The organism is Bifidobacterium sp. ESL0764, assembly GCF_029395515.1.
In the GTDB taxonomy this organism is placed as follows: Bacteria; Actinomycetota; Actinomycetes; order Actinomycetales; family Bifidobacteriaceae; genus Bifidobacterium.
Genome location: NZ_CP113919.1, coordinates 1441786 through 1499456, shown reverse-complemented (window position 1 = coordinate 1499456; position 57671 = coordinate 1441786). Strand labels below are relative to the sequence as shown.

Annotated in this window: 45 protein-coding genes and 1 riboswitch (2 of these 46 only partly in view); of the genes, 37 read left to right on the top strand and 8 right to left on the bottom strand. The window is 58.8% G+C overall.

The window, feature by feature from the left end; genetic code table 11:
- On the top strand, nucleotides 1-1560 hold the 3' portion of the coding sequence (locus OZX71_RS05680) for an FtsX-like permease family protein (RefSeq protein WP_277159645.1). Its footprint begins 1086 nt before the window's first position; the window shows 1560 of its 2646 coding nt (coding positions 1087-2646); its start codon lies beyond the left edge, outside the window; it ends in the stop codon at nucleotides 1558-1560.
- Between the two features lie 111 nt (nucleotides 1561-1671).
- Here the strand turns inward: OZX71_RS05680 and OZX71_RS05675 are convergent, their stop codons facing one another.
- Both OZX71_RS05675 and OZX71_RS05670 read right to left on the bottom strand, forming a co-directional pair.
- On the bottom strand, nucleotides 1672-2556 hold the full coding sequence (locus tag OZX71_RS05675; protein ID WP_277159644.1) for a response regulator transcription factor: 885 nt from the start codon (nucleotides 2554-2556) through the stop codon (nucleotides 1672-1674).
- 330 nt (nucleotides 2557-2886) lie between these two features.
- Nucleotides 2887-5598, bottom strand: coding sequence for a histidine kinase (locus OZX71_RS05670; protein WP_277159643.1), 2712 nt, complete (start codon nucleotides 5596-5598; stop codon nucleotides 2887-2889).
- A 287-nt stretch (nucleotides 5599-5885) separates the two neighbouring features.
- Here OZX71_RS05670 and OZX71_RS05665 point away from each other — a divergent pair, with 287 nt between their 5' ends.
- From OZX71_RS05665 to OZX71_RS05650, 4 genes are all read left to right on the top strand, one after another.
- The gene (locus OZX71_RS05665) at nucleotides 5886-7241 is read left to right on the top strand and encodes an alpha/beta fold hydrolase (RefSeq protein WP_277159642.1); all 1356 of its coding nucleotides are present in this window, start codon (nucleotides 5886-5888) and stop codon (nucleotides 7239-7241) included.
- Between the two features lie 127 nt (nucleotides 7242-7368).
- A complete protein-coding gene (locus OZX71_RS05660; RefSeq protein ID WP_277159641.1) occupies nucleotides 7369-9189 on the top strand; it encodes a CocE/NonD family hydrolase in 1821 nt (606 codons plus the stop codon).
- Between the two features lie 120 nt (nucleotides 9190-9309).
- Nucleotides 9310-11685: a beta-L-arabinofuranosidase domain-containing protein gene (locus tag OZX71_RS05655; RefSeq protein ID WP_277159640.1), complete on the top strand. Its 2376-nt coding sequence runs from the start codon at nucleotides 9310-9312 to the stop codon at nucleotides 11683-11685.
- A 116-nt stretch (nucleotides 11686-11801) separates the two neighbouring features.
- On the top strand, nucleotides 11802-15131 hold the full coding sequence (locus OZX71_RS05650; protein WP_277159639.1) for a DUF5695 domain-containing protein: 3330 nt from the start codon (nucleotides 11802-11804) through the stop codon (nucleotides 15129-15131).
- 110 nt (nucleotides 15132-15241) lie between these two features.
- On the opposite strand, the gene OZX71_RS05645 is transcribed toward OZX71_RS05650, so the two are convergent.
- Complete coding sequence (locus OZX71_RS05645; protein WP_277159638.1) at nucleotides 15242-16231, bottom strand: AraC family transcriptional regulator; 990 nt, start codon at nucleotides 16229-16231, stop codon at nucleotides 15242-15244.
- Between the two features lie 231 nt (nucleotides 16232-16462).
- Here OZX71_RS05645 and OZX71_RS05640 point away from each other — a divergent pair, with 231 nt between their 5' ends.
- The 11 genes from OZX71_RS05640 to OZX71_RS05590 all read left to right on the top strand — a co-directional run bounded on the left by OZX71_RS05640 (nucleotide 16463) and on the right by OZX71_RS05590 (nucleotide 32684).
- Nucleotides 16463-18631, top strand: coding sequence for a beta-L-arabinofuranosidase domain-containing protein (locus OZX71_RS05640; RefSeq protein ID WP_277159637.1), 2169 nt, complete (start codon nucleotides 16463-16465; stop codon nucleotides 18629-18631).
- An 11-nt stretch (nucleotides 18632-18642) separates the two neighbouring features.
- Nucleotides 18643-18939 (top strand): hypothetical protein, encoded by a 297-nt coding sequence (locus OZX71_RS05635; protein ID WP_277146534.1) that lies wholly within the window; start codon nucleotides 18643-18645, stop codon nucleotides 18937-18939.
- A 91-nt stretch (nucleotides 18940-19030) separates the two neighbouring features.
- The gene (locus OZX71_RS05630; RefSeq protein WP_277146535.1) at nucleotides 19031-20590 is read left to right on the top strand and encodes an oligopeptide:H+ symporter; all 1560 of its coding nucleotides are present in this window, start codon (nucleotides 19031-19033) and stop codon (nucleotides 20588-20590) included.
- 185 nt (nucleotides 20591-20775) lie between these two features.
- Nucleotides 20776-22380, top strand: a complete 1605-nt coding sequence (locus tag OZX71_RS05625) for an aminopeptidase P family protein (protein ID WP_277146536.1) — start codon at nucleotides 20776-20778, stop codon at nucleotides 22378-22380.
- Nucleotides 22381-22480: 100 nt separating this feature from the next.
- A complete protein-coding gene (locus OZX71_RS05620; protein WP_277159636.1) occupies nucleotides 22481-24754 on the top strand; it encodes an alpha-galactosidase in 2274 nt (757 codons plus the stop codon).
- Between the two features lie 64 nt (nucleotides 24755-24818).
- The gene (locus OZX71_RS05615) at nucleotides 24819-26711 is read left to right on the top strand and encodes a glycoside hydrolase family 2 TIM barrel-domain containing protein (RefSeq protein ID WP_277159635.1); all 1893 of its coding nucleotides are present in this window, start codon (nucleotides 24819-24821) and stop codon (nucleotides 26709-26711) included.
- Nucleotides 26704-27651, top strand: a complete 948-nt coding sequence (locus OZX71_RS05610) for a beta-galactosidase small subunit (protein WP_277159634.1) — start codon at nucleotides 26704-26706, stop codon at nucleotides 27649-27651. The genes OZX71_RS05615 and OZX71_RS05610 overlap by 8 nt, the downstream gene beginning before the upstream one ends.
- A 246-nt stretch (nucleotides 27652-27897) precedes the next feature.
- Nucleotides 27898-29349: an oligopeptide:H+ symporter gene (locus OZX71_RS05605; RefSeq protein WP_277146540.1), complete on the top strand. Its 1452-nt coding sequence runs from the start codon at nucleotides 27898-27900 to the stop codon at nucleotides 29347-29349.
- A 313-nt stretch (nucleotides 29350-29662) separates the two neighbouring features.
- The gene (gene proC, locus OZX71_RS05600; protein WP_277146541.1) at nucleotides 29663-30469 is read left to right on the top strand and encodes a pyrroline-5-carboxylate reductase; all 807 of its coding nucleotides are present in this window, start codon (nucleotides 29663-29665) and stop codon (nucleotides 30467-30469) included.
- A 200-nt stretch (nucleotides 30470-30669) separates the two neighbouring features.
- Nucleotides 30670-31305 (top strand): Type 1 glutamine amidotransferase-like domain-containing protein, encoded by a 636-nt coding sequence (locus tag OZX71_RS05595; RefSeq protein WP_277146542.1) that lies wholly within the window; start codon nucleotides 30670-30672, stop codon nucleotides 31303-31305.
- Nucleotides 31306-31544: 239 nt separating this feature from the next.
- Nucleotides 31545-32684, top strand: coding sequence for a glycerophosphodiester phosphodiesterase family protein (locus OZX71_RS05590; RefSeq protein ID WP_277146543.1), 1140 nt, complete (start codon nucleotides 31545-31547; stop codon nucleotides 32682-32684).
- Nucleotides 32685-32769: 85 nt separating this feature from the next.
- Here OZX71_RS05590 and OZX71_RS05585 read toward each other — a convergent pair whose 3' ends face one another.
- Nucleotides 32770-34395: an amino acid permease gene (locus OZX71_RS05585; RefSeq protein WP_277159633.1), complete on the bottom strand. Its 1626-nt coding sequence runs from the start codon at nucleotides 34393-34395 to the stop codon at nucleotides 32770-32772.
- 122 nt (nucleotides 34396-34517) lie between these two features.
- Nucleotides 34518-34695: riboswitch (Lysine riboswitch) on the bottom strand.
- Nucleotides 34696-34893: 198 nt separating this feature from the next.
- Nucleotides 34894-36099 (bottom strand): serpin family protein, encoded by a 1206-nt coding sequence (locus OZX71_RS05580; RefSeq protein WP_277159632.1) that lies wholly within the window; start codon nucleotides 36097-36099, stop codon nucleotides 34894-34896.
- Between the two features lie 268 nt (nucleotides 36100-36367).
- On the opposite strand from OZX71_RS05580, the gene ychF reads away from it, so the two are divergent.
- From ychF to OZX71_RS05555, 5 genes are all read left to right on the top strand, one after another.
- Nucleotides 36368-37456, top strand: coding sequence for a redox-regulated ATPase YchF (ychF, locus tag OZX71_RS05575; RefSeq protein ID WP_277159631.1), 1089 nt, complete (start codon nucleotides 36368-36370; stop codon nucleotides 37454-37456).
- A gap of 204 nt (nucleotides 37457-37660) precedes the next feature.
- The gene (locus OZX71_RS05570; RefSeq protein ID WP_277159630.1) at nucleotides 37661-38554 is read left to right on the top strand and encodes an AbaSI family restriction endonuclease; all 894 of its coding nucleotides are present in this window, start codon (nucleotides 37661-37663) and stop codon (nucleotides 38552-38554) included.
- 107 nt (nucleotides 38555-38661) lie between these two features.
- Nucleotides 38662-39405: a DUF308 domain-containing protein gene (locus tag OZX71_RS05565; protein WP_277159629.1), complete on the top strand. Its 744-nt coding sequence runs from the start codon at nucleotides 38662-38664 to the stop codon at nucleotides 39403-39405.
- 24 nt (nucleotides 39406-39429) lie between these two features.
- Nucleotides 39430-40116, top strand: coding sequence for a hypothetical protein (locus OZX71_RS05560; RefSeq protein WP_277159628.1), 687 nt, complete (start codon nucleotides 39430-39432; stop codon nucleotides 40114-40116).
- A gap of 75 nt (nucleotides 40117-40191) precedes the next feature.
- A complete protein-coding gene (locus OZX71_RS05555) occupies nucleotides 40192-40986 on the top strand; it encodes a hypothetical protein (protein WP_277159627.1) in 795 nt (264 codons plus the stop codon).
- 25 nt (nucleotides 40987-41011) lie between these two features.
- On the opposite strand, the gene OZX71_RS05550 is transcribed toward OZX71_RS05555, so the two are convergent.
- Entirely contained in the window at nucleotides 41012-41725 is a 714-nt protein-coding gene (locus OZX71_RS05550; RefSeq protein ID WP_277159626.1) for a Fic family protein, read from the bottom strand.
- A gap of 160 nt (nucleotides 41726-41885) precedes the next feature.
- Here OZX71_RS05550 and OZX71_RS05545 point away from each other — a divergent pair, with 160 nt between their 5' ends.
- The 12 genes from OZX71_RS05545 (at nucleotide 41886) to OZX71_RS05490 (ending at nucleotide 52117) form a co-directional block, all read left to right on the top strand.
- Nucleotides 41886-42152, top strand: coding sequence for a DUF4160 domain-containing protein (locus tag OZX71_RS05545; RefSeq protein WP_277146551.1), 267 nt, complete (start codon nucleotides 41886-41888; stop codon nucleotides 42150-42152).
- A gap of 10 nt (nucleotides 42153-42162) precedes the next feature.
- On the top strand, nucleotides 42163-42474 hold the full coding sequence (locus tag OZX71_RS05540; RefSeq protein ID WP_277146552.1) for a DUF2442 domain-containing protein: 312 nt from the start codon (nucleotides 42163-42165) through the stop codon (nucleotides 42472-42474).
- Nucleotides 42475-42834: 360 nt separating this feature from the next.
- A complete protein-coding gene (locus tag OZX71_RS05535; RefSeq protein WP_277159625.1) occupies nucleotides 42835-43521 on the top strand; it encodes an SDR family oxidoreductase in 687 nt (228 codons plus the stop codon).
- Between the two features lie 480 nt (nucleotides 43522-44001).
- Nucleotides 44002-44211, top strand: coding sequence for a zinc ribbon domain-containing protein (locus OZX71_RS05530; RefSeq protein ID WP_277146554.1), 210 nt, complete (start codon nucleotides 44002-44004; stop codon nucleotides 44209-44211).
- 137 nt (nucleotides 44212-44348) lie between these two features.
- Nucleotides 44349-44705, top strand: coding sequence for a DUF488 domain-containing protein (locus OZX71_RS05525; RefSeq protein ID WP_277159624.1), 357 nt, complete (start codon nucleotides 44349-44351; stop codon nucleotides 44703-44705).
- 163 nt (nucleotides 44706-44868) lie between these two features.
- A complete protein-coding gene (locus OZX71_RS05520; protein ID WP_277159623.1) occupies nucleotides 44869-45294 on the top strand; it encodes a nuclear transport factor 2 family protein in 426 nt (141 codons plus the stop codon).
- Nucleotides 45295-45763: 469 nt separating this feature from the next.
- Nucleotides 45764-46219 (top strand): Hsp20/alpha crystallin family protein, encoded by a 456-nt coding sequence (locus OZX71_RS05515; RefSeq protein WP_277146557.1) that lies wholly within the window; start codon nucleotides 45764-45766, stop codon nucleotides 46217-46219.
- 215 nt (nucleotides 46220-46434) lie between these two features.
- The gene (locus OZX71_RS05510; protein WP_277159622.1) at nucleotides 46435-47247 is read left to right on the top strand and encodes a histidine phosphatase family protein; all 813 of its coding nucleotides are present in this window, start codon (nucleotides 46435-46437) and stop codon (nucleotides 47245-47247) included.
- 334 nt (nucleotides 47248-47581) lie between these two features.
- Nucleotides 47582-48874 carry a solute carrier family 23 protein gene (locus tag OZX71_RS05505; RefSeq protein WP_277159621.1) on the top strand — a complete coding sequence of 431 codons (1293 nt, stop codon included), beginning with the start codon at nucleotides 47582-47584 and terminating at the stop codon, nucleotides 48872-48874.
- 411 nt (nucleotides 48875-49285) lie between these two features.
- Nucleotides 49286-49807, top strand: coding sequence for a gluconokinase (locus tag OZX71_RS05500; RefSeq protein ID WP_277159620.1), 522 nt, complete (start codon nucleotides 49286-49288; stop codon nucleotides 49805-49807).
- A 109-nt stretch (nucleotides 49808-49916) separates the two neighbouring features.
- The gene (locus tag OZX71_RS05495; protein WP_277159619.1) at nucleotides 49917-50690 is read left to right on the top strand and encodes an SDR family oxidoreductase; all 774 of its coding nucleotides are present in this window, start codon (nucleotides 49917-49919) and stop codon (nucleotides 50688-50690) included.
- Nucleotides 50691-50782: 92 nt separating this feature from the next.
- Nucleotides 50783-52117, top strand: a complete 1335-nt coding sequence (locus OZX71_RS05490) for a gluconate:H+ symporter (RefSeq protein WP_277159618.1) — start codon at nucleotides 50783-50785, stop codon at nucleotides 52115-52117.
- Nucleotides 52118-52282: 165 nt separating this feature from the next.
- Here OZX71_RS05490 and OZX71_RS05485 read toward each other — a convergent pair whose 3' ends face one another.
- Nucleotides 52283-53125 (bottom strand): FCD domain-containing protein, encoded by an 843-nt coding sequence (locus tag OZX71_RS05485; protein ID WP_277159617.1) that lies wholly within the window; start codon nucleotides 53123-53125, stop codon nucleotides 52283-52285.
- 157 nt (nucleotides 53126-53282) lie between these two features.
- Between OZX71_RS05485 and gnd the strand changes: the two genes are divergently transcribed.
- The gene (gnd, locus tag OZX71_RS05480) at nucleotides 53283-54158 is read left to right on the top strand and encodes a phosphogluconate dehydrogenase (NAD(+)-dependent, decarboxylating) (RefSeq protein WP_277160667.1); all 876 of its coding nucleotides are present in this window, start codon (nucleotides 53283-53285) and stop codon (nucleotides 54156-54158) included.
- Between the two features lie 135 nt (nucleotides 54159-54293).
- On the opposite strand, the gene brnQ is transcribed toward gnd, so the two are convergent.
- Nucleotides 54294-55658, bottom strand: a complete 1365-nt coding sequence (brnQ, locus tag OZX71_RS05475) for a branched-chain amino acid transport system II carrier protein (protein WP_277160666.1) — start codon at nucleotides 55656-55658, stop codon at nucleotides 54294-54296.
- 462 nt (nucleotides 55659-56120) lie between these two features.
- Between brnQ and OZX71_RS05470 the strand changes: the two genes are divergently transcribed.
- The 3 genes in view from OZX71_RS05470 to OZX71_RS05460 are tightly spaced (at most 42 nt apart) and all read left to right on the top strand, a layout consistent with a single transcriptional unit that may run on beyond the window.
- Nucleotides 56121-56990, top strand: a complete 870-nt coding sequence (locus tag OZX71_RS05470) for an AzlC family ABC transporter permease (RefSeq protein WP_277159616.1) — start codon at nucleotides 56121-56123, stop codon at nucleotides 56988-56990.
- On the top strand, nucleotides 56990-57325 hold the full coding sequence (locus OZX71_RS05465; protein WP_277160665.1) for an AzlD domain-containing protein: 336 nt from the start codon (nucleotides 56990-56992) through the stop codon (nucleotides 57323-57325). Before OZX71_RS05470 ends, OZX71_RS05465 begins: the two co-directional genes overlap by 1 nt.
- A 42-nt stretch (nucleotides 57326-57367) precedes the next feature.
- On the top strand, nucleotides 57368-57671 hold the 5' portion of the coding sequence (locus OZX71_RS05460) for a UPF0182 family protein (RefSeq protein WP_277159615.1). It continues 2954 nt past the right edge of the window; 304 of the gene's 3258 nt are visible here — the first part of the coding sequence; it begins with the start codon at nucleotides 57368-57370; its stop codon lies off the right edge, out of view.

Sequence of the window (57671 nt, the reverse complement as noted above, 5' to 3'; positions counted from 1 at the left end):
AAGCTCGTTATCTCCTGGCCGGTCATCGTCGTGCCGCTGGTCTTCGGCATCGTCATGACCGTGCTCGCCTCCATCGGCTCCGCGCGTTCCGCGACCTCCGTGACGCCGCTCGAGGCATTGCGTCCGCTGGAAATCACGGATACGCGCAAAGCCGGACGGGTGCGTGGCATCCTCGGCAGCCTGATGATCATCCTGGGCGTCGTCTGCTGTGCGCTCGGCGCCAGCAAGATTCCTGAGGTGTTGACCCACACGGCCCGCAACGGCAACGACACCACTTACGAATTCGCATTGCTCTCCGCCGTGGGCGGCTGCGCGTTGCTCTTCATCGGCCTGGCCCTCACCGCCACCTTCTGGTTGCCGGTGCTGATGCGCGGCATCGGAGCGTTGGTGGCCCACGTCGGTCCGGCCGCCAAGATCGCCGACGGCAACATCCAGAAGAACCCGCGTCGTGTCGCCGCCACCGGAGTGGCCCTCCTGATCGGCGTCACCCTCGTCTCCACCATCGCCACCGGTGCGGCCTGCGGCAAACAGACCATGGATTCCACACTTGACGCGCGCTACAGCGTCGATATGGTGGCCGAAGGCAACGGCCTGAGCCAACATGCGGCCGACAAAGTGGCTAAGCTCAAGGGCATTTCGGGCACGTTCTACGCGCCTACTGCCACGGCGAGTATCGAAAGTACGGGATCGGAGCGCAAGCTCAGTGCCCTACTGGTCGGCGTCAACGACAAGCAGGCCTTGCAAAAGGTGATGCACGCCGACCTTTCCGGAGTCGCCATCACCCCGGGCACGGCGCTCGCTCCGCTCTACAACGCCCAAACCGGCAAGAAAGTGCACTTTACCAATAACACGGTCCATTTCATCGATGTCGGCCAGAACGGCTCGAACAACGATGTCGAACTTCCTGCGATGAAGGTCAAGCAGGTCGATTACCGCAAGCTCACCAGCATGTATTCCATGGTCGTTTTCGTCGACCAGTCGGTGCTTGCCGGCAATGGGGTCAAGAGTGATGGGCATATGCTGCTCACCAAGTTCGACATGAACGCGGCGAGCGTCAGCGACACCTTCGCGGCGGTGCAGGACGCGTTGGGCTCCACCGATGGCGTCAACATCACCGGTCCGATCGCCGAACGCGTCATGTGGGATACGCAGATCGACACCATCATGAGGGTGCTGGTCGCTCTGCTCGCCGTCGCCGTGCTCATCGCGCTGATCGGCGTGGCCAACACGCTGAGCCTTTCGGTGATCGAACGCACCCGCGAATCGGCCACCCTGCGCGCCATCGGCATGACGCGCGGCCAGCTGCGGCGTTCCCTGGCCTGCGAGTCGTTGCTGATCGCGCTGGTCTCGGGTGTGGTCGGCGTCGTCCTGGGCACCGCCTTCGGCTGGCTGGGCTCCTACATGGTCTTTACCCTCTACGGCAAGACGGCCTACCTCTTCGACTGGAAGTTCAACGGCATCGTCCTGCTGATCGCCGCCCTCGCCGCGTTGGCTTCGAGTATCCTGCCGGCCAGACGTGCGGTGAAGACCCCGCCGGTCGAGGCGCTCGCCGAGGCGTAGCATGGGGCAAGCCGCCATCTGAAGTGGTGAATCGAATAAAGGTCCTGTTGATCTCTCAGATAAGGGAGATGAACAGGACCTTTGTGTTGCCTTATAGCCGGAAAATCGCGCCTATACCAACCCATTGTCGTAGGCGAAGACGACGGCCTGCACCCGGTCGCGCGAGTAGGTTTTCTGCAGGATGTGGGCGACGTGGGTCTTGACGGTCGGCAGGCTGATACACAGCTTGTCGGCGATTTCCTGGTTCGAGAGGCCGTGCGCGATTTCGACCAGGACCTCGCGCTCGCGGTCGGTCAACGTCTCGACCGCCGGGTCATGATATGACGCGGCGTCGTGAGATCCGTCGCCGTTGCCGGCGTCTGTGGATTGCCGGTTTCCAGTGTTGCCCGGGCCGTTTGCGGATGGAGTTTCGTCATTGGCACGTGTGCCGCTATCCGCATCGGCGGTTGTGGAATCCGATATGCGGCGCCTCATGGAATCGACTGCCGTTCCGCCTTCCGATTGGGCTTCACGCGCGGCAATTCGGGTGGCACCGAGCTTGCCTTCCACCATCTTCTCGATGAGTCGCTTGGTGGCGGTGGGGGCGATGATGGCGTTGCCCTGATAGACCGTGCGAATCGAGGAGAGCAGGGTCTCCGGTTCGGTGTCCTTCAGCAGGAACCCGGAGGCTCCGGCGTCGATGGCGCTCATCACGTATTCGTCGAGGTCAAAAGTCGTCAAGATGATGACGTGGGTTTTCGCTACGTCGTTGCCCGATTCGCGCTCGGCGTTGATGATGAGTCTGGTTGCCTCGATGCCGTCGGTGCCGGGCATACGCACATCCATCAAGACCACATCCGGTTTGAGATCGAGCGCGAGAGACACCGCCTCGGCGCCGTTGGAAGCCTGCCCGATCACCTGCATGTCGTCCTGTGAATCGATGACCATCGCGAAACCCGCTCTCACCAGCTCCTGATCGTCGGCGATAAGGACTCGGATAGGCTGCGTTTCACTCATGCCTTCCACTCTAGCAAACCGCTGCGGCAACGCGCATGTTTTGCATATCCATAGCGGGAAAGTGTGTTCCGGCTTCGCTTGAGTGCACTTTTTGACCTGACGTGTGCAAGAAGTGCGTTTGAGCAAAGGTAAAGTGCACTTTTTGACCTGACGTGTGCAAGAAGTGCGTTTGAGCAAAGGTAAAGTGCACTTTTCGACCTGACGTGTGCAAGAAGTGCGTTTGAGCAAAGGTAAAGTGCACTTTTCGACCTGACGTGTGCAAGAAGTGCGTTTCAGCCATGCTAAAGTGCACTTTTCTCACATGAGGATGTTGAATGCGTGACGTGCGCTTCAACGGTCGGCGTCGGTGCTGTGTCCCTCGCTAGTCATGCGTTCGGGCGCGGTGACGGCCACCGGATGCAGCAGCGGTTGGGAGGCGGCGGGGTTGTCGTCGCTGCCGCCGGTCTCACGCAGCACGCGCAGCAGCGATCGCATGTGGGCCAGTGACTCACGCCCTTGTTCGCCGATGGAGCGGAACGCCTCGATGATGGCCTGCGGCGAGGTGGAAACGCCTGCCGCCGCATCCCGGTCGAGCATGGCGATGCCCGCGTCGGCCTTGTCGATGACCCCGGTCAACGTTTCGCTGACCTCGCCGCGGATCTGGGCCCCGATGCGCTCGCGTTCGTGGTTGGCCGCCGCGATCTGTTTCCGTTTCGATTCCGCTTCCAACGCCTGGTGCCGGGCCTCGAGCACCATCATGTTCGTTCCGCTCGCGCGCGTCCACAACGCCGCGGTGATGGCCATGGCACATATGGCCAGCGCGATGATGACGAACATGGCGATTTCAAAGGGATAGCTTCCGCGGTTGCCGTAGACCGCGTACCGTTGCCGGTTCGTCACCCAATCCACCAGTGTCGGATAGCCGACGAACGATCCGCTGAACCGGATGCCGAATACCGCCGATCCTACAACCGCGGCCAGACCGGCCCAACGGCGGGAATGCCCTTTGCCATAAAGACATACCGAATACAGGGATATCGGGGCGTAGAGCACGACGACCGGTATATCCGCGCAGAAGATCAACGAGACCATTGCTGCGGCGACCATGAGTGCGGCGGCGCATTGGGGGAGCCGGCGTCGCAAGGCCAGGGCGGTGAACCCGGCAAGATCGATGGCGAAATCGACTATTTGCAGCTGAGGCGTCGACGCCCGTTCAGTGGTGCCGAAGACCATGGTATAGCCGACGTTTGCGCCTCCGTATCGGAACGTGATGAGGCCTGACGGGGCGGCGAGCAACAGCAAAACGGCCGCGAGGATGATGTCGGCGAGCAGATAGTGGTGTGCGAAGAAGCGTGAGATGCGTTCCACCCAATTGAGGTCTGCGTGTTCGGTTGCACCATTGCCGGTGCCGCTGCCGTTACGCGGTTCGTCGGCAGAGTAGAGGCGGCGTGAGAGCGAAGAGAACCGTTGAAATATGCTTGCGTGCCGGGATTCGGGATCCGGTTCGTCTTCTATGAGTTCGGGATAACGGGCGTCGGACGATGGTCTAGGAAGCGATGCCGTGCTGTTCGTTGACTGGGTGTATCTGCCGGTCTGGTCGGTGACGTCTGGAGAAGAGACGGGCGTATCGGTATTTTCGTACGGAAAGGCATCGGCATTTTCGGTTGCCCTGCGTTCGATGGCGTCGAGGTTCTGATGGCGATTGCCGTTGTCGTCTTCGCTGTCGTGATGATTCGCGTTTTTATCGCTATTTCGGTGGGAGCCACCGCTCCCGCCTAACGCAATGCGCACCTCGACGGCGAACCCGCCGCCTATTCTGGGCCCGGCCTGCATTCGTCCGCCTGCAGCCTCGACGCGTTCGCGCATGCCGGTCAGCCCGATGCCCGGCCGATGCCCGTCCATCGCCGCGGCCGCCCCGTTGCCGTTGTCCTCTATGGCAAGTCGCAGCGTTGTGTCGTCCCATATTTCCCTCACCGTGACCTCCACGCCTTTGCCGGCGTATTTGCGGGCGTTGGTCAACGCTTCCTGCACGGCATGGTAGATGGCGGATTGCGCCTTGCCGCCGAGAAGCTGCGGCTTGGCTTCGCCTTCTACGATCCGCTTCACCGAGCCGCCCGTGGCGTGTGCGGTGGCATCGGCCTGGGCGGCCAGCGCGGCGATGTCAGCATAGCCGAGGTGCGGGGCACCGCCGAAGGTGCTGAGCAGATCCGACATGTCGCGTTGGGCCTTGTGCGATTCGTGCCTGATCGTCTCCATGATCGCCCTTGCCTTGGCCGGGTCATGGGCCCCGGCGTAGCGGCCGCCGTCGGATTGGACGATGATGGTGGAGAGGGTGTGGGCCACCACGTCGTGCATGTCGCGGGCGATGCGGGCGCGTTCGGCGGTACGGGCGATGTCGAGATCCTCCTGTCCGCGGGCGGCCAAGGCGATGTTGCGTTCGCGCAGCAGCCGCGCGTTGTCGAGTCTGGTGCGCGACCAGTAGCCCATGAAGCAGGCGGCGGCGAGCATGGTGACGATGCCGACGAGCATGAAGAAGACGGTTCCGGCCAAATTCCTGCTGCAGGTGGCGTTGAAGCCGGACGTGTAGACGCTTTGGCAGGAATAGTAGGTGTAGCTTGCGGTGTCGCCCGCTTGGTGAGGGTTGTGCACGGGTCCTATTTCCATGCCCCAGGTGATGATCGGCGCCGCCGCACCGCCTACGATGAAGGCCAGAACGATGAAGGCCTTGCTGTGCGACGGGTCGCCGTAGACGATCACCGAATACAGCATCACCACGGCGAGGGTGTCGCCGAAGACGTAGCCCGGCCCGCAGAGCAGCTGCAGGACGGCAAGACCCGCGAATGCCAGGGCCGCGACCTGCGGATAACGGCGACGGAAGATGACCGGCACGATCAGCGCGCACGACCATGCGAACTGCCAGCCCTCGCTATAGCTGACCCACAGCCCGCCTTCGTCGGTGGTGGTGCTGATAAGCGCGAAAAACAGCGCGACGAGCGCCAGAAGCGCGTCTCCCGCCATCTGGTTGCGCGCAAGCCACGCCCCGAACCGCCGTAATGTCGTCATGCCTCAAGCGTATCGCTTCGGCGGCATCGCGGCTATCGTGCGCAGGGATGAGAAGGCGTGGGCTGCGAGGCGTCGCCATCGCCGTCGATGTAAAGGCAAAGGGCAACCAGCCTGTCCCTCGTTCGTGTTCCGTGTTCCGGCAGTATATCTTTCATATGCCGGTTTGCTCTCTTGCGGGACTTGTCGTTGCCATGTCACGTAGTGGAAACGATTTGACCTATATGTTCCATGCACTATTACACTGTTAATCAACACATTCGTCGGTTGTCGAAGTTGGGGAGACGAACATGACACTGTTGGCCAAATACTATGTACCTGGGCTCGCCGTTGAGGACCATTCCATAAAAGTACCGCTCGATTGGCGCGACAGTGATCCGGGCAAGGGGTTCGCCGGAGAATCATTGAGCCTGTTCTACCGGGTGGTCACCGCCCCCGAGCATGTCCACGACGATCTGCCGCTGCTGGTCTTCCTTCAGGGTGGGCCCGGAGGTGCCGGACCGCGCCCGCTCAATCCGTCGAGCGACGGTTGGATCGCCGAGGCGATCAAGCATTTCCGCATCGTCCTGCCCGACCAGCGGGGCACCGGCCGTTCCTCCTGCGTCGATTCCAATGTGATGGGCAATATCGAAGGCGCCCATCGTCAGGCCGAATATCTCAAGGCCTTCCTGGCCGGTTCCATCGTGCGTGATTTTGAGCATCTGCGCCGTACGGAATTCGGCGGCAGAAAATGGGTGACGCTCGGGCAGAGCTATGGCGGGTTCCTGACGCTGGCCTACCTTTCCCTGTATCCCGAAGGTCTGAGCGCGAGCTTTACGATGGGCGGCATCCCGCATATCCCGGCCAACGCCCGCGAAGTCTACGAACACACTTTCCCGAGAATGGTGCAAAAGACCCATCTTTATTATCGGCGTTACCCCCAGGACGTCGACCGTGTGGCCGCGGTCGCCGACAAACTCTCCGCGCGCAAAGGGAAGGCGGCCATCACCTTGCCCAACGGTGATCCGCTGAGTGTCGAACGCCTGCAGACTCTGGGCAGAGATTTCGGCATGCAGCCCGGCCCCGAGCGACTGCACTGGCTGATGGATACCGCCTTTACCGCCGGTGATGACTCGGCCAAAAGCCGTTCCCCGCTTTCCGACCGGTTCCTCGAATCCGTGATGGAGACCACGTCGTCGAACGCCTTGTATTGGCCGCTGCAGGAGTTCATCTACGCCGACGGCGAGCTTGAAGAGCCCATCGGCTGGGCGGCCCAGCAGGTGCGCGACGAGCATCCTGAATTCGACGCCCGCCATCGTCCGCTGCTGTTCACCGGAGAGGCGGTGTTCCCCTGGATGTTCGAGCAGGAAAAGGCCTTGCGCCCGTTCAAGGCGGCGGTCGAAGAACTGATGGGCGACACCCGTTTCGGCAAGATCTACGACACCACCCAGCTCAAGCGCAACGAGGTTCCGCTGCAGGCCGCGGTTTATTTCGACGATCTGTATGTCGATTCCGGCATGCAGCTCGACATGCTTTCGCGCGTGGGCAATTCCCACGCCTGGGTCACCAACGAATACCAGCACGACGGTCTTTTCGTCGGTCCTGACGTCTTCGACCATCTGTATCGTCAGGCGCTGGACCGCGGAGATTTGAAAGGTCTGCGTTAGATTTTGGCGCGCAAAGTGCCTGTTTCGTCCGGTATGTTGTGCACTGTGAAGAAAGAACAAGTTCATGTCGTCGGCTCGTGGTCAGTGTATCGGGCAGTTCAACGATGGATTTCAAAGGAGATTAATCATGTCAGAGGAACGCTATTCCTATCAGAAGGCGATACGGCAGTTCGTGTACATCGAGCTGCCGGTCGACACCGACCATGACGGTCGTAACGATTTGGTGAGGGCCGACATCATTCGTCCCGCCGAACTCGACGGCAAGGAGAAGATACCGGCGATCATGGACCCGAGCCCGTACTATGCCCTCTATGAGCGGCACGGGGAGAAGAACGAGTACGAGCATCCCGAGGATGTGTGGAACAGCACCCTGAGCTGCTATCCCTTTTTCTACGACAATTATTTCGTGCCGCGCGGCTATGCGGTGATTTTGCTCGCCACGGCCGGCACCTCGCTTTCGGCGGGCTTCTGCGACATCGGCGGCCCCAACGACGTTGCCAGCGCAAACGCCGTTGTTGATTGGCTCAATGGACGTGCCAAGGGCTATATGACCCGTGAGCGGCGTACTCCGGACAACGAGCTGAAGGCGTATTGGTCGAACGGGCTGGTCGGCGCGATCGGCAAGTCCTACGACGGCAGCGTCGCCAACGCTATGGCCGCCACCGGCATCGAAGGCCTGCGCACCATCGTCCCCATCTCCGCCATCAGCAGCCAATATCGCTGGTATCATCCCAATGCGGCGCTGCTCGACGGCGACGATGCGGACGGTGGCTGGTTCGAGCCTGACAACTTCGCACAGAGCCTGGAATCGACGGCCGACGGCAAGCTCCAACGCTTCAACCTCATGGGCGGGCTCGACACCTTGCGCGAAGGGTCCGACAAGGCGAGCCTCGACTACAACGCGTTCTGGGCGCAGCGCAATTACGCCAGCCATGCCAAGGATTATAAGGCGAGCGTGTTCATCGTCCATGGAGTCAATGACCTCAACGTGATGATGAACCAGGTCGAGGACTACTGGCGTGAACTCGGCGAAAACGGGGTGCCCAGGAAGATCTGGGTGCACCAATACGGCCACGACGATCCGTTCGATTTCCGCAACGACGTGTGGATGAGCACGCTTGACCGCTGGTTCGAGTACTGGCTCAAGGGTATCGACAACGGCATCATGGACGAGCCCATCGCCAGCGTCGAGGACATCGACGGCAATTGGCACGAGGGTTCCAATTGGCCCGAACCGGAGGCGAGCATGCACGTCTACCGTGTCTCGGGCGGCGAGGATCCGCGACTCGGCGAGCTGGTCGAGGCAGTCGGCGCGGATTCGGAGGCGCGCACGGGCGAGACAAGTTTGGTGGCGAGTCTCAAAGGCGGCCGAATCAATGAGCTGGTCGACGCCTATTCGTGCGACAAGGCCGATGCTCAACGGTTGCTCTACGTCTCTGCTCCATTGCAGCAGGACATGCATGTCTCCGGCCATGTCGAGGTCGAGGTGAGCGTCAAGGCGAGCGTGCCGCGCAGCAACCTCTGCGCGTCGTTGATCGAATACGGCGAAGGCACCTATATCGAGCCGGGGCCGGACACCCATGCGATGGTCGAGATCGACCAGCAGCGCACCGTCCATTGGCAGACGACTCCGCAGGACAAGGCGGTCTACAAGGTGTGGATTCCCAGGAAATCCCGGGAAATCTCCCGTGTGGTGACCCGCGGCTGGATATCCACCGACCACAGGGAGGGCTTCGACCACCACGTTCCGGCACCCCAGGACGAGTGGATCACGGTGCGTATCCCGATGCTGGCCACTGATTCGCTGATTCGCGCCGGCCATCGCATGGCGCTGATGATCTGCAACAACACCGAGCGCCTGGCGCAGGTGCCCGATTGCGATTACGAGGTGCGGCTTGATGCCATCCGTCTGCGTTTCAACGCGGTTGCCTCTCCGTGTGCCCGCTAAAGGGAAAAATCCACCTAATCGCACACTCAAATACAACAGAGGCATAAGTATCATCCTTATACTCGAGGGGAAACTCGGCGGTGGCTTCGAGGCCACCGCAACAACCCCTAATGAGGAGGAATGATGAGTGAGCAGGAGAGGTCGGATGTGAAGACGCATGGCGGACCGTCGCCTTCCGATGATGAACAAGCGGTCGCGCGCGATGCGCAGCTGATCTACATTGGCAATACAGGCACTGTTGATTTTGATTTGAATCTGCCGGTCCGTGGTGCTTCGGGGACGTCGATCTCGTGGCAGACCAGCGATTCGCGATGGATAGAGCCAGACGGCAAGGTGCACATGCCGGACTACGGCCGGGGAGACCGCAACGTCCGACTGACGGCCACGGTGACGCTCGGTTCGGCCTCGGCCACGCGCGAGTTCACCGTGAAGGTGCTCGAGAAGGCCAACGACATCAAGGTCAAGAAGGTCTATCCTGTCAAGATCAAGGCACAACGCGGGGTGAAGTATTATCTGCCGATGTTCGTGGCAGTGCTCACCGAGGATGGCAATACTGTCTCACAGCGCGTCAACTGGGATGATGGTGTAGACCATGTTTCCGACGAGCTCGGCGACAAGCAGTACACAGGTGTGATCGACGGTAGCGAGATCAAGGTGACCGGCACGGTCTCGGTCGGCGAGTCCGACCCGGTTCAGGTCGTGGACGCCACCCCGAAGCTCAACGCCGTGGATCTGAGCCACGTGCGTCTGACCGGTGACGGCTTCCTGGCCAGGAACCAGCGCAACCGCGTCGCGTTCCTCAAGACCGTGGACTGCGACCAGCTGCTCTACGAGTTCCGCAAGGCCAGCGGCTTGGATACCAAGGGCGCCGACGCGATGATCGGTTGGGACGCTCCGGACTCCAACCTGCGCGGGCATACCACCGGCCATTACCTTTCGGGGTATTCGCTGGCGTACGCCGCCACGGGCGAGCCCGAGATGAAGCGCAAGGCCGACTATCTGGTCGACGGCCTGGCCGAAGTGCAGGACGCGTTCTCCAAGCTCCCCGGATTCAAACCCGGCTTCCTTTCCGCGTACTCCGAGAAGCAGTTCGACCTCTTGGAGACCTACGCGCCGTATCCGGACATCTGGGCACCGTATTACACGTTGCATAAGATTCTGGCCGGCCTGCTCGACGCGTACCACTACACCGGCAACAAGACCGCACTCGATGTGGCCTCAAAGGTGGGCGACTGGGTCTACGATCGCCTCTCTCGCCTGCCGCACGAGCAGCTGCAGAACATGTGGAGCATGTACATCGCCGGCGAATTCGGCGGCATGAACGAATCCATGGCCAAGCTCTACGGAGTCACGGGCAAGAAGGAGCACCTCGAGGCCGCGCGCATGTTCGACAACGACCGCCTGATGGTGCCGATGCGCGAACACATCGACGCGCTGGGCGGCATGCACGGCAACCAGCACATCCCGCAGGTCATCGGCTCGGTCGAGCTCTACAAGCAGACCGGCATGAGCTATTACCTCGACCAGGCCGAATTCTTCTTCGACTCGGTGCTGGCCCACCACGCCTACGCCTTCGGCGGCGTCGGTCAGGGCGAGATGTTCCATCAGCCCGACCACATCGGCTCCCTCTTGACAGAGAACACCGCCGAGTCCTGCGCTTCATACAACCTGCTGAAGCTGGCGACGGCGCTCGAACAGTATGAGCCCAAGGCCAGCTACGGCGACTACTACGAGGACACGGTGGTCAACCACATCGCCGCCACCACCGACAAGGTGCCTCGCGGTGGCAGCATCTACTTCTTCCCCACGCAGCCAGGCGGCCACAAGGAGTTCGACGAGGAAAACAGCTGCTGCCACGGAACCGGCCTGGAATCGCACTTCTACTATGCGCAGGGCGCCTACTACGTCGGTGCGCGCGAGGGTTCGAAGAGTGCACTGTCGGTGAGGATGTACCTCAACGGCACGCTCGACGACGCCGAGGACGGCCTGGCGCTCAAGGTCGTGCTTGACGACAAGCACCCGGAGCATGTGGCCATCGACGTAAAGCGTGCCGGCTACGACCAGATTTGGCTGCGTGTGCCCGGCTGGACCCGCGGCAAGGTGCGCGTGACGGTCGACGGCAAGCGCCTGGACGAGGCCACCGTGGCAGGCATGCTGCGTAACGACGGCGCCGAGCTGGTGCTCGACGCTGAGGCGTTGGGCCGCTCCGGTTTCGACGGCGCCTCGATCAACCTTGACTTCGACCCGCACTTCCGCGTCGTGCCTACTCCGGACAAGCCCGAGATCGCGGCGGTCGCGTGGGGCCCGTACGTGCTGGCCGCGCTGAGCGACAAGACGGACTTCCTGTCGCTGCCGGTCGACTCGAAGGACGTTGACGCCGCGTTCACCCGCGAGGGCGACGGACTGACGTTCGCGCATAAGGCGACCGGAACACGCTTCGTGCCGTTGGAGCAACTGGATCAGGAATGCTACCAGATGTATATGAAGGTGTGCTGAAGGTTGCTGTAGGCCACTTCGCGGCTGGAACCGCGGGGTGGCCTGCGTTTTGGTAAGGTTCGGCGCCATCGACGACATGCCGGTGGCGCCGTTTGTTTTGGTGAATGGGGACTGCATTGCGGTTTGAAAAACAAGGTAATGGCATAACGCTTCACGGCGATGAGGGCAGCGTCTGGAGGCTCGGCAAGCCCGCCGTCATGGTGACGATGGGCGGCAGGAGCGGGGGAGCCGGCGATTTCGCGACGCTCGACTGCTCCGGCCGGTTCGAGGCCGATCCCAAGGGCACGTACGTGAAGTACGACCTGGACGTGAGGAACACGGGGGACGAGGCCGCCTGCATCGACGATTTGTCCGTCGACTTCCGGCTGGAAGATGCGGCGGCGTCCGCCACGGCAACGGGCTGCTTCGAGTCCTCGGACTGCTATCTGTTGTCCGGGCCGCAGGGCGAGGACGGGGTACGTCTGGTGATCGCGCCGTACTACACCGCGCAAGTCGAGCTGTGCGAGGCGCTCGGCGACGGCTTCGCGTACCGCTGCTATCTGTATTCGAAGGCGCGCAGGGGTTCCGCCGATTACGCGGGGTACCGCTTCGCGACCCCGACCCGTGCTTTGGACCTCAAGCCGGGCGAGACCCGTACCTTCACCTTCCTGATGGCGCAGGCCGTAAGCCAGGAAGATGTGGCCGAGTTCCTTATCCGTTTCCAGAAGACTCCGCTGGGCTTTGCCGCTGGGGCCAATGGGATGCGGATGCTGCGTCACTACATGGTCGACGACCCCAAGCGGGTGGACGTCAGTCGCGAGTTGGCCAACGGCTACCAGGCCGCGGTCATCACCGACGGGCGCCTCTCCAGCCTGACCGAGCCGCACGGCAGCATCGAGGCGATCGACCCCAAGGTTCCGTTCGGCGACATCGCCTACAGCCTCGCCGACGGCACCGAATACGCGACCTCGGGCAAGCGCGGGCGGTTCGACGACAACGGCGACCTGAAGTTCACCGACGGCCCGATCGGGGTCGGCATGGCCTTCCGCCTTCAGGGACGCACCCTGAGCTACACCCTGCGCCTGATCAACCCCGGCAGCAAGCCCGCCACCCTGACCGACCTCAACGTAAAGCTGCCGTTCAACTGCGAGATGGACTGGCAGATCGACGCCGCCCAGCGCATGATCCGCCACACGCAGGTGGCCGGCGACAACTCGTTCACCATGGCCACGCCGAGTGACGGCAAGCCGCCCTACCTGATGTGCGTGCCGCGCGACGGCGCTAGCTGGGAGTTCTTCGACCTCGAGTCCAAGCCGGACTCGGAGGGCGACGGCGCCGGCGGCTACCGCGTCCACCTGTGCGCTCAGACGGCCGCCGCCGAGGCCTCGACCCACGAGGGCGGGCGCTGGAACCTGCCGACCGGCACCATCGATCTCAAGGCCAGGCAAACCCGCGACTTCACCTTCGACTTCGTCTGGGAGCCCGACTACGAGGCGGCCCGCGCCGAGCTCGTGGCCCGCGGCAAGGTCGACATCGAGGCCGTCCCCGGTTACACCGTGCCGCGCGACCAGGAGATGCTGCTGAAGCTCGACTCTATCTACCAGCATGTCGAGCTGACGGCCCAGTACCCCGACCAGACCGCGATTCGCAAGGTCAGCGAGCAAGAGCTCGGCGTGTGCGCCGATGGCTCCGGTCGCAAGACCTACCGCACCATCTACGCGGTGGGCATGGCGCACCTGGGCGAGAACCTGCTGACGGTGCACTACGGCGACGGCCGGGTCGGCTGGCTGCAGGCTTTCTCCACGCTTCCGGTCGGCGAGCTGATCGAGGAGCGCGCCAACTACATCACCTCGCTGCAGAACCATGACGACTCCAAATGGTACCGGGGCCTGTTCCAGGAGCGCAACACGCGCACCGGCGTGGTACTCAACCCCGACCAGTACGACCAGATCTCCGGCTGGCGCATCTACGAGGTCACCTGTGACGACCCGGGCCTTTCCAAGCCCGCCTTCCTCTCGGCGAAGAACGCCGTGAGTCCCGACCGCGAGCAGGTCGAGGCGCTCGATGAGTACTTGGAACATTTCGTGTGGGGCGGCCTGCAGCGTCGGGACACCGACGACTATCCGTACGGCGTCTATGGGGTGCCCGACTGGAAGACGCTGCGCGACCAGCGCAACCTCACCAACGGCGAGCACGCGCATATCTGGCGTCTGTGGGACTATCCGCATGTGGCGCAGACATGGTTCGGCATGTACCAGGTGGCCAAGCGCCACCCCGACTGGACCGCCCTGAACGCCGACGAGTACCTGAAGCGCGCATGGGGCACGTTCATCGCCATGTACCGTTACCCGGACGAGCTGGACTACCGCTATGACGGCGAGCTCGACAACCGTTCGCCCTACAAGACCGGATATTACAACGAGGTCATCATCTCCGAGGTCATCGCCGCGCTGCGCGCCGAGGGCCAGATGGCCAGGGCCAGTCAGCTTGAGGAGTTCTGGAACCACAAGGCCGATTTCCTGATCCGCCAGGGCAAGAACCTCTTCGGCTCGGAGTACGCCTTCGACACCACCGGCTTCGAGTCCACGCAGGCCGTGGTCGACTGGGGCCGCACCCACGCGATGTCCACGTGGAACAGCGACCGCCGCAGCGTGCTGTCGTACCGCCGCCGCGACGTCGAGCGTTTCGACGACTACCAGCGCGCCTGCAACATCGCCTGCCGCGGCTGGCTGGAGAACGGCTACTTCATCACCGGCTCCGACATCCGCAACGACGTGGCGCAATACACCTTGAGCTACATGTCGCAGATGGGCGGCTGGTCGCTGCTCGAGGACGCGCTCTACGCCGACGGCTCGCCGTTCGCCCTGCTGCGCCTGGCCTCCGCCTCCCTGATGAGCTCGTGGGCCCTGGAGAACGCGGGCGACGAGCAGAGCGACTACGGCTACTGGTTTGGCGGCAAGGCCAACCAGGGCGCCTCGAGCGGCGGCTACGAGCCGACGCCCTACACCACCACGTGGCTGGGGCAGCCCTCGTACCGCGGCGTGTGGCAGTATGGCTGCGAGATCGATCTCGGCTACTGCGGCTATCTGCGCGGCGCCGCGATGATCGTGGCCGACGATCCGGTGTTCGGCTGGATCGTCTATGGCGGCAGGCGTGACGGCCAGGACGCGGCCGATGGCGCGATGCACCTGACCCCGGCCGACGGCGTGGGCCGCCGCTTCCACATCGTGGCCTCCGAGAGCAAGCGCCTGAACGTCACACTCGACGGCGCCCGCTACACGCAGGCCACCGTTTCGAAGGATGCCGAGGGCCGCACTCACGTCGCGCTCGAGGTCACCGACTGCGCCGACGGCGCGAGGGCGCACGTCTCGACCTTCGACGGTACCGGCATCACCATCGGCGGCCACAACGGTGCCGATCTGAACCTGCCCGTCCATGACGGCATGTTGAAGTTGGTCGTCGGCTGAGTGTTCGGAGTTGACGGCAGGTGGCTGTGCGGAACGTATCAGAGTGCGTTCCATGCAGCCACCTGCCGTATGGGTGTATGAGAGCGCGGAGTTCGTGCCCTCATACACGCTCAGTGGTTGTTGAAATGCCGCTTGGTAAAACTGGCCCGGTAGCGTGTGGGGGTCATGCCGACGTGTTGTTTGAAGACCCGCATGAAGTATTTGGCGTCGTTGTAGCCGATGTTCTCGGCGATCTCCTGGATGTCCAGCGAGGTGGAGAGCAGGAGGTTTTTGGCGTGGTCAAGCCTGATGTCGGTGATATGCGCCGTGATCGTCACGCCGAAATGCTGCTTATAGATGGTCGATAGATAACTGGCCGAATAGTTGAAGCGCTGGGCGATCTGGTTGACGCTGATGCTCTCGAATGCGTTCATGCGAATCCATTCCTGTATTTCCTGCAGGCCTTGTTTGCTGCCAGTTTCGTCCATCGGCTGGTCGGCTTGGCAGGCTGATGAGATCTCATACAGGATGCATGTGGCGAAGCAGGTGCAATACCTGCTGGCGGAGGGATAGGACATCTGGTAGATATCGAGCAGCTGATCGAACATGATGGTTAGCCGGTCGGTGTTGGACGGGGTGTCGTAAAACGGAATCGAAAGTGGCTCGCATGTCGCTGCCATGTTGTGTTGCTGTTGGACTGGCTCAGGGCTTTGGGGGTTGGGTCTTTCGGCTTTCGGCCTCTGTTCGAAGGCCTCGCCGCCGTCAGGCAGAGGCGTCGGCTGCCCTGTGAACTCCCCGCATCGCCATTCGGGCAGACGGAAATGCATCCAGAAGAATTCCAGCGGGTCAATGAGATGGCTGTCGCCTTGGTGTGTGGTCTCGGGCGGAATGAGAATGAACTCTCCGCGGCCGATGCTGAAGGAACGGTCGCCGACCCGTAGCGGCAGTGTGCCGCGACGCACGAAAATCAGCTCGAAACTGTGCAATGTCCGTTGTTCGTGGATCCAGCCCGGGGTCCCGATAAACTGCCCGCACGATTCGAAACGCATGGATGGCTCTTCGGTGGGAATGAGGATTCGGGTTGTGCTCGACACTTCGTTATGCATGGGTGACTTATTCATCGTTCCGATTATAGGTGGAAATAATTTCGGAGATAGTCAATTTCTCAGATTTAATGGATAATTCTTTGATAATAATATAACTTAGCAATGCTTATCATGCAATGTATTCGAATCCGCCAATCATCATGAACGAAAAACAATGATTGTCCACTCGTGCTGGTCATGTGGTTTCCTATATTGTCACCAAGGGGAGGAAACTGCCCCGGCAACGAAGCGTAAAAGGAGCATCGCATGGTTGATTGCGATAGGAACGTGCACAGCCACCCATTGGGGATCGGCAACGTAAAAGTCACCGACCGGTTCTGGTCGTCGGAACAGGAACTCGTGCGTACCAGCATGATTCCTTTCCAGTGGGAGACTCTCAATGATCGGGTGCCCGAGGCGACACCCAGCTATGCCATGCACAATTTCAAGGCGGCGGCGCGCCAGAACGAGCGCAGGGCACAGAGCGAATCCCAGGGCAAGGCATTCGAGCCCCCGAAGTTCACCAACCGTGGCTTCGATGTGTTGCCAAAAGATCCGAGAAAGCCCGACCCCGACAAGTTCTATGGCTTCGTCTTCCAGGATTCCGATCTGTGGAAATGGATTGAGGGGGCGGCCTACTCGCTGGTCCAGCATCCCGACGCCAAGCTCGAGGAGACGGTCGACAGCGCGATCGACATCGTCTGCAAAGCGCAGCTTGACAACGGCTACCTCGATACCTATTACATTCTCAACGGCATGGACCGGCATTTCACCGACCTCAAGGACTACCACGAGCTGTACTGCATGGGTCACTTGATCGAGGCGGCCGTCGCCTATTACCAGAGCACTGGCAAGGACAAGCTGCTCAAGGCAGCCGAGCGTTACGCCGATTACGTTTACGAGACGTTCGGTCCCGGCGAGCATCAGAGGCATGGCTACCCCGGTCATGAAATCGCCGAGATGGCGCTGGTGCGGCTCTACGAGGCCACAGGGGTGAGAAAATACCTCGATCTGGCCACCTATTTCGTCCGTGAGCGCGGCACCAAGCCGCTCTATTTCGAGCAGGAGGACCGTGAGCGCGCGGCCTACGAGGGCAAGCCCGTCGAGCCTGACGACAGCAAGCCGATGCCATACGCCTACTACCAGGCCCATGAGCCGGTCGTCGAGCAGGACGAGGCCGTGGGACACGCCGTGCGCGCCGGATATTTCTATTCCGGTGTGGCCGATGTCGCCAGACTGACCGGCGACAAGGACCTCAATGCCGCCGTTCGTAGGCTGTGGCGCAACATCGTCGACAAGAAGCTCTATATCACCGGCGGCGTCGGCGGCACCGTCGACGGCGAGGCGTTCTCGTACAACTACGACCTGCCCAACGATCTGGCCTACTCCGAGACCTGCGCGTCCGTCGCACTGGCGCTTTTCGCCCGGCGGATGCTCGAGCTTGAGCCGAAAGGGGAGTACGCCGACGTCATGGAAATGGCGCTGTACAACACGGTGCTCGCCGGCATGGCGCTGGACGGCAAGAGCTTCTTCTACGTCAATCCGCTGGAGGTGCGTCCCGACAACGCCCATCATCACGACAGCCGTTTCAGCCATGTCAAGGACGTGCGTCGCAAATGGTTCGGCTGCGCCTGCTGCCCGCCGAACATCGCGCGTACCGTGGAATCGATCCAGCAGAATGCCTATGGGTTGAGCGACGACGGTTCGACGCTGTTCGTCCACCTCTATGTGGGCTGCGAGGGCACGGCGGAGCTGGCCGGTGTGCCCGTCGGCTTCGAGGTCGAGGCCGGGCTGCCGTGGAGTGGCAAGGGCAGCCTGCGGCTCTCGCTGCCCGATGGCGCCTCATCGCTCGATGCCGCCATCGCGCTGCGCATGCCTAAGTGGGCAGGCGAAGGCGCCTCGTCGCATGTCACGGCTCCGGACGGGATGAGCCGGGAGGAACGTGACGGCTACCTGTACCTCAGCGGATCATGGCATGACGGTGATACCATTCGCTTCGACTTCCCGATGCCGGTGCGTCTCGTCGCGGCGAATCCTTTGGTCAGCGAGGATGCCGGGCAGGTGGCCATCGTCCGTGGCCCGATCACCTATTGCGCCGAAGAACGCGACAATGGCGGGCATCTGCATCGGCTGGTGGTCGATGGCCGTGGTGTCGTCGATGACCCCTCCCGTGTGAAGGTCATGCCCTGCGAGTTCAAGGCCGGCGCGAAGGGCGTCGGCGACAAGCGTGAGGGCGAGGTCGAAGAAGTGAGCCGCGACGTGGTCGAGCTTCAGGTGCCCGGTTGGCGTGAGGACTCGGAGCATGCCGAGGACGCACCGCTGTACGCGCCATGGCGTTCCGAGGCGCGCAAGCCCGTTGCGATCACGCTCATTCCCTATTTCATGTGGGCCAATCGTGGGGAGAACGAGATGCGCGTGTTCCTTCGCGTGCGCTGATTGCTTTCTCGATGGCTTATCCGGATTTGCCGGCGGAAAACGGAAATATCTCGTTTTCCGCCGGCAAAGTCGTTCTGTCTGTTGCTCGAGGCTGGCGACAATCGAAGCAAGTGGCAGGGCTGTGGCACAAGATGGAAACGACTATCGAAAACTGTCGGATGCTGGGTGCTGAGCAGTTTTCAGTCAAATTGGGGAGTCCCGTTGAAACCTCGTGGAACGTCATCGACACGTGGCAAACAATTGTCCACATTTTAGAGATTCTTTTCACTTTTCGGCACCTGTTCGCCGTCTATCCTCGTTCAATGTAGCGGCGGTGCTACCGTTTTTGGGACTCACGGCTTCGTCCGGTCCCCTCAATGAGGTAGGGATGCCGTTCTCAAAGAGAAAGGGAGAACCATCATGGTGACGGACAAGCAAACACTTAAACAGCCCGACCCTGCCAAGACGCAGGATGAGGCAGTGGAGAAGACGCAGGAGGAGAAAGAACTCGATGAACTTCGTTCGGATAGGTCGTTCCTCGGCTATCCCAAAGGCATAGCCTCGCTGGCAGCCGGCAATTTCTTCAATTCGATCTGCTGGGGCGCCTATGGCGCGGTCATGATCTACTATCTCTACAAGCCGTGGACCCAGGGACTCGGATTCACCCAAGGCGAGGCCGCGCAGCTCATCGCCATCGTCGGCGCCATCAATTCGATGTTCGGCATCGTCGGCAGCTGGCTGGCCGATCGCGTATTCGGAGCCCGTAAGGCATTGGTCATCGGCAACATCACCAAGGGTCTTTCCTGCGGCATCCTCGCCATTCCGGCGTTCTCGTTGTCGCAAGGCAGGGTGTTCGCGCTGGTCGGCATGATTCTGATGAACCTGCCCATCATGGGTGCCTCCAACGCCTCGCTGACCGGCCTGCTCTTCAAGCGCGACGACAGCCGTCGTGACGGTGCGTTCGCCGTCCACACCATCGCCAACAACATCGCAGGCTTCATCACGCCCATCATCGCCGCGCAGCTTGGCCTGATCAACTATCATTACGGTTTCGCCATCGGTGCCGTCGCGGCCTTCCTTTATGCCGCCGCCATCGCCATCCCAGGGCGTCGTTTCTTCGGCTCGCTTGGTGAGAAGCCTTCGCGTCCGCTTTCTACGACCGAGAAGAAGAAGTACAGCATCATCGCTGTGGCGGCCGTGGTCGTCATCGCCGTCATTGTCGCGATCGTGTTCGCCATGCACAAGGCCACCATCGGCTCCTTGGCCAATACCATCAGCTCGTGCACGTTCATCATCGCCATCGTCTTCTTCGCCGTCATCTGGAAATCGAAGCGCATCCAGGGCAAGGACCGCATGCATGTCGCCGCAATCTCGCCAATCATCATCATGCAGATCGTCATCGGCGTCGATTACGCGGTGCAGGGCACCACGTTGCTGATGTTCCTCGACCAGCGCATCAACCGCAACTTCTTCGGTATCGAGATCGCTCCTGGATCCTTCCAGACGGTCGTCGCCGTCATCGCTCTGATTGCCGGCGTGTTCTACAGCTGGCTGTGGGCCACCAAGCTCGGCGCGAAGTGGAAGTCCGTCGATCGTCTGTGGTTCGGCTACATCTTCCAGGGCATCTCGAACCTGCTGCTCATCGTGCCCACCGTGATGCTCAATCCCTCGATCAAGAAGTATTCGGTTTTCTGGATTCTGCTCTACTATGTCGTTTCCAATCTCGGAGGCTTCCCCTACGCGGTCGCTGCGAACTCCGCCATCGCGGCTGCGGCTCCGAAGTCCTATGAGACCCAGCTGCAGACCGGTTTCACGCTCGCTGCCTCGATCGGTACCGCCATTTCCTTGGTGCTTTTCGGCAAACTCACCTCGTTGGTTCAGCAACTGCCGTTGTTCCTGATTCTGGGCATCTGCGAGATTGTCGTCGCCGTGGTGATCATCGTCTTCCGCAAGAAGATGAGCAATGCTCTGCTGAGCTGACATTCAGCTTCGCATTGGGTGGGACATCGGCTGGTTTGTTTGGTCGGTGCCCCGCCCGATGCTACCTGCCCGGGAATCTTCCGTCATAAGAGACATCCGGGCAAGCCGGTTCAGGACCGGCAATATCATGAACAGATAGCGCTGCGTGCAAAGAAGTGCGGAGCGCATAAAGGAAAAGAAACAATATGAGCAATTACGATTCTGAACAGTTGGCGGCGCTGAAGGCTGCCGCGGCCGACAACAGCACCGAGGTGGCCAAACGCAAGCTGGCGGGTGGGCTGCGCTGCGAAGGCAAGGGCTTCGAAGACATCATTTTCAAGGACTGGGATCCCGACGTGTCCAAGGTGCGCTATGAGCGCAGCCCGTTGGCCGATGACGCCGCCAAGCACCGCGACCGCTTGGCAGGGGAGCTGCCCGGCGAGCGGCTGGTGATTCCCGCCGGTGTGCCTCGCCACCGCACCTGGGACATCGATTTCCTCTATCATCCGGGCACCGCTTTCACCCATCTGACCGGTCTCGGCAAGGATTACGAGTCCGGTGCCGTCCTGCTCATCGACCCGGTGGTGAATGCCGACGGCAGCATCGGCCACGACGACACCATCTATCTGGAGCCGTTCATCGACCGCACCAATCCGCGTTTCTTCTCGGATTCCAAGCACGGCGAGTTCTGGATCGGCCCGAGGCCGTTGCCGGAGGATTTCGAGATCATGAGCGGGATCAAGGTTCGCACCATCGACAAGCTGCCAGAGGCGCTGAAGGCCGGAGCAAGCCCGGACGGCATCCGCATTCGCCTGTTGCGCGGCCTTGACGAGGCCTTGGACGCCAAGGTCGACGCCGTGCGTCGGGAATGCGGCCTTGGCGACGCCAAGAGCAACGCCGGCGTGGATGCCGTGCTCGAGGAGCGCGAGGACGAGGGGCGCATCATCAAGACGAAGCTCGAGATCGAGGAGATTCGCAAGGCCGTGCGCACCGCCGAGCGTGGCTTCGACCGCGTCGCCGACATGCTGCCGGTGGCCCGCAAGGTCGAGCGCGGCGAGCGCCTGCTGGAGTCGACGTTCACCCAGTCGGCCCGTTACGAGGGCAATGAGGTCTCCTTCCCGACGAACGCCGGTTCCGGCCAGCACGCCACTATCCTCGACTATCACGCCAACAACGCCCGCCTCAAGGACGGCGACCTGTTCCTCATCGACGCAGGTGTGGAGATGGACTCCATGTACTGCTCCGACATCACGCGCACCTTCCCGGTCAACGGCAAGTTCACCAAGCCCCAGCGCGAGGTCTATCAGGCGGTGCTCGACTCATCGAACGCCGCCATCGCCGCGGCGAACAAGCCGGGTGCGGTCTACCACGACATGATCGAGGCCGTGATGGTCTCGGTGGCGCACTCGTTGGAGCGCATGGGCATCCTGCCGGTGAGCGCCGAGGAGGCTTTGCGCCCTGACGGCCACCAGCAGTATCGCTGGCTCTATCACGGCACGGGTCACTTCATGGGCATCGACGTCCATGACTCCTACCATTCGCGCGACGAGATGTATCCGTACAGTCCGCTGAAGCCGGGCATGGTCTTCACCTTGGAACCGGGGCTCTACTTCGACGAGGCCGACCTCTTGGTGCCCGAGCAGTACCGTGGCATCGGCGTGCGCATCGAGGACGATCTCGAGGTGACCGAGGACGGCGAGACCAAGCTCATGACGAAGTTCGCGCGCACCCCCGACGAGATCGAGGACTGGCTCGCGCACCATTCGCCCGACGACTATCTCAAGAGCTTCCTGCTGCCCAGCCTGCGCTGAGACGGCAGCCGGCTCCATCGGAATCAATGGTTCGTCACGACGTCGTAGCCGTGACGAACCTCGCGCGTATAACACGGACTTGTGAAGGAGCAAGGCAGTCATGCCTATTGTGTTTCATCAACGGACCAAGGTGTTCCATATATACAACCGGTATTTTTCGTATATCATCGACATCCTGCGCAACGGCCAGATCGGCCAGCTCTATTTCGGGGCCCCGCTTCGGGACCGTGAGAACTTCAGCCATATGCAGGTCAACGACCGTCGGGACATGGCATCCTGCGTCTATGCGGGTGACCAGAGCTTCTCGATGGAGGATATCAAGCAGGAGTATCCGGTCTCGGGCAACGGCGACACGCGCGATATGGCCGCCACCGTCGTCAATCCCGACGGCAGCCGCGTCATGGACTTCTCTTATGTCTCGCACACCATCACGCCGGGCAAGCCAAGACTCGAGGGGCTCCCGGCGACCTATGTGGACAATGACGGCGAGGCGACCACGCTGACGATCAGCCTGGCCGACCGACTCACCGGCTGCGGACTCGAGCTTTCCTACACGCTTTATGAGCGGCGGGCCGTCCTGACGCGTAACGCCAGGTTCGTCAATCGTGGCACGAAGGCGTTGGACATCGAGGCGGCCATGAGCGCCAGCATCGATCTGCCCGAATCGCGGTGGAACATGCTTTATCTGACGGGGGCGTGGGGAAGGGAGCGTCATATCCGCGAGCGTCCTTTGGCCCTTGGCATCCAGTCGATCTACAGCCTGCGTGGTCACAGCTCCCACCAGTTCAACCCGCTGATGGTACTTAAGAGGCCCGAGACCACCGAGGACGATGGCGAGTGCTTCGCGATGAGCCTGGTCTACAGCGGCAATTTCCTCGCCCGGGCCGATGTCGATAACTACCATGTCGCCCGTGTCATGATGGGCATCCATCCCCAGGGGTTCTCCTGGAGGCTTGGGGCGGGCCAAACGTTCCAGACCCCCGAAGTGGTCATCGTCTACAGCGGCGAAGGCATGAACGCGATGAGCCAGACCTTCCATGAGCTGTATCGCACCCGGTTGGTCAGGGGCTATTGGCGTGAGCGTACCCGCCCGGTGCTGATCAACAGCTGGGAAAGCACGTACATGAAGTTCGATGAGGATTCGCTCGTCGAAATCGCCGAAAAGGCCCACGATCTCGGCGTGGACCTCTTCGTCCTCGACGACGGGTGGTTCGGCCACCGCGACAACGACGAGTCGTCGCTGGGCGATTGGTTCGCCGACCGCAGGAAGCTGCCGCATGGCGTTCAGGGGCTCGCCAGACGCATCGCCGCCATCGGCATGGGGTTCGGCCTGTGGTTCGAGCCGGAGATGATCAGCGAGGATTCGGAGCTCTACCGCGCGCACCCTGACTGGGCGATGCACGTGCCCGGACGCCCACCGTTGTATGGGCGCAACCAGTTCGAACTCGACTTCACCAGGCCGGAAGTCGTCGACTACGTGGCTGGGAAGATGGAGACGATTCTCGGCACGGGGCTGGTCGGCTACGTCAAATGGGATATGAACCGTTCGATGAGCGATGTGTATTCGCCGTCCCTGCCGGCGGACCGCCAGGGCGAGGTCTACCATCGCCAGATACTTGGCGTCTACGCGCTCTATGAGCGTCTGACCGGTGAATTCCCCAAGGTGCTGTTCGAGTCCTGCGCCTCGGGCGGCGGTCGTTTCGATCCGGGCATGCTGTACTATGCCCCGCAGGGCTGGACCTCCGACGATTCAGACGCCGTCGAGCGGCTTGGGGTCCAATACGGCACGTCCTTGGCCTATCCGATCTCGAGCATGGGCAGCCATGTATCGGCGTCGCCCAACCAGCAGGTTTTCCGCGACACGCCGTTGAAGACCCGCGCTGACGTCGCCTATTTCGGCACATTCGGCTACGAGCTGGACGTCAACAAGATCGATGCGGGGCAGCAGGAGGAGATTCGGCGTCAGATAGCTTTCTTCAAATCACATGCCGAGCTGATTGGCCATGGCCTGTTCTACCGGCTCATCAGTCCCTTCGGCCCCAATCCGGTAGGGCTTCCCGAAGGGTCCGAAACCGCCTGGATGGTCGTCTCGCCGGACAGGAGGCATGCCTTGGTCGGCTATTATCGCGCACGCCAGCCCGTCAACGAGGGGTATCGGGCGCTGGCGCTGCGTGGGCTGGATCCGGAATGTGAATATAGCGTTCACGACACGGCCTACCGTATGCCGCGCGTCGACGGGGAGCGGTTCTATGGAGACGAGCTGATGCGGCGTGGTTTCGACATCTCCGATTCCGGATTCGGGCCATGGACGACGTGGATACGTCAAGGGGACTATCAATCTCGTCTTTTCGAGGTCGACGCCTGCCGGTCGTAGGACGGTTCGACCGCGCTCGAACGGACAGGGGTGCGGCCTCAAGAAACGAGGAAAAGAGGAAGTCATGAAACCATCGTTGGAGTGGCTTGACCAGCCGCGGACCTTCAGGGTCAACGAACTGCCGGCGCATTCCGACCACCGTTGCTACGCGGACGCAGGGGAGGCCGAGAGCGGCCGTTCCAGCCTGGTGCGGTCGCTGGACGGCCAATGGCGTTTCCACTACGCCGAGAACCCCGGGGCGATCGGGGAGGGGTTTTATGACTTGTGCTCGGATGAGGAAGGGTTCGGCCTCATCGAGGTGCCGGGGCATATCGAGCTTTCCGGCCACGCGCAACTGCAATACACCAACACGGCCTACCCGTGGGAGGGCTCGGTGTTTCGCCGCCCGGCGTACACGACGCCTCCCGACGACCCGCAGGCCGGCAGCTTCTCCGAGGCGCCCGACAACCATGTCGGTCTCTACCGCCGGCATTTCGAGCTTGACCAGACGTGGGCGTCCCGTCCGCTGCACATCCGCTTCGAGGGCGTCGAGCGCGCGTTCTACCTGTGGTGCAACGGCGAGTTCGTGGGCTACGCCGAGGATTCGTTCACGCCCAGCACTTTTGACCTGAGCCCCTATGTGCATCAGGGCGACAATCTCATCGCGGTGGCGGTGTTCCGGCATTGCACGGCCAGCTGGATCGAGGACCAGGACTTCTTCCGCTTCTTCGGCATCTTCCGGCCGGTGAGTCTGCTTTCCCTGCCGGCCACGCACGTCCAGGATCTTGACGTCAAGCCGACCTTGGAGCAAGATGACCGGCTCGGCGTGCTCAACGTCTCCGCGACGCTCTCACCGGTGAGCCCAGGATCGCGGGTGGAGATCGAACTGGCCGATAGGAACGGCGAGGTGCTGGGCGGCAGCCAGACGCTCCAGGCATGTGAGCATGTCGTCTGGCCGGCGATCACGGTCGACGATCCTCATCTCTGGTCGCATGCCGACCCCTACCTCTACACCCTCACCGTCACGGTTCGTGACGCGCGGGGCGCCGTCGTCGAGGTGGTGCCCCAGGAGGTCGGCTTCCGCCGTATCGAGATCGGCGCGGACAAGGTGGTGCGGCTCAACGGCGAACGGCTGAGAATCAACGGCGTCAACCGCCATGAGTGGAGCGCCGTGAGAGGGCGCGCCATCAGGCAGGCGGACATGGATGCCGATATGGCGACGATCCGCGCCAACCACATCAACGCGGTGCGCACCTGCCACTATCCCGATCAGCTGCCGTGGTACCGGATGTGCGACGAGGCCGGCATCTACGTGATGGCCGAGGCCAACATGGAGTCGCATGGCACCTGGTCCAAATTGGGCGGCATCGACGGGTCGTACAACGTGCCGGGCAGCTTCCCGCAGTGGCGTGAGATGGTGATCGATCGCGCCAGGACGCAGTACGAGACGCTCAAGAACCATCCCTCGATCCTTTTCTGGTCTCTGGGCAACGAGTCCTATGTGGGCGAGAACATCGCGGCCATGAATGAGTATTACAAAAAGGCCGACCCGACCAGGCCGGTCCACTACGAGGGGGTCGTACACAACCGGGAATACGAGGGCCGCGTCTCGGATTTCGAGAGTCGGATGTACGCTTCGCCCGACGACGTCGCCGCTTATCTTGACGATCATCCGAAGAAACCTTTCATCTTGTGCGAGTACATGCACAGCATGGGCAACTCCGTCGGGGGATTGGCCGACTATATGGCGCTCTTCGACCGCTACCCGCTCTATGTCGGCGGATTCATATGGGATTTCAAGGACCAGGCGCTGCAGGTGCGCGATCCGTCGACGGGCCGCAAGGTGATGCGTTACGGAGGCGACTTCGACGACAGGCCCACCGAGCGGCAGTTCTCCGGCGACGGCCTGCTCTTCGCCGACGGCAGTCCGAAGCCCGCGATGCAGGAGGTGAATCGGGAGTATGGCAACAATGAGTGAAAAAATCGCCGTCATCATCGACGAGGAGATGATCGGCCTGCACGCTGGTGGTGTCGCTTGCCTGTTCGATTACGGCGAGGGGCTGGTGTCGCTGAGGGTCGGGGGCCGTGAGTGGCTCTACCGCGCGCCGCGGCCGACCTTCTGGAGGGCGACGACCGACAACGACCGCGGCAACGGGTTCTCTGTCCGTTCGGCGCAATGGGTTGGAGCCGAACTGTTCAGTGCGGTCAAGGGTCTGCCCAAGCTGCAGGTGGACGGCAAACCGGTCGTCATCCCCTATACTCCCGCCGACGGCAGCACCGGCGGAAAGCTGGAGGCCTCCGACGTCTCGCTGAGCTATGTCTTCGTCACGCCCACGAATCCGTCGACCAGCGTGGATATATGTTACCGCTTCGATGCCACGGGCCGGCTTTCGGTCCGCGTCCGCTACCACGGCCAGCCCGGCCTGCCGCAGCTGCCGGCGTTCGGTCTGAGGATGGTCATGCCGACGCCGGCCACCGGGTTCGCTTACTTCGGCCTGCCCGGCGAGACCTACCCCGACCGTCTCGGCTCGGGGCGTCGTCAGCTGGTCGAGGTCGAGGGCATGCCGGTCACCCCGTATCTGGTCCCGCAGGAATGCGGTATGCGCACCGATGTCGATTGGGTCAGGATCACCCGCGAGACGACCCTGAACAACGCCGACGCCTCACGCGCCCTGTACAGCCTTACCGTCGCTAGCGTCGACAGGCCGCTGTCGTTCACCTGTCTGCCCTATACGCCCCTTGAGCTGGAGAATGCCGACCACCAGGAGGAGCTGCCGCCCGTCAGGCGCACGGTGCTGACGGTCTACGGCGCCGTGCGTGGCGTCGGCGGCATCGACAGCTGGGGTGCGGACGTCGGTGAACGCTATGCGATCAGCGGCGAGCAGGACCTGGAATTCGGCTTTGCCGTCACGCTCTGATGTGTCGGTAAGAAAGAGAATCGGTCTCATTCATACCGCCGCGTCGTGCTCTGCGGCATCGGGTTGATGCAAAAAATATCCACCTAATGACAATTTCGGAACCTTGCCGGTTTCCGGTGCGGAACCATAATGGAAAAGTTATGTGTCCGGCATTGCCGTCCGCTACAACGGTCGTCACGCGACAACCGTTGCCAAAGGCGATCGGGCGGTGGTTCTGGATGCGAATCATTGCGAGAAAGAAGCAATATGAAGAAGGAACGAACCTTCCTGGGTCATCCGCTTGGCATGGGTGTCCTGTCGGTGGTGCAATTCGGCAAGGGGTTCGCCAACTATGGCGTTTCCTCGATTCTGATCTACTATCTGTATAAGCAGGCGGCACAGGGTGGCCTGGGCTTCAGCGAGGACGTCGCCTCGCAGCTCACCACGGTCTACACCACGCTCTCCCTGCTCGCCGGACTTCTGGGCGGCTATCTCGCCGACCGGTTCTTCGGCCTGCAGCGGGCGATGTTCTGGGGCAACCTCTCGCTGTTCGTCGGTTGGGCCCTGCTCGCCGTCCCGCACGGCGGCATCCCGTTCTACTTCGCCTCCCAGGTGGTGCTGCTGATCGGCTTCGCCTGCATGGGCAGCGCCCAGAACGCGTTGGTCGGCAGAATGTACAGCAAGGACGATCCGAAGCGTGACACCGGTTTCGGCATGCTCTACGTGGTCAGTAATGTCGGCGCGATCTCCCCGATGATCACCGGCGCCATCGCCATGGCGTTCAACTACAACGCCGGATTCGCGCTCGCCGCCCTGGTGCAGGGCGTCTGCTTCCTGACCTATGCGCTGTTGCATAAGAAGGTGTTCGGCGACATCGGCGCCGAGCCCACCGATCCCTTCCCTCCCGAACAGAAGAAGAAGGACATGACGGTTCTCGTCGTGGCCCTCGTCGTGGTGCTGGTCGCCCTGATCGTCCTGTTCGCCACCGGAATCCTGACGGCCAAGACCTTCAGCAACGGTGTGAGCACCATCAGTGTCTTCATCCCGTTCGTCTACATCATCTACATCGTGCGCAGCAAGAAGACCAACGGTCGCGAGCGTGTCCGCATGGGCGCTTTCGTCATCTTCTTCATCGGTGTGGCGCTGACCGGCATGATCTTCTACCTGTCCACCAGCGTGCTCGCCGTCTATGCCGAGAAGAACGTGAACACCACCCTGTTCGGTATCCACTTCTCGCCGGCGAGCTTCCAGACGGCCAGCGCGATCTTCGCCGTCGTCTTCGGCTCGTTCTTCAGTTGGCTTTGGCAGGCCCTCGACCGTCACCAGCCGTCCACGGCCGTGAAGTTCGGTGTGGGCGTCTTCTGCTACGGCTTCGGTCCGTTGTTCATGGCCATTCCGCTTTCCATGCTTTCCAATGGCGGCCGTCAGAGCCCGATGTGGCTGATTGCCTTCTACGCCATCATCACCATCGGCGAGGCCATCGTCTCCCCGTTGGGCGGCTCGGTGAGCTCCAAGCTTGCGCCGCAGGCGTTCCTGGCGCAGGTCGTGACGGTCTGGAACCTGGTCAATTCCACCGGTTCCGGCATGGCCACGCTGTCGATCAACTTCTATCAGAAGGGCCACGAATCGATGTTCTTCATCGTCATCGGCGTACTGACCTGCCTGGTCGGCTTCATCATCTGGCTGTTCAGGAGCCGTCTGAACAAGATGCTCGAGTAGTGCAATCGCACTGATTGCGCAATGGCGGGTCGTTCGTTCGGTCACGGTGGTGATCGGATGGACGACCCGCTTCGTTGTCTTGGCACCATCATGAGTTCTGGCGCCGGGTCGGGGCGGAACCGGATTGGCGGGAACCGCCTTCATGCTCTTTTGGGACCGGGGTTGCCATAAGCTTGATATCGGGACGGGTTCTTCTATTGTCACGAGGTCCCGGCCGCCGTGGCCAGCAGGCCGGCGCGCGCCGGGTACACCATGACGGACGAACACAGACTTAGACAGACAACCGCAGACAACGCGACAGCAAGGAGTTCTTATGGCAAGCGATATCAACGACGTCACGGTGGGATTCATCGGTTTCGGCAACATGGCGCAGGGCATCGCCAAAGGTCTGGCCAACGGGGGAGTGATCGACGGCTCGCAGATCGTCGCCAACTCCGGCCATTTCGACAAGGTGCAGGCCGCTACGGCGTCTATCGGCGCCAAGGCCACCCATAACGCCAAGGAGACCGTCGTCGCCTCGGATGTCATCGTCGTGGCCGTGAAGCCTGGTCAGATCGAAACCGCGCTCGCCGATGTCCTGGACGATCTGAAAGCCGAAGACAAATTCGTGGTCTCCATCGCCGCAGGCCGCAATCTTGACTATTATCAGGGGCTTCTGGGTGACGGTGCGCACGTGCAGTGCGTTATCCCCAACACACCCATCGAGGTCGGTCAGGGCATCCTCGTCACTGAGAACGCGAACACGCTCACCGATTCCCAGCGTGAGACTTTCGAGGCGCTGTTCTCGCCGATCGCCTTGATCGAACGGGTCGACACCCCGCTGATGGACATCGGCTCGTCCGTGGCCGGCTGCGCGCCCGCATTCACCGCCATTTACATCGAGGCGCTCGCCGACGCCGGTGTGAAGTACGGCCTGAAGCGCGAGACCGCCTACCGTCTCGCCGCCAAGATGACCGAGGGCGTCGGAGCGCTTTACATGGCCACCGGCACCAACCCCGGAGCGATGAAGGACGCGGTCTGCTCGCCGGGCGGCACCACCATCAAAGGCGTCACCGAACTGGAAAAGCAGGGTTTCCGCGGCGCGGTGATCAGCGGCGTCGACGCCATCCAGAACGGCTGACCGGCGGCAATAAATGTATGGCCATGGCGTGTGTCTCCTCGAGGCGCGCGCCATGACGTTTTTGCGGCGTTTCTGCGCATTTTTCGGTTATAAGATATGCTCTGAAACGCAAGTGCGGACGCCGATGCAGGAGCATTTGAAACCGGCGCAGTTGCGAACGCAAACGGTGATGAGCCTCAATCGGCAGAAAGGAGGCCGGCATGGCAAGGATGATATTGGCGTCCCGCGTGCTGCCGGCCCTCCACGCGTTGCGGCGAGGGCTCTCCCGTCGCCATCGCGACCCGGCGTCGCCGAAATGGCGGATCGCCTATATCCCCGCCGCCGACGACCACGAGCTCAGCCGCTGGTTCCGCCCTCTGGTCCGTCTGGCGATGCGGCTCAACGGTTTCCGGGTTCGCACCGTCGATTTGGCGACGACGATGCGCGACGAGGTCAAACGTTCCCTGGCCGCGTCGGATGTCATCTGGGTGGGTGGCGGCAACAGCTTCCATCTGTTGCATGAGCTGAAACGCAGCGGCGCCGGACGTGTCATCGCTTCTCTGGTGCACGCCGGCAAACCCTATGTCGGCGTCTCGGCCGGGGCCGTCGTCGCCGCTCCCGACATCAGCTATATCGAGCCGATGGACGATCGCGCGGTTGCAGCCGACCTCGACGACACCGCCGGTCTCAATCTAGTCGATTTCCGTGTCATTCCGCACCTCGATCATCCATTCATGGGACGTGCCGCCCGGCTCATCGCCTCGCTGGAACGGCGGCGCGGGCATGTCACGCACGTCCTTGAAGACGCATGGACGGTGGTTGTCAACGACGCCAAGGTGCTTATCCATCGTCGGTAGTGGTAGGAAACGCATGCTTTTTGTGGGGAGTGTGTCTCGTCTGATTTCATCCCATTGTATTGTTTCGCGTCTTACGTCATGGGATTGCCGTTGAGGCTGTGGTCGCCGGGTGGGGGTGTCGGCCGTTCCACGGAAACTGATGTGAGAATGCCGTGCCGTTTCCGTCGCTTCGGTTCGTCAATATCCCTATGATGGATATTGCTATGTTTGTGCAAAGCCATTTTGAAGGAGGGCCGGCGATGCCACATCGTTCAGTATCGAGGCACGATGGACGTAACACTGTCGGGAAAGGTCGGCAATCGCTTCTCGTCCGTGCGGTGTTTGCCGGGTTGGCGCTTGCGGGTGCAGGTATCTGGGCCATGTCGCCAAGGTCTTGCAAAGACCGCGAACGCAATCGTGTGCCGGCCATGCCGGATGTCTGGTATGCGCATCGCGGGCTTCACGACGCCGGTTCTGGTCTGTCTTCGCAATACCGTGAAAGCGACGGGGAATATATCAGACTCGCCCGTCGTATGGCCCGCAAGGCCGGGTATGGTGCGGGTCGGGAAAATGATGAGCGACCCATCGCCCCGGAAAACTCGCTTGCCGCCTTTGCCGCGGCCTGCGAGGCAGGATACGGCATCGAACTTGACCTGCAGCTCACGGCCGACGACAGGGTCGTGGTGGCTCATGACCCGGACCTGCTGCGTGTGGCCGGTTGCCCTCAACGTGTCGCTGATCTGACATACGACCAATTGCGTCATATCCCGCTGTTCCCGAACCCGAGCGTATACGGGGATGCCAAGGCCGAGCCTCTTTCGCAAGCCGAGTTGGAGGCGGAGAAGATCATGCCGTTGCCGCAGCAAAGCCAGTACCAGCACGTCCCGCTGTTCTCTGACGTGCTGAAGGTTGTAGGCGGGCGTGTGCCGATTATCGTCGAGTACAAATTCGAAGGCAATTCGTGGGGCGCTCGCCAACGCTTGCTGATGGAAAGCGGCGACAAGCTGCTGCGTGACTATGACGGAGCGTATGTGGTGGAGTCGTTCAATCCGCTGGCCATGCGTTGGTATCGGCAGAACCATCCCGAGGTTTTCCGCGGACAGCTTGCCGTTTCATCGCCATTCCCGATTGACCGAAATACTGATTTGCAGACGAATCTGCACTCGCTGCAACGTGGCATCATCCCTTGGATCGCGGGCAAACTCGGCTTCAACTGGGTGTCGCGTCCGGATTTCGTGGCCTATGACTGGCATGGTGGTCGTTCGCCGCAGCTGCGCTTGGTTCGTGCGTTGGGTGCCGTGCCGGTGGCTTGGACCCCGCGTAGTGCCGAAGAGCTCGAACATTGCGTTCGTGATTTCGGCTACTTCATTTTCGAGTCGTTCATACCGTCGGAGAGCTGAAGTATTAGCCGGTTCATAAACAGAGTGCGTCCGGCATGTTTCCATTTGCCGGACGCACCCAAAGATCCACTATAATATCGGTTTTCTAGACCGTCGTTTCCTTGTTTTCGCTCTCCTTCGAGATATCAGATGGGGAAACGTCCACTTCATCCAGGGGGATGATGTGGGTGTGGTACTTGATCTTGTAGCCGATGTAGAGGATCAGGACCAACGGCAGGCCGATGTAGGTGATGCCGATCTGCTGCCAATCCCAGTGGACGAACGCGTCGATGTTCTGCCCGCCGATCACCACGATGCACAGGATGAGCGCGATGATCGGGCCGAGCGGGAAGAGCTTCGCGTGGTACTTCAGCTCCGAAAGCTGGTGGCCTTGCTTGATGAACGCGCGACGGAAGCGGAAGTGGCTGATGGCGATGCCGACCCAGGCGATGAACCCGGTGAGTCCCGAGGCCGCGACGAGCCACATGTAGATCTTCTGGCCGAAGATCGAGGCGGCGAAGGTGGCCAGCGAGATGATGGTGGTGACGATAAGCGCGGCCAGCGGAATGCCGTGTTTGGTCGTGCGCGAGAAGAACTTCGGGGCGTAGCCGTCGCCGGCCAGCGAATAGAGCATGCGGGTCGAGGCGTACATGCCCGAGTTGGCCGCCGAAAGCACTGCGGTCAGCACGATGGCGTTCATCAGGCTTGCGGCGAAGGCGAGGCCGGCGCGCTTGAAGACCAACGTGAACGGCGACATCGCGATATTGCCGTCGGCCGCCGAAAGCAGGTTCGGGCTGGTGTAGGGGATGAGCGCGGCGATCACGAAGATCGAGAGGACATAGAAGAGCAGGATGCGCCAGAAGACGCTGTTGATGGCCTTTGGCACCGCGTGCTCCGGATCTGCCGATTCGCCCGCCGTCACGCCGATGAGCTCCGTGCCCTGGAACGAGAAGCCGGCGATGAGAAAGACGCTCAGGATGGCCGGGAACCCGCCGACGAACGGGGCGTCCTTATAGGTGAAGTTGCCGAAGCCGACCGCAGGATGGAACATGATGCCGAAGATTATGGCGAAGCCCAACACGAGGAAGACGATGACGGTGATGACCTTGATCAGCGACAGCCAGTATTCCGTCTCGCCGAATGCGGAGACGGTCAGGGCGTTGATCAGGAAGATGACCACCAGCACAATGAGGCTCCAGATCCAGCCAGGAGTGTGAGGCAGCCAGTATTGGATCAGGAGGGCCGCGGTGGAGATGTCGACGGCGACGGTGATGGCCCAGTTGAACCAATAGTTCCAGCCCATGGCGAAACCGAGCGCCGGGTCGACGTATTTGGCGTTGTAGGTGGCGAAGGAGCCGGAGACCGGCTGGTTGGTCGCCAGCTCGCCGAGGCTCGTCATCAAAAAGTAGACCATGATGCCCATGGCGATGTAGGCCACCAAGCCGCCGCCGGGGCCTGCCTTGGAGATGGTGGAGCCCGAGGTCATGAACAGGCCGGTGCCGATGCAGCCGCCGAGCGCGATCATCGAGACGTGGCGGGTCTTCAGGTTGCGTTGCACGCCGCCGTTGCCTGTCTTGCCTTTGTCGCCAAGCGAGGGGATGGGGTGCGTGGCCGCGGCCTTGATGTTCGGATCGGCCGATTGGTGTGCTGCTTTGCCGGCCTTCGCTCCTGTCGCCGTAGACTGGGACGAAGTGCTGGTTCCACTTTCGGTATGGTCGGTTGTTGCCGACATACTGCTTTCCTTCCGGTAGGGAAGAAGCCTACAGAGATGCGAATGGCCGTCAGTGCATTTGTCGCTTGAAGCCGAGCTATGATATTGAGCCACGCCTCATCGCGAAAAAGCCTACAACGATTCTCATCGATAGCGCTCCGCGGCATTGGCCGCGACAGTCCTGGATCTCTTGGACCCAGGCCCAACTTCCCGCCGCGGAGGCGACCGGAAATTTCGGCTGGACTCCCTTTCGCCGGCCTTCGCGGGCACCGCCGTGCCTCTGGTCGGTTACTGATGGGTTCAGCGACCTCTTCTGTGATTGATGATAAGAGTGACTATAGGTGGTTTTCGCGACAAATCTGCCCAATACAATCAGCTGCTGGACGTTTGAGGACGCTGACCGCTTATGCGCGTCCCGATTTGCGCGGTTGGGTTGCCGGTTGGAGCATTTGCCGCCGTTGTCTTGTTGACTATTTGCTGACGTCAGGCAATCGGACCGTTGCTATACTCGTCGTCTGTCTACAGGTTCCGCACGATGCCGATGAACAGCGGGACTCCGTCAGGGGTGTCGTATTCGTAGAGGAACGGATGGTCGACGATGAATGTTTCGATGTTGACTCTTCCTGGATTCGGTGCGCCGGTCAGCATCGCGACTTTGGTGTATGCGGCGGCTTTGACACCGGTTTCGCCCACATCGATGCTGGTGCCTTGGATGACTTGCTGAATAAAGAACTGCTCGCTGCTTGCCATTTTGGAGAAATTCGCACTGGACGAGTCAAATGCCGAACGGATTCCCAACTTTTTTAAGGTCGGTATCGTGTCGTCAAACGTGTTGGCCACCTTGAATTTCGGAAGTTCAAGGTCGACTTTGGTCTCCTCGCTTTTTGCGTTGAACATTGCGCGTAGAAAGTCGGTTTTCCCAGCCAGGTTGCTTGCCGCTGACTTCTGGTCGGGCAGCACGATTTTCAATGTGGAACCGTCGTCGAATTTTTTGTCGACACGTCTGAATCCTTTGCCTCTGGCCATGTCCATCGTCGCTTGCTGACTCATCATGGGAATCGTCGAGTCTCCTTTCATTCCATGGAACGGTTGGTCAGTCGTGTCGTCCGCATCGAATGGATCCTGCCATTTTCCGTTGGCATATACAGTGTTGAGAAGTGTCAAGGTGGAGTTGTTCGAAGCGAAATCGGGCTTGAGGATCCCATGCGTCTTCCTGTCCACCCACGAGCTCATTTGTCTGGAGGCATCGCCTGAGACCGTTTTCATGTCGGCGTCGAAACCGGTCCTCATGGATTTTTTGTAATCCTTATCGAGCGGATGGCCTTTCTGGACCCATATCGAATTGTCGGTCTGCATCCTTGATTTGCCATGGCGTCTGCCGTTGATGGAGAGCATCAGCGAATGGCAGTCATCCGTATTGGGCTGCGCGCCGTTGTCAAGGACGGATTGCAATTCGGTTTTGGTGGTTCCTGCCGATCCCTGCTCGGCCATCGAAAGCGCCGTCCACATCGATGTGGGGGAATAGTTCGTATTGCCTTTTTCGTCGGCCAGCTTCTGATCGGTGAGGAAGAGGGATGAACTGTCGTATGCGAATTGCTGGACGCTGGTTTTGGCGGTTCTGCTCGGTGGTATCGCCTTGGGGTGAAGGACCAGTGCCCAAGTCCCACACGCCGCTGCAAGGAGGAGGGCCGCAATGACGCATATGCTCAGTATCCGTGTCATCATGCGGGGAAATTGGCGTTGGCGCCGTGGTTTCAAGCTTTCTGGTTCGGGTGGCATCGGGGAAGATCCTGCGGATACGGAGTTTGTCGCATGGCTGAGGCTTTCTTTGTCGCGATTTTGCGTTGTGCCATGTCCGTGCCTGTTGAAAGCGACATATTTTCTCATGCGTGTCCTTTCATCGCCGATGATGCAACTATTGCGGGCGCAATGACCGTTGATTCCATTCTAATAGGATCGTCGTTTTCGTCCGTCTCGGCGCTAGACTTGAGGTATGTCTTTAACTATCGGAATCGTCGGTCTGCCGAACGTCGGCAAGTCCACCATGTTCAACGCTTTGACCCGCAACAACGTGCTTGCGGAAAACTATCCCTTCGCCACCATCGAGCCCAACACGGGTATCGTGCCGCTGCCCGACAAGCGGCTTCCCGTGCTGGCCAAGCTGGTGGGCACCGAGAAGATCGTGCCGGCCACTGTCACCTTCGTCGACATCGCCGGCATCGTCAAGGGCGCCTCCGAGGGCGAAGGCCTGGGCAACAAGTTCCTGGCCAACATCCGCGAGGCCGACGCGATCTGCGAGGTCGTGCGCGCCTTCAAAGACGACGACATCGTCCACGTCAACGGCCGTGTCGACCCGTCCGACGACATCGACACCATCAACACCGAGCTGATGCTCGCCGACCTGCAGACCATCGAGAACGCGCTGCCCAAGCTCGAGAAGGAGTTGCGCGGCAAGAAGGTCACGCAGGAATATATGGACGCGGTCAAGAAGGCGCAGTCGATTCTTTCGGAAGGGGAGACCATCGACCATGCTGCATCCGCGGGTAAAATCGACAAGGCCGACATCTATGACCTGCATCTGATGACCGCCAAGCCGTTCATCTACGTCTTCAACGTCGACGACACCGAGCTGGGTGATACGGACTTCCAGAAGAAGCTCGCCGATTCCGTCGCGCCTGCGCAGTCGATCTTCTTGAACGCGCAGTTCGAGTCTGATCTGACTGACCTCGACGAGGCCGACGCCCGCGAGATGCTTGAGGATGCGGGCTTGAAGGAATCCGGCCTCGACCAGCTGGCTCGCGTGGGCTTCGACGTGCTCGGCTTGCAGACCTTCCTCACCGCCGGTGTCAAGGAAGTGCGCGCCTGGCAGATTCACCAGGGCTGGACCGCCCCGCAGGCCGCCGGCGTCATCCACAGCGATTTCGAACGTGGCTTCATCAAGGCCGACATCGTCTCCTACGACGATTTCGTCGCCGCCAAGGGCAGCATGAACGAAATCAAGGAGGAGGGCAAGCTCCGCCAGGAGGGCCGCGACTACGTGATGCAGGACGGTGACATCGTAGACTTCAAGTTCAACGTGTGAGCCTGCAATAGTTCCAGCTTTCAAAAGCGGCCTGATACTTTTGCCGGTAGCGGGCCGCTTTTGTTATCTCGAAATTGATTGATTGAATGATTCAATCAATATAAGGGAAATCATATATAAGAAGGATAGCGGTGTCTACACAGATGTCTTAATGTATTATATGTCGGTAAGAAGAAGTCTGAATATAGCTGTCAATGAGGAATAATGGATAAGCTGGATTATTTGATTCGAACGCTGTCAAGGACGAAGCGTAAAGACTATGAAAATTATGTCGTGAATGCGGTTTGGAATAGACTCGACATGGATGACGTAAAGCCAGTGACGCAACAAGTAGTGTTGTGGAATGATGATCACCGTTCATTTATCGACTTGTTTTTCCCTCAGATCATGATCGGAGTGGAATGCGATGAATCGTATCATGAACTTCAGCGAGGGCATGATATCGATAGAGAGCTGACGATTGTGGATGTGCTACGGCAAATCGGTGAGGGAGAATATCGCGCTATACATATTGATGTGTCCAAATCCTATGAAGATGTTGAAAATGAAATTGACGATTGTGTAAAAACGATACGTAGGGAAGTGGAAAACAGTAAAAAACAAAATGACTTCAAGCCTTGGGTTGGGGCTCAAACGTATAAGCGATTTTATGAAGACCGTGATGCGATAACAGTATCGGATGATATTGGATTTCCAACTATTGCGGATGCGGTTAATCTCATTTGTGGCTCTGATTATAAAGCATTTCAAAGTACTTGGTTTATTCCCAAGGCATTGAGGCCGTTATATGGAGACCGATATAGAGTTTGGTTTCCTAAACTGGCGGTCAATCATAAAGCCGTTTCAAAGGGCTGGAATAACCAGCTGATTGATAAGAGCCATATTGAAGAATACAACGAAAATACCAACGTCATTGATGATGTCAAGCCGAATGACATGCGTATTACTTTTGCTAAAAGTATTGATCCCATCACTCGAGTCAATGAATACCGTTTTGTCGGAGTTTTCCGGCGCGTCGAAAACAGTGCAGACGGTTTACGCAAACAATATGAACGTATTGCAGATACATTCCCGATTCATCGGGGAAAGGCCTCCTGATGCGGTGCGCTGGATGCAAAGGCTGCTGTACTCGGTAATAGTGAGAGCCGGTGTTCTTTGTCTATTTATACACTGAGAATGGACGCAGAGAGGGAGGAAGAACCGAAATGAGCGAGTCTGCAGAAGATCTTGTCCTGCTTGGCGATCGTTCAGACGATGCGATTGCCGAATCGTTGTCTGACTTGATTCCTGTGGTGTCGAAGATTGATCGGCTGCGACAAGAGGGAAGCGATGAATTGTTGAATGCTTCCCAAATGTATCATAAATCCGAAAGCCGGTTTTACATTTTTCTTGTTCTTTCGGTTTCCCTGTTTATGCTTGGCATAGGTCTTTTCGGCTTATTCTGGGATGGCAGAGACTATACTCTTTCGCTTGTTTTTGGCTGTCTTTTCGTGATAGCGGGGTTGGTCTTTCTGGTATTGGCCATGAATAAGCGGCAAGCCATGATGGATTCGATGGTTCTATTGCCTCAAAAACGAGTGCAGGCGAAGGAATCGCTCGAAAAGGCTGATGCGTTAAGGCAGCAGTATTTGCATGAGCTGCAAATAATACCTGCTGATTATCAGCATGAGCGTGCTCTTACGCGTCTTATCTCCATTTTCGAAGACGATGATCTCTCGTTTGACGAAACGGCGGAACAATATGAGCAAGAGCGTCATCGGCAGATTATCAAGAATCTGAGAGCGCAACAGGTCGGGCAATTACGCCGACGTAATAGGACGGAGAAAATGACCAATCTGGCAAAGGCTGCCAATCTTGTCGAAGGTACTCATGTGCTTAATAAATATGGCGATAAGATCGATGAATTGAATCAGAAGATTGACGGGTTGGAACAATCTCACATGAATTGAGCTTGATGAGGAGAGGGAGAAGGTATGATGGCGGAGAATTCCCTGTCTGGGAGAAGACAGCATAGACCAAAAATAAAAGAGTACGATACTGCCGGTTTAATTCGGCTATTTTTATCGCTGGAACGGTATTATCAGGTCCGAGAGGTTGCTGAGGATAAGAGGAAAACGCTTGAAGCGGCAGAAGAACGTGCTAAGGGGCTACAGACGGGTTCGGTTGTCGTGATTGTTATTGGTTTTGTTGCTCTCCTGCTCACTGGAGTTATTTGCATCTTTTCCCAGAGCTGGCGGTTTGCCGCATTCGGCGGAGCGCTGGGAGTCGCCTTCTTTGTTTGGTCAGGTATTCTTTCCAAACGAAGCCGGACAGTTCAAGTCGAGGTTGCTTATGCGCAGAGAGATTGTGATGAGTCGGCGGACGCATTGGCTTGTTTGAAAGATGAAGGACAACGATTGCAAAGTCTGTTGCCCGACGGATACGATGACTCATTCGCAGTTAATAGCATGCTGAAGGCCTTGCTTCGTGGCAGAGCCAAGACCTTTGCTGAGGCCAAAAAATATCACGATGTCTGTGTGCGTCGTGCGGAAGACGAATTGCATGAGTATGAGTTGATGACCCAGTTCAAAGGGCAGGCCGATAATGCGCAAATCGGATTGTTGCTTGAAGGCGCACAGTTTGTGGGATTGCTTCATGCAAGTCATAAAGTGGATGATTGAAATAGCAAAAGCCGTTTTAGTGAGATTTGCAGGTATGAACCTGCATCAGGATCCCTGTGATAGGAGAGTAGCGGGATGAAAAATGACAGAGTCAGAGTGCTGTCTATTATCGGAGCTCTGCTTTCCGCAATGGTGATGATGGTCGGCCTGGTAACCACGATGATGCCTGCGAACGTAAGTGTTTCTGCAGACAATGCAGAGCAGAGTGAGTCGACTGATGATGATTCAGAAGATGAGGACTCTCCGGATAGCAGTTCTGATCTGGATAGCGGTTCAGACGCGAACAGTGATTCAAGTGATGCGGCGAAACAGATGGAGGCGCGAAGCCGTGAACTTGAGAAAAGACAAAAGAACGGTTATTACGGTTCCGATGCTCAAGAATATGCACCCAAGGATTCCCAAATGAATCCTAAAACCGATGTTGCTCGCGCGTATTGGGCGTGTAGCCCACAATCGTTGATGGACGATATGAATTTCAGATATCAGCTTTCTGATGATCAGTCTGAAATGACTCTAAGGCTGACCAAGCCTTATGACGCTAATCTTAAATGTATCGCTGATAATTTGGAAATATATCAAGGCAAGATTGTTAACGATCAAATGAAGGACCATAAATGGCATAACTTCAACGTCGCCAATTTACAATTCAAGAGTAGGATTATGGGCGATAGCGCCGATAAAGGCTGGCTTGATTTAATAGTCAAGGAGGATGTAAATTCGCCTTCAAAAGGCTCTGAGCAGGATCTTAACAGTTATAACGGCAGTGCCGACCCTAACAACCACAACGACACTTCCGCATACTGCAACACATTGACTGGTGACAGCAAACTTCAGTGTGAGTCGATGAATGAATACGGAAATGGCAGTTGAGATTAGTTCTCAGCCACTGGCTTGACTATTGGTTGCTCTGGTTCCACCCGCTAAGCCAGCTGATGACAGCAGGATTGTCATCGAGATACCAAGCACTCAATTGGTCGTTGAAGATGTCCCGGTCTGGCAACTCCACTGGTACGGCAAGTACGTCGGATGAACCCAGTTTGAGCAGCAATCCGTTGGCTGCGAGCAAAGCGGTGCGCTTGTTGCCGTCGCCGAACGGTTGCATCTTGGCCAGAGTCGCGAACATGTGCGAAGCACGTTGCAGGGCTGATGAATCTTGGTCTATTTTGATGGAACGGCCAGTATCTGAAGGCAATGCAGTGTCATTGCACAAAACAAGATTCAGTTCCTGCTCGATTGCCGCGGCAGAAGGCACAGGCGGGGTATAGGTGCCTCGGCGGGTGGAGACGATGACGTTTTCCGCCGTTCTTAGAACGCCAGGCTCCATGGCTGCGGTGCGGGTCATTTTCGCGTTGATGCCGGTGAACCATGCCAGATCCATAGGCCGTGTCGAATAGTCGTATTCGATGACATACGAGGAGGCGTCTTTCAAATCGCAAAGCAGTGCATAGTCGTTGCGCGAACCGACGACGTTGGGATTGCCGGTGCGCAGAAACTCTTCGGTTGCCATGCGCGAGGTATTGAGCCCGTCAAAGGTGCGTCCCATCCGGTACAGCAGTCCGGCGAGCCCTTTGGTAGTCATCAGAGGAGAGGCAATATGCTGAATTGTCATAGCTGTTCTCCTGACTGATGTGATAAATCGAAATCGTATTGTGAATGATTGCGGTTCACAGTGACTTTTCGATTATAGATGATATTGAGAAAGACTTCTTTCAAGGTTGCTGATTTCCTCTACAATGAGATTTAGGACTAGGACTAAAAGAGGTGATCGAATGCCGGAAGTAAGCAGATTTTTCGGAATCATCATCAAGATGGTGTATCAGGATGAAGGCAAACATCATAAGCCGCACGTACATGTGAAGTATGGTGATTTTAAGGCTTCCATCGGCATCGATGGTGAAGTGTTGGCGGGTTCTTTGCCGGAAAGACAATACAAATTGGTGGCCGCGTGGCTTGAATTGCATGAGAGTGAATTGTACCTTGCATGGAATGAAGCTATAAGCGGTAAGCCTTTTAATAAAATAAAGCCCTTGTCATAAGGAGATTTTGATGTTCGTACATGATGGAATCGTTTATGCGGATTCTCCGAGTGGTGAATTAGAGGTCCTCGATGCTCATGCGACCGGGGACTATACCATGGTGGTTACGTTTTCGAACGGGAAAACTCGGCTTTGCGATTTTAGCGAAATGTTTGATGATGTTCCCGCGTTTGCCCCGTTGCGTGACGAGGCTGTTTTTGAGCATTTTCAGTTGGAAGACGGTGTACTGACGTGGCAAGATGGATCTATCGATATCTCTCCGTCGTATCTTTATAATCATTCTTACGAATATGACGCTCATGGAGCGTTGGTTTCCGCCTGAAATCTTATTCTATGGAGTTGCTGCCATGTGTTTTAAGAAAATGTGTCGGCGGTTTTATAAAATTTCGGCCATGTGATTCTTCTTTTTTCCTAAATGACTCGCAGAACCGATGCCGTATCTTATAAAGTCTTAAGCTGTAGTTTTCTAGTGGATGAATGGCTTAACCGTTAGAATACTGGTGGTTAAATGAGCAAGATAACGAGTTCTGACAGGCTTCGTAGCAGATAACCGGACTATAAATCTCGCAGCCTCGAGTCCGCCGATTCGCTCTGTGCGCGTAACGGTGTTTTTATGGCATGATAATGATGGTTATGGTTCCATCAATAACGATGGACGTTGCGATTTTTGAAAGGAATCGATATGGCTGATCAGCGACGTGTGGTGATTTTGGGCGGGCATGGCAAGGTGGCGTTGCTCGCCGAACCGAAGCTGAAGGCTGCGGGATTCGCGGTCGACGCGGTTATCCGTAACCCTGCGCAGTCCGACGATGTGCGTGCGGCAGGTGCGAATCCGGTGGTCTTCGATATGGAACATGCCAACGTCGACAGCTTTGCTGGCTTGTTTGAAGACGCTGTGGCTGTCGTGTTCTCGGCCGGTGCCGGTGGTGGCGACGCCGTTCGCACCCACGCCGTCGATTATCAGGCCGCGGTCAACGCGATCGACGCGGCGCAAAAAGCGGGCGTGCGTCGCTTTGTGATGGTCTCCTACGATACGGCCGACCGTGACCCGCAGACGATGGGCTGGCCGGAGTCGTTCCTGCCGTACGCGCAGGCCAAGCATGACGCCGACGCGCACCTGATTGATTCCTCGCTCGAATACACGATTCTGGGTCCGGGCGTGCTGACGCTCGAGCCCGAAACCGACAAAATCGTTCTAACTAACGACCACACGATGATCGACGGCAAGCCGGCCACGCCCGAGCAACGTGCGACCTCGCGCGGCAACGTCGCGGCGGTCATCGCCCGCGTGCTCAGCGCCGATGTGGCCAAGCGCAAGACCATCGCCTTCTACGACGGCGACCAGCCGATCGACGAGGTTCTTGTCTGAGTCCGTTGGTCGTCCTGTTGCATCAATAAAAGAGCTGCCTGCCTTGCGGCGTGCGGCTCTTTATCATGTGTTTGTCCGGCCCAAAGCTGGTCAAACGGTCAAACGGTCAAGATTTTCTGTCGGTTCTCGTCATCGGCTTGCTGTTGCAGAATTATCGGCATTCTGATTTTGTGATAACGGTCAGCCTATGTGTCCATGGGCCTTTGGACACTTGAGGCGCTTTAGATATTCAGGGAGTAATGAGCGCAGAGGTCCGAATCTCGCGTGTCGGTCTCAAGGCTTTGCTGCTATACAGCAGAACACTTTGAAGCCTATTTGTGCAAACCGTCTGGCCGGTATTTCTGGTTTGTTTGTTATTTCGTCAATAGATAGAATTTTGCCGGTAAAAATGTATATCCGCTGGCGCTGCGTTGCATTGATGCCTGTGTGTTGTGATTAAATAAGTAACCAAGACATCGTCTCCAACTGAAAGGCCCTCCAATGCAGCAGAAACAGTACGTATGCGAAAAATGCGGATGCCAACACTACATTTCCGATCAGTTCCAGGCGACGGGCGGGGAATTCGCCAAGCTCTTCAATGTGCAGAACAAGAAGTTCATCACCGTCAGTTGCACCCAATGCGGCTTCACGGAGCTCTATCGCGCCGAAACCGACGCCGGCATGAACGTTCTCGATTTCCTGATGAACTGACGGCTTGCCGACGTTCATCCTCGATGATTTCGGCGTTCGCGCCAAGGACTCCTGATTTTCCGCCGATATCCGATTTGCTCTGTCGTTCCGTTCCTATCTGCGCTAGGCTGAGGTGTACGAGCCAAAGGAGCGGGGATATGACGATTGCGTTGAAACGGGTGTATGAGGCGGCCGAAGATGCCGACGGCTACCGCGTCTTGGTCGACAGGCTTTGGCCGCGCGGCATTTCAAAGGTGAAGGCGAAACTCGATCTGTGGCTCAAGGAAATCGGGCCGAGCGCCGAGCTGCGCAAGTGGTTCGGCCATGACCCAGCCAAGTTCGACGAGTTCGCCGAAAAATACCGCAAAGAGCTGAATTCCAACACGGAAACGGTCGGCAAGTTGGTCGCGATATGCCGCGAACAGCCCAAAGTCACCTTGCTCTATGGCGCCAAAGACCCACACAACAACCAGGCAGTAGTTTTGAAGGATTATCTCGGCAAGCGGCTTTCGTAGGTTGTGATATTCCGTTGCCGTATTTTGCTATTGCTGAATAAATGAAGCAATCATACGTGATTGTGCGACGGGTCGCCGCAGAAAACCGTGAAGCCATAATTTTTCGAGACAAATTCGATATCGTGGCCGTGTAACGCGCTTTGTATAGCGTATGATGATGGTTATGGCGACAGTGACGTTATCGATACCGAGGGCACGTAAGCGCGAGCGTGCCATTTCCGACTACTTCAACATGTGGGTGACCCGCGATTTCGACAAGCTCGACGCGATTTTCGCTCCTGATTGCGTCTATGAGGAATCCAACGGGCATATCTACGAAAACCGCAACCAGATTCATCACTGGATTGAGGATTCCCTGGAGCACCAGGCCGTGTCGATGTGGAAGATAGCCAATTTCACCCATGCCCGCGGTCGTGAAGGGCAGCCGTCAATCACCGTTTTCTGGACGCTCGCAGGGCGGGAACACAAGGGCGAATCCTACGACTACGACGGGGTTTCGGTCATCGAGTTCAATCGGCAGAACAAGATCAAGCGGGTGCGTGAGTTCCGGGCCAAGCGCCGTCGCGATTACCCGTACAAGGGCGAGTAGTCGATTACGGGACTTCATGAAGCGAACGGGAGATGGATTCTTCGTCATATCAGCGATTGATCCGTTTCCCGTTTTCCTGTCGCTGAAGTGATGAGGGTGTCATTGTGTTTCTCGCTTTTTCTCGTTGCCGGGGATGTATGGACTCCGAGGGTAGGGACATCGTTTCCGTTGTTCCGGCTAATGCCGATATGCAAGGTGTCTGAGGTGGCGAACATCCATTTTTGTTTGTGTCCTTCTCGTAGTAGGTTTAAACCTCGAAATTCAGTCATTTTCAAAGCTTGAGTCGATCTGGCTCAAGTTTTGTTCACTGCAGGTTAAAACCGGGAAGCCGGAGCGGGAATAACGGTTGGACATAGTGACACGATAAAGACTTGGAGCCGCAAGGTTCCGGAGCCTCTCGCCATCCGGCCGGTTTGGCTCCGGCCGCGGACGTAAAGAGACTTGCCTCCTACTTCAAGGAGTATTGATTATGGCTATGTTTCCGGCTTTGATGCATGATGCGTTCTCTGATTTGTTCGACGATCCGTTCTTCGCCGGTTGGGGCGATTCCAGCAACCGCATGGGCAACCCGATTTCCTCGGCCAACATGATGAAGACCGATGTCCGCGAGACCGACAAGGCTTACGACGTCTCCATCGATATGCCCGGCTTCAACAAGGACGACATCGCCCTTGAATTGCACGACGGCTACTTGACCGTCTCGGCTAAGCGCGACGAGAGCCATGACGAGAAGAACGATGAGGGCAAGTGGCTGCGCCGCGAACGTTACGCCGGCACCTGCTCGCGCAGCTTCTACGTCGGCGATGAGGTCAAGGAATCCGACGTGCACGCCAACTACAAGAACGGCACGCTGAGCCTTGAGATCGCCAAGGTGCAGCCGGCGCCGAAGGTCGAGGCCAAGCACCAGATCGCCATCGAAGGCTGATTCGCTGGTCTGCTGATTTTCAGAGGTAACGCTTTAGTGGACTGAGACGTTCACAGTACGCCCCTTTTCGTGTTCTGCAATGGGGAAGTTGCAGAAGGTGGGAAGGGGCGTTTCTTTTGTTTCGCTACTGGCCTCCTTTGTGATTCCTGTGCGATAATGGTTTGAGATTAACAATGAATATTTATGAGTAGAGCAGAGAAAACGAGGCAAGGCACATGGGCATGCCATTGGATTTGTATGTGATTCGACACGGGGAGTCGGAGGCGAATGTCATCGTCAAGGCGGGGGAGCACGGTGACAATTCGCTCTTTACGCAGGATAACGTCACCGTGCCCGACCGCTCGTGGAGGCTCACGGCGACCGGGCGTAAGCAGGCCTACTGCATCGGACGCTGGCTGGTCGAGCAGCAACAGCTTTTCGACCGCTACCTCGTCTCGCCCTACGTGCGCACCCGCGAGACCGCGGCGACGATGGCGCTGCCCAAGGCCAAATGGGAGGAGACACGCGTGCTGCGTGAACGCTCCTGGGGCGAGATCAGCACCGTGACCCAGGAGGTCTTCAAGACCAACTACGAGCGCAACTGGATGTTCAAGAAAACCGACCCGCTCTACTGGCGCCCGCCGGCCGGCGAATCCATCGCCGACGTGGCCGAGAACCGCGCCCACAACCTCCTGACTTCGTTGAACCGCCGCGCCGAGGCACAGTCCGTCATCGCCGTGACTCACGGCGACTTCATGCTCTCGCTGATGCTCACCCTCGAGGACCTCTCCGACGAGGAGTTCCTGCGCCGCGCCGACAGCGACAACTGGAAGATCACCAACTGCACCTGCCTGCACTATTCGCGCCGCGACCCCAACACCGGCCGCACCGACGAGCGCATCCACTTCGAGCAGACCGCCCGCCCGGTCTACGACAAGGACACCGGCCGCTGGGTCGTCAAGGTCGATCCGTGGCGCGAGTTCCAGCGCCCCCTGCTCTCCAACGGCGACCTCGTAGATGTCGTACAGTCCGTCACCCCTCATCTCTAAATCTGTGCGCTCGGACTAATATTCTTGAGCTGAGATATATGATGTAGGATACTCTGAACATGATGTTCTAGGTTGAGTTGTTGGACGGGGATATGCGATGCTGTGGCATAAAGCTTGGCCTACCGGCCTGGAGAGTGCCTCAGCATTGTATATCCCCGTCCAACAACGTCAGTTGTCGTGTGTAGTCATGTGCTATGTCCACTACGCGAACACGACACGCCGAATGTCCAAGGGCGCATTAAACTATCCCAAGGCGCGTGACGAAATCAAAGCCGCGCGGTAAATCCTCTATTTTCAATTAGTGGTCAAAGTATGCCCAAAAGGAGAGCGAAGGATGAGTAACATGTTCACCTGGAAACTGCACGGTGACGGCAAGACATTGAATCCCGGTGAGGTGATCGACCCTGACGAGCGCATGACGTGGGGCCGAACGGCGGGCATTGGAGCCCAGCACGTGATCGCGATGTTCGGCGCGACGTTCCTCGTTCCGATACTGACGCATTTCGATCCGTCGACGACATTGTTCTTCACCGCAATGTCCACCGCGCTGTTCCTGTTGATCAATACCAATAAGCTACCCAGTTATCTGGGTAGCTCTTTTGGTTTTATAGCCCCTATTACGGCCGTCGAGACGGAAAAGGGGCTCGGTGCCGGCATCCCGGCTGCGGGCTTCGGCATCATGTGCACGGGCATCCTGCTGGCGCTGGTCGGTATCCTCGTCCACTTCGCCGGCGCCAAGTGGATCGACCTGATCATGCCGCCGGTGGTCAACGGCGCCATCGTCGCCATCATCGGCTTCAACCTGGCTCCCTCGGTCTGGTCCAACTTCCAGAAGGCGCCCGACACCGCGGCGGTGACGTTGGTCGCGGTCCTCTTGATCGCGGTGCTTTTCAAGGGGCTGATCGGCCGCCTGAACATCCTGCTCGGCGTCCTGGTCGGCTATGCCTACGCCTGCTTCCGCGGCCAGGTCGATTTCGCCGCCGTGGCGAAGGCCTCGTGGATCGGCTTCCCCCAGTTCCACATGCCGCAGGCCGACTTCTCGGTGCTGCCCATGTTCATCCCGGTGGTCATGGTCCTGATCGCCGAGAACGTCGGCCACGTCAAGTCGGTGGCCCAGATGACCGGCCGCGACTATGACGACCAGATCGGCACCGCCCTCTTCGCCGACGGCCTGGGGACCACGATCGCAGGCTTCGGCGGCGGCTCCGGCACCACCACCTACGGCGAGAACATCGGCGTGATGGCCGCCACCCGCGTCTACTCCACCGCCGCCTACTGGTGCGCGGCCGCCTTCGCCCTGATCCTGAGCCTGTGCCCGAAGTTCGGCGCGGTCATCAACACGATTCCCTCCGGCGTCTTGGGTGGCGTGACCACCCTGCTTTACGGCATGATCGGCATGGTCGGCGTGCGCATCTGGGTCGACAACCACGTCGACTTCGGCAAGCCGCTGAACAACATGACCGCCGCCGTGACCATGATCATCGGCATCGCCGACTTCGGCTTCGCGATCTCCGGCGTCAAGTTCAACGGCATTGCCATCGGCACCGTCGCGGTGCTGGTGATGTACCACGGCCTCAAGGCCATCGGCCGCGCCACCGGCGCCATCGCCAAGGACGGCACCGAGTGACGGTAGCAATAAAGCAACAGTGATTTCCGGCAGACGAAAGTCGATGCTCGGAGATCTTCAGCCGGATGACGAATCTCATCCGGCTTTGTTTTTTCTCGGCAGGGATGCGGAAAGAAAGGTGATTTTCGTCTCTAAAGATGTCAAAGGCCCGTTCGGTTTTCGCGATTGGGTCTTTGAGGTTTCCGGATTGATGGTCAAGAGAGAATCCAGGAAAACGCTCTACAACGTTGGAAATTCGTTCAAATTCGGGTCAAGGTTTTCGACTTTATGAAAAACCGCGAATGGGCTATTGCCGATAACGCAAAATAAATACTACGTTTAAAAATATTGGTCATTCTTTTGACAAAACAGGTTTATCGTCATATAGTAACTTCCGTCATTTGTTCAATGCAAGGACGCAGGAGGGTTAATATGAGTATCCATGTTGTCGTCATGGGTGTTGCCGGATGCGGTAAAACCACTGTGGCGGAAGCTGTTCGAGACCGTTTGGGTTTTGTCATGGCCGAAGGCGATGACTTCCATCCAAAGGCCAATGTCGACAAAATGAGCCATGGCATACCGCTTACCGATGAGGACCGTTGGCCGTGGCTTGAAACCATCAGCCAATGGATGACCGATCAGGACAGGCAGGGCAATTCCACCGTGGTTTCGTGCTCGGCGCTGAAGAAGGCGTATCGTGAGGTACTGCACAAACATGTCGATGTCCTGTTCGTTCATCTTGCCGGCAGCCAGGAGCTTATCGGAGGCCGTCTGGCCAAGCGCACGGGCCATTACATGCCGCCTTCGCTCCTGCCCAGTCAGTTCGCGGACCTCGAGCCTCTTGAGGCGGACGAAAACGGCGTTACGGTTTCCGTCGAGGGGGACCCGGCGATGGTTGAGGATCGAGCCATCGAGGCCATCAGGAAGTACGAGGAAACCGCCAAGCTCTCCTAGTCGTCGACGAAGTCTCGGCAATTGCCGCAGAGAAGGCCAGGGCGTCGTCACTGCGGCAATGGTCTGATTGATGTTCGAAGGCGTTAAAGCCGAAGAAAGGGAATATACTATGGCCGATTTTTCAATTCATAGCTTTGAACTCACCGATAAGGTCGTGCTGATCACCGGGGGTGCCAGCGGGCTGGGGAAGTACTATACCCAGGCGGTCAGTACCGTCGGGGCCGATGTCTGCGTGGTCAGCGCCACCGAGAACGGCTGGGACGAGACCAGAAGGATCGTGGAGGGCAACGGCCGCAAGGTCGTGTTCGTCAAGCAGGACATCACTGCCGACGGTGCCGCGAAACGTATCGTCGATGAGGCCCTCAAGGAATTCGGCCGCATCGATGTGCTGATCAATAACGCGGGTATTCAGCTGCGTCATGATCTGGCGGATTTCCCCGACGAAGATTGGCGCAAGGTGATCGATGTCAATCTCAACGCTTTGTATTACCTTTCGCATGAAGTCGCGAAGGTGATGATGAAGCAGCGCAGCGGCAAGATCGTCAATATCGGTTCCATGCAGTCCTACCGCGCGGGCAAGAGGATCTTCCCCTATGCCGCAAGCAAGCACGCCGTGGTAGGCCTCACCAAGGCCTATGCCGATGCCCTTGCGCCTTACAATGTGCAGGTCAACGGTCTGGCGCCAGGCTATATCAATACGCCGATGACCCTCGCGCTGCAAAACGACCCCGTGCGCAGTGTCGAGATCCACGACCATATTCCTGCCGGTCATTGGGGGGACCCGAGCGAGCTCATGGGGGCGATGGTGTTCCTGTGCTCATCCGCATCCGACTATGTCACCGGTGTGATGCTTCCCGTCGATGGGGGCTATCTGCTCCGCTGACCCAAAGCCGACGAAGGTCGGCCAACCAGATTTTTCCCGGGCCGAGAGGGCGGGAAAGAAAATCAACAGTCCTTAACGAGAAGGGTAAAGGAATGCCATTAGTAATCGTAGCCTGTGCCGTAGCAGTGCTGATATTCCTGATCGCCAAATGCAAACTGAATACGTTTGTCTCATTGGTCATCACTTCCATTCTGGCGGCGCTCGTCCTCCAGATTCCGATCGCCAAGATTCCCACGACCATCGAAACCGGCATCGGAGGTCAGCTCGGCCATCTTGCCGTCATCTTCGGTTTCGGCTCGATGCTGGGCAAGCTGGTTTCCGACTCCGGCGGCGGCCACCGCATCGCGATGACGCTGATCGACAAATTCGGGCGCAAGCATATTCAGATCGCCGTTGTTCTGGCCTCGTTCATCGTCGGCATCGCCCTGTTCTTCGAGGTCGGACTCGTCGTCCTGCTGCCGATCATCTTCGTGATCGCCCGCGAGATCGACATGCCCTTCATGGAGCTCGGCCTTTCCGCCGCCGTCACCCTGAACGTGGCCCACGCGTTCCTGCCGCCGCATCCGGCGCCCACGGCAATCGTCGGCACGCTCGGCGCCGATATGGGCCAGGTGATGATCTATGGCATCATCGTCGCCATTCCGACGGTCATCATCTCCGGACCGCTCTTCAACCACCTGCTGCACAAGCTGCGTCCGGGCCTGTACCGCAAGGACATCGACATCACCGTACTCGGCGAATACAAGGAATTCAAGACCGAGGACACCCCGGGCTTCGGCATCTCCGTGTTCACTTCGCTCCTGCCGGTCATCCTGATCGCCTTCGCGACCATCTGCTCCTTCGTCATTCCCAAAAAGAACGTCGTCAACGAGGCCATCCAGTTCATCGGCGCCCCCGACATCGCCATGCTGCTCTCGATGCTCTTCGCCATGTGGTCGATGGGCTTCCACCAGAAGAGGAAGATGGGCGAGATCACCAAATCCATGGAGCAGTCCGTCAAGCAGATCGCCATGATGCTTCTGATCATCGGCGGCGGCGGCGCCTTCAAGCAGGTGCTCGTCGACGGCGGTGTCTCCACGTATGTCTCCCATCTGTTCACCAACATCAGCATGCCGCCGCTGATCGCCGCCTGGCTCATCACCGCCATCCTGCGTGTCTGCGTCGGTTCCTCGACCGTCGCCTCCTTGACCGGTGCGGGCCTCGTGCTGCCGCTGATCGCTTCCACCGGTGCCAATCCCGCGTTGATGGTGTTGGCCGTCGGCGCCGGCTCCGTCTTCTGCGACCACGTCAATGACGCCGGTTTCTGGATGATCAAGGAATACTTCGGCCTTTCGCTGAAGGACACCTTGTCGTCCTGGACGGTGGCCACGGCGGTGATTTCGGTTGTAGGCTTGCTTTCGGTGCTTTGTCTGTCTCTGTTCGTCTGAGGCCTCAGTTGGCCGGTGAGGGACATGGCTGTCGTCTGTCGGGCGCGGCCTGACCTCGTTCGTCTGCGGTTCTGCACAATATCCAGGCAATCGCAATCGGGTTCTGTGTCATCTTTTTAAGATGGTGCAGAACCCGATTGCGTATTCAGATCAATGTCATCAATGTCATGAATCCTGCGTGGTGGTACGGACCTCGTCGACGATATGGGTCATGGCGTCATGGGCGAGTTGCGCGTCGCCTTTCCAAATGCCTTCCGCCACGCTTTCATGTGCGTTCAGCGCGTCCGGGCGTGGTCGAACCGGGTAGAGCCCCTGCTCCACACGGCCTTTCAATACGATGTCCACAAGCGGGGAGAGCGCGGTGAAAAGCTCGTTGCCGCTGTGGCTGAGCACTTCGTCATGAAAACGGATATCGAGCTTATGAAATGCTTCGAGATCGCCGGATTCCCCTTTTTTACGCATTTCGCTGGCAAGAACCGGCATCAAAGCCCTGGTCTCCATAGGCGCATGCAACGCCGCATCGCCGGCGGCTATCGGTTCAACGGCCAGCCGCAGCTCGGTCAAGGTGAGGAGCTGTTGCTTGCGATAGCTGGAATGAAGCTTCCACTCGATGACCTGAGTGTCCAGCGACAGCCATTTGTCCAATTGAAGGGCAATGAGGCCTACTCGTTTCTTGACGATGACGGCATTGGCGGACTGCAGGGCATGGGCCGCCTCGCGGGCCACGGTCCTGGAAATCGAGAAACGTTCCTGTATATCGTTGAGCGTGATGCTGGTTCCGGGCTGCCAGCGATGTTCGATGATGTCGATCGCGAGTTGTTCGGCGACGGCATGGTGCAGGGGAATCGGACTCTGCGCTGAATCCGGGGAATCTGATGGGTTTCGTTCGGTGTCGCCTTGTGAGTTTGAGTCGACCTCGGATAGCTGATTGCGTTCCGGATGGTTTTCTGCCTGTACTCGGGGTTGGTCATCAAGGCTTGCCGTTGCCCTCTCGTGTTCATTGTTCATGTTCTCAGCCTACCAAAAGTCTCTCAATAAATTCGAATATACTCGTAAAAAACAGGTATTGATAAGAAAAGAAATCTGAAAAACCATAAAAGTAATATCTTTAAAATATATGATATGCTTTTATTGATAGTAGAGGTTGTTTCTCAAGGAGGAAATGATGCAGCTTGGCATGATTGGGCTAGGACGTATGGGCGGCAATATGGCCAAAAGGATTCGCGAGGCGGGACACGAGGTCGTCGGATACGATCTGAGCCCCGAATCCGGTCGTGACGTCTCGAGTCTCAAGGAACTGGTCTCGAGACTTGATGCCCCGCGCATCGTCTGGATCATGGTGCCCGCAGGCAAGGCGACGGACAGCACGCTCGACGAGCTGATGGGTCTGCTCGAAAAGGGCGACATGGTCATCAACGGCGGCAACTGCCGTTATACCGATGACAAGCTCAACGCCGAAAAGCTCGCCGAGAACGGCATCGAATATATGGACTGCGGCGTTTCCGGCGGCGTTTGGGGCGAAGAGCGCGGCTATGCCCTGATGGCCGGCGGTACGGATGACGAGTACCAGCGTGCCTTGCCGATTTTCGAAGCTCTGAAGCCGGAAGGCAAGGACGGCCTCGTCCACGCCGGCCCGGTCGGCGGCGGCCACTTCGCCAAGATGGTGCACAACGGCATCGAATACGGCATGATGCAGGCGTTCGGCGAGGGCTTCGCAACGATGGAGCGTAGCGAATATGTCGACAACCCGGCCGAGGTCATGGCCTCCTGGCGTGCCGGCAGCGTCGTTGATTCTTGGCTGCTCGACCTGGTGGTCCGCGCGATGAAGGACGACCCGGACCTCAAGGGCATGCCGCCGGTGGCCGATGAGACCGGCGAGGCGAAGTGGACGATCGAGGCGGCGGCCGAGCTCGGTGTGCCGACTCCGGCCATCAGCGCCGGCCTGTTCACCCGTCAGGCCTCCCGCGGCGGTGCCGACGACGTGCTGCGCGTGGTCACCGCGATGCGCAACCAGTTCGGCGGGCATATCACCAAGGCGTGAATGTCTGAATAAGTCGGCAACGGCATCATTGTTCCGTTGCCGGAAACTATGCGTAAATATGCGTAAGCCCCCACCGGGTACGGTCCGGCGGGGGCTTACGCATATCGATTTCGGCTGGTGACGCGCCAGCGGCTTTCAGTCTGACGCAGCGACTTGGACGTGGCGATGGGAGCGGATGAGACTGTCGATGATGCCGATGACGATGCCTGCAACCGCAGGAATCAGCCAGGTCAGCTGGGCCTCGTAAAGCGGCAAAGCGGCCAGCGCTTGGTTCACCGAGGTCACCGGAAGCCCGAAAACGGCGAGCAGTTTGACGATGCAGTCGAAGATGGTGAACAGCGCCACCAGCAGGACCGTCCAGAAATAGACGCGCGGGAACTTCGACGAGAACGGCTTTTCGACAAGATTGAGCAGCACCAGCACGATGGCGATGGGGTAAAGTGCGCCGAGCACCGGCAGCGAGACGGTGATGATGGCACTCAGACCCGCGTTCGAGACGACGAAACTGAACACGGCGAAGAAGACGCTCCATGCGCGGTATTTGACCGGATGACCGAAAACAGTGGGGAAGGTGTTCTCGAAATAGGTCGCGCACGTGGAGATGAGGCCGGTGCACACGTTGAAGCAGGCGAGCACGAAAATGACGCCGACGAATGCCGTGCCGATCGAGCCGAAAGCGGAGGTGGTGAGATTGGTCAGCACCGTCGCCCCGGTGTCGTCCTTGCCGTTTGCGGATTTGATGGAACCGCTTACCGCTCCGATGAACGAAAGCGCCGCATAGATGATGATGAGCAGAATGCCGGCGCCGGTGCCCGCGATGCCGGTCTCGCGGCGGTTCGCCTTGGTGTCGGTGACGCCGAATTGCGCGATGTTGGCCGAGATGACGATGCCGAAATACAGCGCGGCCAACAGGTCCATCGTCTGATAGCCGTTGACGAACCCGTAGATCAGGGAACCGTGCGCATAGTCGCCGAACGGTTTGCCCAACGCTCTGTGACCGATGAAGATACAGGAAACGAACATGACCGCGATCAGCACCAGAAGCAGCGGTCCCATGAAGCGTCCCAATGATTTCGAAAGCTTTTCAGGATGTTGGCTCAACAGGAACGACAATGCGAAAAAGACGATTGAGTAGAGCAGCAGCGCCAAGCGGTTGTTCTCACCCGCAAACGGGGTGATCGCCATTTCATAGGAGGTCGTGGCGGTGCGGGGAATGGCGAAGCAGGGGCCGATGGCCATGATGATGACGAACGCCAGTACGGCGGCGAATTTGGGGGAGACTCGTGAGGCGAGGTGCTCGAAGCCGCCCGCCGAAGCCACGGCCAGCACGCCCAGAATCGGCAGGCCCACCGCCGAGACGATGAAGCCGATGGTGGCCGGAAGCGCCGCGCTTTGCGCCTGGGCGCCCATCAGCGGTGGGAAGATGAGGTTGCCCGCTCCAAAAAACATGGAGAAGAAGGTGAACGCGACGACGAGGCGGTGCCGACCGTTCAATTTCATGGGGTTCCGGCCTTGGCCGTTGTCGTGGGAATCTGGGGACACCTTATCCTGTTGCGGCTCGATGGACTGTTCCGATGTTGCGGTGCCGATGGTATTTGCCATAAAACTTCCAATATAACTCTGTGTGATGCAATTGATATCGTCGCATCCACTATGCGGATTTCGTTTTCACTATATGCGCCAGCCACGCCAAGCGTGGGCGAGTGGACAATATATATGTATCTGTCTGTCTGCCGTAAGCTGCTGCTGCCTCGGGGCGGTCTGCGGTGCGGCGACTGCCCGTTCCGGCGTTCGGCGGGTCTGGCTGATGTCGATACAGGGATGCGTATGGGGCGAACTACTTGCGAAGCGGTTCTGAATGCTCACAGTGTGACCGGTATTGAGGGCATGCCAGATCGTTTTTATAGTATTGCCGGTGATGCCGCAAACGAGTTCGGCATCTGTTGGAGCACAGGAGGATGGATGTCGGTGGCGTCCGGGAAAACAGTGTCTGCGGCGTTTCGCGAGGCGTTTCCGCGTACCCTGCCGATTTGCGCCAGCTTCGTGCTGACCGGCCTTTCCTACGGGCTGCTGATGTTTTCCAAAGGATTCCCGCTCATCTACCCGGTCTGCATGGCGGCGTTCATCTTCGCGGGATCAATGGAATTCGTCACCATCGATCTGCTGTTGAGCGCCTTCAACCCGTTCGCCGCCTTCGTGATGACGCTGATGGTGAACGGACGTCACTTTTTCTATGGTCTGGCGATGCTTCGTCCCTTCCGCGGGCTGGGATGGAAGAAGCCCCTGCTCATCTTCTGGATGTGCGATGAGACGTTCGCCATCAATTCGTCGGCCAAGATACCCAAAGAAATCGATCGAGGCTGGTTCATGCTCGCCGTCTCCGTACTCGACTACTGCTATTGGGTCTCTGGTGCCGCTCTGGGTTGGCTGATCGGCGGCGTGCTGCCGTTTTCCGTCAAAGGTGTCGAGTTCGCCATGGTCGCCATGTTCGTCTCGATCCTGCTGGACCAATGGTCGTCGTCCCCACATACTTTGCGCGGGCATACGCCGGCGTTGGTGGGTCTGGCGGTATCGCTGGCCTGTCTGCTTGCCTTCGGACCGAAGGATTTCATGCTGCCTGCGCTGGCGGGCATGCTGGTCGTCTTCCTGTTGCTGCGTCCCTGGTTGGAGGAGCTTAAGTCGGATTCGTCCGGTCACGGCGATGGTGGTGGTTTCGCCGGAAACCTTGATACGTATACAGATGGAGAATCTGCCGACACCGACGGCAAGGCCAATGCCGGCATTATCGCGCAAACGGCGCCAGACAGCCATGGTAAGGAGGGTAAGCGATGATGACGATGAGCGCGACGCAGTCCATTATTACCATTGCCGTGGTTGTCTTCGCCACGATGGTCACTCGTTTTACGGTGTTCCTGCTGTTTCCCGATTCCAAAACGCCTCCTCGGCTCATCCGTTACCTGGGTGACGTGCTGCCATATGCGATGACCGGTATGCTGGTGGTCTATTCGCTCAAAAACGTGTCGTTCGTCTCCGGTGACCACGGCATACCCATGCTCATCGCCATCGCGGTGCTTGTGCTGATATACCGCTGGCGACACAATTCGCTGTTGGCGATTTTCGCGAGCACTGTCCTCTATATGGTGCTGGTACAGACCGTGTTCGCCTGAAATCCGCCTGTGACGGGCGACACCTTTCGCTACGATTGAGACATGTCCTTCTTTGACTTTTTCGGCGGGTTTCCGGACCCGCGCAACGGCTCCAATCGTTACCGCAGCAACGATGATGACGACGACCCCACAATCCTGCATATCCACACCGACGGCGATGACGACGCCCAATCTGGAAGTAAGCGCCAGAATTTCTCGGCAGGTGATTTCTGGCCACCGCGCAATGGCAATCCGCGTCTGACGCGGCGTGCGAACAATCAACCGCAAGGCACGTCCAGGGGGACGAAGGTCTTCATCGGCGTGGTGGTGGTCGTGGCGCTGATTCTGGCCCTGCTCTTCGGTCTTG

What these genes read in the sequence shown, in the direction of transcription:
- OZX71_RS05675 (WP_277159644.1), bottom strand. Translation starts at nt 2,556, where the DNA reads ATGAGTGAAACGCAGCCTATCCGAGTCCTTATCGCCGACGATCAGGAG.
- OZX71_RS05670 (WP_277159643.1), bottom strand. Translation starts at nt 5,598, where the DNA reads ATGACGACATTACGGCGGTTCGGGGCGTGGCTTGCGCGCAACCAGATG.
- OZX71_RS05665 (WP_277159642.1), top strand. Translation starts at nt 5,886, where the DNA reads ATGACACTGTTGGCCAAATACTATGTACCTGGGCTCGCCGTTGAGGAC.
- OZX71_RS05660 (WP_277159641.1), top strand. Translation starts at nt 7,369, where the DNA reads ATGTCAGAGGAACGCTATTCCTATCAGAAGGCGATACGGCAGTTCGTG.
- OZX71_RS05655 (WP_277159640.1), top strand. Translation starts at nt 9,310, where the DNA reads ATGATGAGTGAGCAGGAGAGGTCGGATGTGAAGACGCATGGCGGACCG.
- OZX71_RS05645 (WP_277159638.1), bottom strand. Translation starts at nt 16,231, where the DNA reads ATGAATAAGTCACCCATGCATAACGAAGTGTCGAGCACAACCCGAATC.
- OZX71_RS05640 (WP_277159637.1), top strand. Translation starts at nt 16,463, where the DNA reads ATGGTTGATTGCGATAGGAACGTGCACAGCCACCCATTGGGGATCGGC.
- OZX71_RS05635 (WP_277146534.1), top strand. Translation starts at nt 18,643, where the DNA reads ATGGCTTATCCGGATTTGCCGGCGGAAAACGGAAATATCTCGTTTTCC.
- OZX71_RS05630 (WP_277146535.1), top strand. Translation starts at nt 19,031, where the DNA reads ATGGTGACGGACAAGCAAACACTTAAACAGCCCGACCCTGCCAAGACG.
- OZX71_RS05625 (WP_277146536.1), top strand. Translation starts at nt 20,776, where the DNA reads ATGAGCAATTACGATTCTGAACAGTTGGCGGCGCTGAAGGCTGCCGCG.
- OZX71_RS05620 (WP_277159636.1), top strand. Translation starts at nt 22,481, where the DNA reads ATGCCTATTGTGTTTCATCAACGGACCAAGGTGTTCCATATATACAAC.
- OZX71_RS05615 (WP_277159635.1), top strand. Translation starts at nt 24,819, where the DNA reads ATGAAACCATCGTTGGAGTGGCTTGACCAGCCGCGGACCTTCAGGGTC.
- OZX71_RS05610 (WP_277159634.1), top strand. Translation starts at nt 26,704, where the DNA reads ATGAGTGAAAAAATCGCCGTCATCATCGACGAGGAGATGATCGGCCTG.
- OZX71_RS05605 (WP_277146540.1), top strand. Translation starts at nt 27,898, where the DNA reads ATGAAGAAGGAACGAACCTTCCTGGGTCATCCGCTTGGCATGGGTGTC.
- proC (WP_277146541.1), top strand. Translation starts at nt 29,663, where the DNA reads ATGGCAAGCGATATCAACGACGTCACGGTGGGATTCATCGGTTTCGGC.
- OZX71_RS05595 (WP_277146542.1), top strand. Translation starts at nt 30,670, where the DNA reads ATGGCAAGGATGATATTGGCGTCCCGCGTGCTGCCGGCCCTCCACGCG.
- OZX71_RS05590 (WP_277146543.1), top strand. Translation starts at nt 31,545, where the DNA reads ATGCCACATCGTTCAGTATCGAGGCACGATGGACGTAACACTGTCGGG.
- OZX71_RS05585 (WP_277159633.1), bottom strand. Translation starts at nt 34,395, where the DNA reads ATGTCGGCAACAACCGACCATACCGAAAGTGGAACCAGCACTTCGTCC.
- OZX71_RS05580 (WP_277159632.1), bottom strand. Translation starts at nt 36,099, where the DNA reads ATGATGACACGGATACTGAGCATATGCGTCATTGCGGCCCTCCTCCTT.
- ychF (WP_277159631.1), top strand. Translation starts at nt 36,368, where the DNA reads ATGTCTTTAACTATCGGAATCGTCGGTCTGCCGAACGTCGGCAAGTCC.
- OZX71_RS05570 (WP_277159630.1), top strand. Translation starts at nt 37,661, where the DNA reads ATGGATAAGCTGGATTATTTGATTCGAACGCTGTCAAGGACGAAGCGT.
- OZX71_RS05565 (WP_277159629.1), top strand. Translation starts at nt 38,662, where the DNA reads ATGAGCGAGTCTGCAGAAGATCTTGTCCTGCTTGGCGATCGTTCAGAC.
- OZX71_RS05560 (WP_277159628.1), top strand. Translation starts at nt 39,430, where the DNA reads ATGATGGCGGAGAATTCCCTGTCTGGGAGAAGACAGCATAGACCAAAA.
- OZX71_RS05555 (WP_277159627.1), top strand. Translation starts at nt 40,192, where the DNA reads ATGAAAAATGACAGAGTCAGAGTGCTGTCTATTATCGGAGCTCTGCTT.
- OZX71_RS05550 (WP_277159626.1), bottom strand. Translation starts at nt 41,725, where the DNA reads ATGACAATTCAGCATATTGCCTCTCCTCTGATGACTACCAAAGGGCTC.
- OZX71_RS05545 (WP_277146551.1), top strand. Translation starts at nt 41,886, where the DNA reads ATGCCGGAAGTAAGCAGATTTTTCGGAATCATCATCAAGATGGTGTAT.
- OZX71_RS05540 (WP_277146552.1), top strand. Translation starts at nt 42,163, where the DNA reads ATGTTCGTACATGATGGAATCGTTTATGCGGATTCTCCGAGTGGTGAA.
- OZX71_RS05535 (WP_277159625.1), top strand. Translation starts at nt 42,835, where the DNA reads ATGGCTGATCAGCGACGTGTGGTGATTTTGGGCGGGCATGGCAAGGTG.
- OZX71_RS05530 (WP_277146554.1), top strand. Translation starts at nt 44,002, where the DNA reads ATGCAGCAGAAACAGTACGTATGCGAAAAATGCGGATGCCAACACTAC.
- OZX71_RS05525 (WP_277159624.1), top strand. Translation starts at nt 44,349, where the DNA reads ATGACGATTGCGTTGAAACGGGTGTATGAGGCGGCCGAAGATGCCGAC.
- OZX71_RS05520 (WP_277159623.1), top strand. Translation starts at nt 44,869, where the DNA reads ATGGCGACAGTGACGTTATCGATACCGAGGGCACGTAAGCGCGAGCGT.
- OZX71_RS05515 (WP_277146557.1), top strand. Translation starts at nt 45,764, where the DNA reads ATGGCTATGTTTCCGGCTTTGATGCATGATGCGTTCTCTGATTTGTTC.
- OZX71_RS05510 (WP_277159622.1), top strand. Translation starts at nt 46,435, where the DNA reads ATGGGCATGCCATTGGATTTGTATGTGATTCGACACGGGGAGTCGGAG.
- OZX71_RS05505 (WP_277159621.1), top strand. Translation starts at nt 47,582, where the DNA reads ATGAGTAACATGTTCACCTGGAAACTGCACGGTGACGGCAAGACATTG.
- OZX71_RS05500 (WP_277159620.1), top strand. Translation starts at nt 49,286, where the DNA reads ATGAGTATCCATGTTGTCGTCATGGGTGTTGCCGGATGCGGTAAAACC.
- OZX71_RS05495 (WP_277159619.1), top strand. Translation starts at nt 49,917, where the DNA reads ATGGCCGATTTTTCAATTCATAGCTTTGAACTCACCGATAAGGTCGTG.
- OZX71_RS05490 (WP_277159618.1), top strand. Translation starts at nt 50,783, where the DNA reads ATGCCATTAGTAATCGTAGCCTGTGCCGTAGCAGTGCTGATATTCCTG.
- OZX71_RS05485 (WP_277159617.1), bottom strand. Translation starts at nt 53,125, where the DNA reads ATGAACAATGAACACGAGAGGGCAACGGCAAGCCTTGATGACCAACCC.
- gnd (WP_277160667.1), top strand. Translation starts at nt 53,283, where the DNA reads ATGCAGCTTGGCATGATTGGGCTAGGACGTATGGGCGGCAATATGGCC.
- brnQ (WP_277160666.1), bottom strand. Translation starts at nt 55,658, where the DNA reads ATGAAATTGAACGGTCGGCACCGCCTCGTCGTCGCGTTCACCTTCTTC.
- OZX71_RS05470 (WP_277159616.1), top strand. Translation starts at nt 56,121, where the DNA reads ATGTCGGTGGCGTCCGGGAAAACAGTGTCTGCGGCGTTTCGCGAGGCG.
- OZX71_RS05465 (WP_277160665.1), top strand. Translation starts at nt 56,990, where the DNA reads ATGACGATGAGCGCGACGCAGTCCATTATTACCATTGCCGTGGTTGTC.